Consider the following 57,671-nt stretch of genomic DNA (forward strand, 5'->3'; position numbering starts at 1 on the left):
TCAAAAAGAGGTTTTTAAGATTTTAGGCATTAGTGAACAAGAAGCCCAAGAGAAATTTGGCTTTTTATTAGAGGCACTCCAGTATGGCGCGCCTCCCCATGGAGGCTTTGCTATGGGCTTTGATCGACTCATCATGCTTTTAGCCAAAGTGCCTAGTATCCGCGATGTGATTGCTTTTCCTAAGACTCAAAAGGCCACTTGTCTATTAAGCAAGGCCCCTAGTAGCGCTTCAGAGGAGCAGTTACGAGAATTACATATCCGTTTAAGAAACCCTAAACCCTCAAAAATCTAAAGGATAACTATGAAAGCATTGTTTTTAATCATTGGCGCACCGGGCAGTGGCAAGACTACAGATGCACAACTCATCGCAGAACGCAATAGCGCTAGTATGGTACATTACTCTACCGGAGATTTATTACGCGCAGAAATTGCTAGCCAAAGTCAAAGGGGCATGCAGATTGCACAATTTACAAGCAAGGGCGAGTTAGTACCCTTAGAAATTGTGATTGATACTATTATCCATGCGATCAAAAATGCTTCTAAAGAGATCATTATCATTGATGGTTATCCCCGCAGTGTAGAACAAATGCACGCCTTAGATCGCGTGCTTAAAGCGCAGGAGGAGGTAAAACTTAAAGGTGTGGTTGAGGTTAAAGTTAGCGAGGCTGTGGCTAGAGAGAGAGTACTTGGACGCTCTAGAGGAGATGATAGTTTGGAGGTTTTTAATAACCGCATGCAGGTGTATTTAAAACCCATTGAGAGCATTGTAGAGTTTTACAAGGTTTTAGAAGTGCACCAAGAAATCAATGGCGAGCGCAGTGTTGAGGAAATTGTAAACGACATTGAAACTTATATAAAAAATCAACTTTAAGGATATTTATGAACATCTCAAAAATTCCAGTTAGTAACGCTGATGTATTGAATGCCGTTATTGAAATCCCGTATGGATCACGAATCAAATACGAAGTAGATGAAGAAAGCGGGGCGGTTGTGGTGGATCGGGTTATGTTTACATCTATGGTATATCCAGCTAATTATGGCTTTATACCCCATACGCTTAGTGATGATGGCGATCCGGCAGATATTTTAGTACTCAATGAAGACCCTTTACAAGCCGGTAGTGTGATTAAATGCCGTTTAATTGGTGTGCTAATTATGGAAGATGGAGGGCTTGGAGATGAAAAACTTTTAGCTGTACCGCTAAGTAAAATTGACCCCCGTTATGCGCATGTTAAAAGTTTGGAGGATTTAGCCCCCATTGTGCTACAAAAGATCAGACACTTTTTTGAAACCTATAAAGACCTAGAACCTCAAAAATGGGTAAAAGTTAAGGATTTTGGCAATAAAGCACAGGCTGAGGAAATTTTAAGAAAAGCACTTGCAAATTACCAACAAGCCCAAGGTTGAGAGTGGGTGTTTTGATTAGTTTAGAAGAGCATATCCCTTATGTTAAACACCCCCTAGCGCTTTATGCCTCTTTAAAACGCCCCGATACACTTTTATTAGAGAGTGCACAGACAGATAACAAGCGCCACACGAAGTCTTTAATCCTCTCTCATGCTTGCTTAAAACTGACCTGTTTAGATTTATGCGTGCTAGTAGAGGCGCTGAGTGCTAATGGAGCGGTGTTTTTAAAACAACTATCTAATCTTTTTAAAACCCACTTACAAGAGGGGCAACTGCGTTTGCACTATCCCAAGAATACGGCCCTTTATGATGAGTTTTTAAAGCTTAAGATGCCAAGCCCTTTAGATGTTTTGCGCCAAATTTTTCAAGGTGTATCTAATAAACCCAGCCACCCTTTTGGGTTATTTTGTGCGGGGCTTTTTGGTTTTGAACTCATTGGGGCTTTTGAGGATTTGCCTACCTTAGAAGTACAGGATAATAGCGCCCCGGATTTTCTCTTTTATGTGGCTGAGACTTTAATCATCATTGATCATGAAAAGCAAAGTACACAAATTCTAGGGAGTTGTTTTGATCTAGCATACCAAGCTCTCATTCAAGACAAAATCAAAGAACTTAAACAGAAAGCTTTAATTCTTAAAGAATTTAGCCCCAAAACCTACCCCCAAAACTCCACTTTAAGCACTAATTGTAATGATGAAGCTTTTGCGCGCATGGTTAGCACACTTCAAGAGCAAATCAAGGCCGGCGAAATCTTCCAAGCCGTGCCCTCTAGGAGTTTTTATTTAGAATGTCAAGACCCACTTAGCGCCTATTATCATCTTAAAGTTACAAATCCTAGCCCCTACATGTTTTACATGCAAACACAGGATTTTAGCCTTTTTGGGGCTAGTCCTGAGAGCGCGCTAAAATACGATGCCTCTACAAATTTAGTCCAAATTTATCCCATTGCCGGTACGCGTAGCCGGGCTAAAAACCCCGATGGGAGCATTGATTTTGATCTAGATAACCGCCTAGAGCTTGATTTACTTAGCGATGCTAAAGAGCGCGCGGAGCATATTATGCTTTTAGATTTGGCTAGAAATGATATTGCTAGAGTAGCTAAGCCTCATACTAGACTAGTGAACAAACTTTTAAAGGTAGAAAAATACGCCCATGTCATGCATTTATGCTCATGTGTGCAAGGTGAACTTAAGGAAGGATTAGATGCTCTGCATGCCTATAGAAGTTTTATGAATGCTGGCACTTTAAGCGGCGCGCCTAAAATTGCAGCGCTTAAACTCATTGCAGCACTTGAGGGCAAACGGCGGGGTTCTTATGGTGGATCGGTGGGGTATTTATGCGCTGATGGTTCAATGGATACATGCATTGTGATTCGTGCAGCTTTTGTACAAGATCAGCGCGCTACTATCCAAGCAGGTGCGGGTATTGTACTAGGTAGTCTAATAGAGGCTGAAATTGCAGAGACAAAAGCTAAAGCTAGAGCTGTAATAAATGCTATTTTAAAGACGCATGCATGAAAATCTACTTTTTAGATAATTTTGATTCTGTTTGGTTTAATCTTGTCTATGATTTAGAAGGGTTAGGGCATTCTGTACTAGTGTTTCGCAACACCACACCCGCAGACACCCTTTTTAAAATGATGCAGAGTGAAAAAGAAACGCCTTTACTTTTTATCTCACCCGGTCCGGGTGATCCACAACACTCCGGAGAACTTTTGCCTATTTTAAAACGGATGCGCGGGAATTTCCCGATTTTAGGCATTTGTTTAGGTTTGCAAGCCTTAGCAGAAAGTTATGGGGCAAGAATTATACGCAGTATAGAGATCGCACATGGCATGAGTTCAACAGTCACTCTTGAGCCCTTTGAACCCTTTAAAGGATTGGGTTATTCTTTACAGGTTGGGCGTTATCATTCTTTAATGGTGAGTAATTTACCAAGTTGTTTGCAAATAATCGCACATTATCAAGATATTGTAATGGGGATTTATCACCCCCAAGATAGAGCCCTAGCCTACCAGTTCCACCCAGAAAGCATCATGACATTGAAAGGCGCGCAACTATTGCAACAAAGTCTAGATTTTTTAATGCGCAATGGCAGAAACCATGAATCTCTTTGATAGTTGGGGTGTAGTCTTTAAAAATGCGACACACCAACCAAGCCAAAAGTCTTTGGCATTTGAGCGCTTGATCTAAACCTTGAGCGATTAAAAGATAGGTTAAACTTTTTTGCTAGCGTTTTAAGATTAAAAAATGATTTTTAACTCAAAAACCTTTTAATGCCCACCGCGATCTTGAGTAAAATCATGATTAGACTTAGCATCTTTTTCTAACACCGCCTCATTAAAGACTTTTTGAACACCTGACATGATTTGTTTAATCGTTTCAGGGTCTAGTGTTTTAATCTCGCTTAAACCCCTCCCCAAACGCATAGCACTGTAGCTATTAACCCGCACTAGCATAAACACTTCTTGGTTATTAGGGTTGATGTATTCGCCTAATTGTTCCTCTTTATCTAAACTGTTGGCAATAGCTTGTGTGATCTCTTCAAAGATGGCATCATCATAGGGTTTTTGGTTGGCATTTTGTGTTCTTTTAAAAACATCTTTAATTTTACCAGCGATATGGATTGCTACGCGAAATCTAGCCCGTTCTCTAGCAATGGCCTCTGATTTTTTCACCTCTCCATTAATGACATGGGAACTATCCACCCCCCTAGTTACATACATGCTTTGATCTTGTACCATCCAATCTGGCATGCCAGCTAAAAAAGCTTGCTTTTTATGAGTAGGAACACACGCCACCAAAAGTACACCCAGCAAAATCAGAACAACACGCATCATTTTTCCTTAATTGTATTAATATCCAGATATAAATCTGCTGTGTTATATTACCTTCTCTGCTATAAGATAACAATTAATCTCATTTAAGCAGGTGTGATCCACTTTGTTAATCTCTTATTTTAACAATCATATCCGTACCACATAAAATATCGTGTAAAAACCGCTTTTGCGAACTAATAAAGGGAAAGATCAAACCTACAAGCAAAGCCACCCCTAAAAGCCAGAGAAAAAAGCGCAATAAAGCCTGTAAAAACCCCACACGGGAGCGATCTTTTTTGACAAGCTCTAAGCCTACATAGCGCAGCCCCGGGGTTTGAGCGCTCAAACTTAAAAAAAGCGCAGAAATGAGACCATAGACGCACACACAGGCAAAAATGGCTATTTGGTTTTCTCTAAAGGCCTGCGCTGAGCCTAGAATAAAATAGGTGGTGATGTATAAAAGAGGGGTGTAGATCATAAAAATATCGGTGATAAAGGCCTTAAGCCGTAAGCTAGCGTGTAAAACTTGTAGCGTTTGTTTAAAGCCCACGGCTACCCGGTTTGACTGGTGAAGAATGAACACACAGAGGGCAAAGATCGGGGGGATACATGGGAAAATCAAAATTTTCTAAAGTGAAGAAGGGCAAAGAGGGGAGTTTACAAGCAGGATTATTATGCAGGTCAGAATCAGGGGTACAAATGCCTCTACTAGCTAAACTAGCAAAGCCTACTATCTGTGCCCCTAAATTTTGCAGACAAAGGCTAGATTCTAAAGCCGATCCACCCGTAGTAATAATATCCTCACAGATTAAAAATCTTTCACCCTCTTTTACAGAAAAACCTCGCCTCAAGCTCATCTCTCCATTGACGCGCTCGGTAAAAATAAAGCGCACACCAAGAGCTCTAGCTAATTCATAACCCGCTAAAACTCCCCCAAGTGCTGGCGAACAAATGCTTTCTATTTTTAAATGGGCGTGTATGATTTTTTGGGCTAGGGCTTTGGCGAGTTTTTCAGCTAGTCTTGGGTATTCTAGGACTTTTGCTGATTGGAGATAAAAATTAGAGTGGTTGCCACTACTAAGCAGAAAATGCCCTTCTAAAAGCGCCCCGCAGTCTTTATAAATTTGCCGGATATCCATTAAAGTTTAAGTACCTCTTCCTCTTTAGCCTTAACCGCCTGTTCGATCTTATTAATAAAGGCATCGGTGTGTTTTTGCACCTCCGCTAAGGCCTTTTTATTCTCATCTGCACTAATGCTTTTCTCTTTTTCTAGCTTTTTAATCTGGTTATTAGCATCTTGGCGGATATTGCGCACCGCTACCTTAGCCTTTTCGCCCATAGCCTTAGCTTCTTTAGCAATTTCCTTGCGTTGCTCGCTTGTCATGGGCGGGAAAAAAAGCTTAATAGTTTCGCCATCATTATTAGGATTAACACCCAAATTAGCCTCTTGCAAAGCCCGTTCAATTTCTTTAAGTAAACCCTTTTCCCAAGGTGTGATCGTGAGGGTAGAGGCATCTGTTGAAAGAATGGAGGCCACTTGGTTAAGCGGGGTTGGGGAGTTATAATAATCAACGCGTACATGTTCAAGCAAATTAATAGAAACCTTGCCACTACGCAGGGTAGTAAAATCTTTTAAAAGAGATTGTAAACTCTTTTGCATCAGGCTTTTTTAAGCGGGGCGTATGATTGGCGCATGGAGAGCATGGCTAAGGTTTGGGCGCGGGGTTATGTGGGTAAGGGCATTAAAGAGGGCAATTCTGATTTTTTAGGCACAAGAGGACCAGCAGGAGGCGGGGTTAGTAAGGGGTTATTCAAACACCTAGAGTTGGGGTTTTGGGGTATTGCGCGAGCTGCGCTTAAAGAGTTTTTAGGCGCTCTATCTAAGGGCTAATAATAATATTCCTTGTTATAAATATAGCCTAGTGCAATAGTATTAGAGAGAAAGAGAAAACCTAAAAACATGGTTAGTTTAGCCAAAAAGCTAGCCGGACCCTTAGCCCCAAAAAGCGATTCATTACTCCCGCTATAAGCCCCCAAACCGATACTAGAGCTTTTTTGTAATAACACGACAATTACAATCAGTACAGCCAAAACAATCTGCAAAACCAAAAACAGACCACTCAAATATCCACTCCAAAATCTACTAGGGTTAAAAGGCGATCTTAGCAAAAATTTATTAAAATTAGCGCTTGATACTTTTAAGGGGTGTGAGTTGGGTGAAGCAGTGTGCCACTCTTTTAACCGGGCAGCAAAAAGTTATGCGCGCTATTGTCGCGTGCAAGATCAAATCATCAGCCAATTATTAAGCCATTTGGCCGGGCATTCTTATGCACGCGTACTTGATCTAGGCTGTGGGAGTGGCAATGTGATCAAACAATTTCCCCGCTTTAATCTTTCTGCCAATGAATTTATCGGCGTGGATTTTTCTTTAGAAATGCTCACAGAACACCCGCAAAATATAGAGGGCGTACAAAAAATCTCTTTAATCTATGCAGATTTTGAAGATATGTTTTTAAATCCTTGTGATTTGGTTATTGCAAGTTCCTCTTTGCAGTGGGCTAAACAGCTTGAATTTTTATGCACGCGCCTTTGTTTGCAGAGTACAAACATCGCCCTAGCTGTGCACACAAACAGAAGTTTACACGCCTTGCACGCCTTTTTAGGTAGCAATTCACCTTTGCGATCACAAGAGCAAACAGAGGCGATTTTGAATCGTAGTTTAGATAAATTTAAGCGCAAAATGTGGACTCAAAATTTCACCCAGCACTTTAAAAACAGGCAAGAGTTACTCCAACAGCTTAAATTTGGGGGGTTATTAGGAGGGGGAACGCTCTCTTATGCGCAAAAAAAGGCGTTAAAACAAATCCCCCTTCAAACTTTAGATTACGAGGTGGTGTTTTGCATAGGACAGAGATAAGAAAGCGGGTTTTTTCAGGTATCCAACCCACAGGGGGCATGCACTTGGGCAATTATTTAGGCGCGATTAAGCATTGGGTAGAAATGCAGGATCGTTACGAATCTATTTTTTGTATCGTCAATTCCCACGCAATCACTTTACCCCAAGACCCACAAATTTTGCGCAAACAAACTTTAGAAATGGCTAGCATGCTTTTAGCCTGCGGGATTAATCCGGATAAATCTAGCCTTTTTATCCAAAGCCAAATAGAAGAGCATGGGGCGCTCACTTGGCTTTTAGATTGTATTGCTAGCATGGGCGAACTAAGCCGCATGACTCAGTTTAAAGATAAAAGTGCAAAGGAGGAAAATATCGGGGTGGGGTTGTTTAATTATCCGGTGCTTATGGCTGCTGATATTTTGCTTTACCAAACCGATGCTGTGCCTGTGGGCGCGGATCAAAAACAGCATTTAGAATTAGCTAGAAATTTAGCCATTAAATTTAACCGCGATTTTGGGCCATGTTTTAAAGTGCCTGAGCCCTTGATTGCTGCTCAAGGTGCGCGTGTCATGGGGTTAGATGATCCAAGCGTAAAAATGAGTAAATCACACAAGAGGGCTTTCCATGCTTTGTTTTTGCTAGATAGTGAGGAAAGTGTTATTAAAAAGATCAAAAAGGCAACTACAGATTCAGTAGGTACTCTTATCTTTGATGTAAATCGCCCCGGGATTTATAACCTTCTTAATATCTATAGCCTTTTAAGTGCAAAATCCCCCTCAGAAATAGAAGCCACATTTGAAGGCAAAGATTATGGTGATTTTAAAAAAGCTTTGATTGAGGTTGTGATTGAAACCCTGCGGCCTATCCAGCAAAATTATAAGAGATTACAAGAGGATCCGGGCTATGTTTTAAATCTCCTAGAAAGAGGCAAAGAAAGCATTGCTCCACTGGCTAAGCAAACTTATAAGAAAGCTAAGGAATTAATGGGTTTATTATGAAATACCTGATTTTTCTATTTTTGCTTTTGCCTTTAAGTGCTGCGCCCTTTATTTCTCTAGGTGAACCCCCTAAATACAGCAAAAATTTTACGCACTTTGACTATGCCAATGCTAACGCCCCCAAAGGCGGGATTTTAAGAAATTACGCGCTGGGTACTTTTGATAGCCTTAATCCTTTTGTGCTCAAAGGTAGTAAGGCTAGCGGGCTGGATTTAGTTTATGATACTTTGCTAGCCCAAAGCCTAGATGAACCCTATACTGAGTATGCCCTCATTGCTAAAGATATACAAGTCGCCCCCGATCACAGCTTTGTGATCTTTACCATTGATGATCGCGCGCGCTTTAGCGATGGAGTGCCTATTTTGGCTACAGATGTAAAATACAGCTTTGATATTTTGATACAAAAGGGAAGTCCAGTTTTTAGGCAATATTATGATGATGTTAAAGAAGCGCTGGTACTTGATGATCACCATGTTAAATTCACCTTTAAAGATAGTCACAATAGAGAATTACCCCTAATTTTGGGGCAGTTACAAGTTTTGCCCAAACATTTCTTTGAGAAATATGGCTTTGATAAAAATCCGCTTTTAATCCCTGTTTCTAGTGGGCCTTATACAATTCAGTCTTTTAGCATTGGTAAGCAAATCACCTACACACGCAACAAACACTACTGGGCTCAAAATCTACCCACCCAAAAGGGGTTATATAACTTTGATTCAATTCGCTTTGATTACTACAAAGATGATTCGGTGGCGCTGCAGGCTTTTTTAAGCGGGGCGTATGATTGGCGCATGGAGAGCATGGCTAAGGTTTGGGCGCGGGGTTATGTGGGTAAGGGCATTAAAGAGGGCAAGATCATTAAAAAGCGCTTAGAACATGCCTTACCTGCTGGCATGCAAGGGTTTTTTATGAACACCCGCAAAGAGCTTTTTAAGGATTTGCGCGTTCGAGAAGCCCTCTTTTATGCCTTTGATTTTGAATGGGCTAATAATAATCTCTTTTTTTCACAATACACCCGCACCAAGAGCTATTTTAGTAATTCTGTCTTTGCCTCTAGGGGTTTGCCTCAAGGAGAGGAGCTACAAATTTTAGAGCGCTATAAAAAGGAGTTAGATCGCTATAACCCGCGTATTTTTACAAGTCCCTATATAGTTCCGCGCACGAATGGGGCGCAAAAACTAGGGGAGAATCGCCGCGAAAATCTCAAATACGCCCAAGCACTTTTAAAACAGGCAGGTTATGTAGTGCGCAACAATCAACTCATCAATACAAAAACTAAAAAACCCTTTGTTTTCACGCTTTTACTCAATAACCAAGCCTTTGAGCGCCTAGCCCTAGCCTATGCTAAAAATCTTAAGGTACTAGGTATCCATTTGCTGATTCAAAAAGTAGATTTAAGCCAGTATATGGGGCGTTTAAAGAAATTTGATTTTGATATGGTGGTGGGGGCTATTGGCCAGTCGCTTTTTCCGGGCAATGAGCAGCGCTATTTTTGGGGAAGTGCTAGCGCTAAGCAACAGGGGAGTTACAATTATGCCGGCATTGCTAACCCGGTGATTGATTCTTTAATTGCCTCTATTATTAGCGCTAAAGATCGCGCTAGCCAAATTGCTACTGTGCGCGCCCTTGATCGGGTTTTACTCTGGGGGTTTTATGTGATCCCTCATTACCACGCTCCTTTTTGGCGCATTGCCTACTGGGATAAAATTGGCATGCTTAAAAACCCCCCTTATGGTTTTTCGCCCTATTTGTGGTGGGATAAAAATTTAGAAAAGAAACCTTAAATGCTCTCTTATATTCTCAAACGGCTTTTATTGATCATTCCTACTTTATGGGGAATCATTACAATTAATTTTTTTATTATCCAAAGTGCTCCGGGTGGACCTGTGGAGCAGATGATGGCTAAGTTAAGCAATGCGTCTAATCAAGAGAGTACTAATAACTCTCTAAAAGATCAGCAATTTAAAGAAAGCGTCTATAGAGGAGGGTTAGGTATGGATAATGCGCTTTATTTAGAGATCACAAAAATGTATGGCTTTGATAAACCCTTGTTAGAGCGTTATTTTATTATGCTGAAAAAATATGTGTGTTTTGATTTTGGGCAAAGTTTTTATCGCCAAATTGGGGTACTTGATTTGATCAAAGAAAAGTTACCCGTCTCTATCTCGCTAGGTTTTTTTAGCACCCTGCTTATTTATCTGCTTTCTATTCCGCTTGGTATTTACAAAGCAAGGCATAATAATTCTCCTTTAGATGCGGCTAGTAGTGTGGCTATCGTGGTAGCCAACGCTATTCCTGCCTTTTTATTTGCCTTAATTTTAATCGTACTCTTTGCTTCAGGGACTTACTTTAAAATCTTCCCTCTTAGAGGGCTTATTAGCGATAATTTTGAAAGTTTAAGCACTTTGGGAAAAATCAAGGATTATTTATGGCATATCACTCTACCCGTGCTTTGCATGAGCATTGGCGGGTTTGCTAGCCTCACGCTTTTAGTGAAAAATTCCTTTTTAGATGAAATGGGCAAACTGTATCTCATCAGCGCACGGGCTAAAGGTGCAAGTGAAGGCCGTATTTTTTATGGGCATGTTTTTAGAAACGCGATGCTTTTAGTGATCTCTAGTTTCCCGGGGGCGTTTTTGGGCATGTTTTTTAGCGGGAGTTTGCTTATTGAAATTATTTTTAGCTTAGATGGACTAGGGCTTTTAAGCTTTGATAGTTTGATGAGTCGTGATTATCCTGTGGTCTTTGGCTCGCTTTATATTTTTACACTCTTAGGGCTTTTGATCAATCTCATTAGCGATCTGACCTATACTTTAGTCGATCCACGCATTGATTTTGAAAGGCGCTAAATGCTTTATCAGCAAAGCGGGGTGGATTTAAGAGGTGCGCAGGAATTTGTAGAGGCTCTTAGACCGTTGGCCGAACAAACTTATAGCCCACAAGTTTTACAGGGTGTGGGGGGTTTTTTTGGGGCGTATGCCTTGCCTGCTGGCTTAAAAGAGCCCGTACTCATTGCCTGCAGTGATGGGGTGGGCTCTAAATTACTTTTAGCCTCTCAAGTACAAAAACTAGGCCAAATTGGGCTAGATTTAGTGGCGATGAATGTTAACGATCTGCTTTGTAGTTTTGCTAAACCTCTTTTTTTTCTAGATTACTACGCTACCCCTAAACTCAACCAAAAACAGGCTTTAGAAATTTTAGAAGGCATTGTACAGGGTTGCAAGTTAGCCGGGTGTGCGCTTTTAGGTGGAGAGAGTGCACAGATGAAGGGTTTTTACACAAAGGAGGCTTTTGATCTGGCGGGTTTTTGTGTGGGGGTGGTAGAAAAGTGCGATTTACCTCAAATAGAACAAATAAAAGCGGGGGATATTTTGGTAGGTTTTAAAAGTAGTGGCTTGCATAGCAATGGTTTTTCTTTAGTACGCCATTTACTAAAGACACAAAACCCCCCCTCACATCTGGGCAATCAAAGCCTGCTAGAGACTCTTTTAACCCCCACACGGCTTTATGGGCATTTGTTACACTTGCGATCTAAAATCCGTGCTCTTGCTCATATCACCGGCGGAGGGCTAGTGTATAACCTGCCCCGTATTTTGCCTCCCTCTTTGGGGGCTGTGATAGAGCTTAAACATCTCCCGCGCATGCCTGTTTTTGAGTGGTTAAAATCTTTAGTGCCTTTAGAGGAGTGTTTACAGGTGTTTAATATGGGAGTAGGAATGATTGCAGTGGTTGCGCCCTCTGATTTTAACGCTTTGCGTGCGGCTGGGGGATTTTACTTAGGGGAAGTGGTTTTAAGTTCTGAGAAAATCCAATTTATCGGAGGTGATCATGGCATTTAAAATTTATTGGAAATTATACGGGTATGCTTGTGGGGTGTTGTTGTTATTATTGGGTCTTTATGTGGGGGTTTTTATGGGTCTGTACCGTTTAGGGCAAAGTAAAACAGCGCCTATTGCGCCTCCTATTGGGGTTACTCAAAAAACACTAGAAATCACCCAAAAAACACCGGAAAACACCTCTCCTACACAAATTTTAGAGCCACCCAAAACCCAAGAAACCCCCCAAAATACACCACAAGATCAAAAACCCCCCCAAAACACGCCACAAAATACAGAAGTTTTAAAACCTAAGCCAACCACAAGCCAACCACAAGCCTCTCCACAGAATCAAGATCAAGATCAAGTTGCCGCGCCTCCAACCCCAGCTCCAGAAAATACTAAACCCTCCTATAAGACTTATTATGTGCTTTATAGTGTGGTCAATGTACGCTTGCAACCTAGCACGAATTCTAAAGTGGTGGCTAAAATCTTGCATGGTCAGGAAGTACAAGTATTAGAAACTAAACATGGCTGGGGACGGATTAAAAGTGGCTGGGTATTTTTACACCTACTCAAAGAAAAATAATGCGCCTCTTTGGAGTTTTTGGTAACCCTATCGCGCATTCTAAATCTCCTTTGTTGCATAATGCGGTGTTTTTGCGCTTTGAGCAAGAACTTAAGTTTAAAGGCAGCTACCACCCCCTTTTACTAGATAGAGAGGCTAATCTCAAAGAAAAATTTTTAGAACTCCACTTAAGCGGGGCTAATATCACCACTCCTTTTAAAGAAAAGGCCTTTGCTTGTAGCGATGTTGTAAAAGGTGTAGCGCAAGAGACAGGGGCGGTGAATGCGTGGGTGTTTGAGGGTGGGCAGATTGTGGGCTATAACACCGATGTAGAGGGTTTTTTATATCCCCTTCAAGATCATACTTTTTCAAGCGCGCTTATTTTAGGGGCTGGAGGGAGCGCAAGAGCTATAGCCCACGCTCTTAAATCACGATTCATTCAAATAGAAATCCTTAACCGCAGTACTCCCAAATTAGACTATTTCAAATCTCTAGGGCTAAAATGTTTCACCCCTCAAGATTTTAAAATCAAGCCCTATGATCTCATCATAAACACCACCACCGCAGGCCTTAAAGAGCCTAGTTTGCCATGTAATCTAGAAATGTTAAAAGCTCTTTTGAAGCGCGCCACTCTTGCTTATGATTTGATCTATCAGCACACGCCCTTTTTAAATCTAGCTAAGCAAGAGGGGCTCATCACTCTAGATGGCAAGGCCATGCTCATTGCTCAAGCAGCGCTGAGTTTTCTGTATTTTTGTGATCACAAACTCCCCTTTGAAGTGATTTTACAGACTATGCAAGAGGTGTTGTTATAAAACCTTCACATCTGCATTACTCCGAGCAAATCAATTTAGGCAGTTTTTACACGCCTCCCTTTTTAGTGCAAAAAGCTTTTGAAATGCTCCTAAAACACATCAACCCTCAAGATTATATTTTGCTAGATAGTGCGTGTGGTTATGGAAGTTTTTTAGCTCTACCGGGCTTTAGTGCCTATGTGGGCGTGGATAAGGATAGCTTGGCCTTAAAAAAGGCTAGAAAAACCTGTAAACACGCTACTCTCTTGCACAAAAACGCCCTACGCGCTGTTATGCGGGAAAATTTTAATATCCCTAGCACTAGTAAGCTAGTGATTATGGGCAATCCGCCCTACAATGATAGAACCTCTAGGGTACGCTCTTCTTTTAAAGATAAAGAAGCGCTTAAGATGGATACCCCCCTTAAAGCTAGAGATATAGGCATTAGCTTTTTACGCTCCTTTGATTTACTTAAAGCAGATTATGTTTGTGTACTCCACCCCCTCTCTTATCTCATCAAGAGGGCTAATTTAAAATCTCTTAAAAATTTTGCTAAAAACTACCGCCTTGTTGATAGCTTAGTAGTGAGTTCGCAAATTTTCTGCCCAAAATCGCTAAGTTACTTTCCTATTGTTATAGCCTTATACAAAAGAGATATTAAAGGTCTAGATGAGGGTTTTCTTGCAAGTTTTAATTTCCAAACTCTAGAGGGTAAAAGCTTTAGATTGCAAGATTGGGATTTTATTAGTGCCTATGTAGACAAATACCCTAATCAAAAGAAAGTCTCTAAAGATTTAAGAGTTTCCATGTTTTATACACTTAGAGATATTAATGCCCTTTTGCGCTCCAAGACTTTTTTAGTTAAAGAGAGTCCGCATGCTATCTATATCACTAAAGAGAAGTACAGCTTGTATTGCTACATTGATGTCTTTAAAACCCAGATCCCCCATATCCCCTATTATTTGCGCAACTGCGATGTGTTTTTAGACTATGCTAAGTTTAAGAATTTAGAAGATCATTTTGTTATAGCTAGCCAAACTAAGAAAATAAGCCCTGAAATTGAGCGCTACTTTAAGGATTTGTTAGGGGAACACTATGAAAATTGAGATAGATGAAACAAACAAAGTTATTAAAGTACCAATCCCTCTTACAAGCCAAAGCGGCAAGATAAGAGTTAAAGTCCGTAATGATTTTACTGAATATGGGTTACCCACACCCACAAGACAAATCCCCTTCTCTTTAAAACACTATGTAGAATGGCAGATTGGTTATGATGTAGATAAAAGCAATTTAGAAAAATTAGCCCTCAGTACACTCCCTTATACAGAATTTAAAGGGGCAAATAACAAACCCAAAGCTTTTTACGAGCTGAGCGAATATCTTTACTATTTTGTTCAGTGGGGACTCATTACAAAAGTGGAAATTGGGGATCTATTAACAACCCTAGAAAATATCAGACAAAAGGACTTTTTAGATTCAAATTTTAACATTACTCGCGATCGCACCCAGCCTAAAGAAATTTTAGAGATGGTGTTTTACCACCTTGAAGTGAAGTACCCTCTTTTAGTCTACTCCTTTGATTCTTTGGATATTTCAGTAGAGATTGCGGTGCGAGAAAAACAGCGGGCTGTGGATATACAACCCATGCTCTATGTCTGTTTCCCCCTTGAAAAATTACAACCCGCGCCCGGTATGCCTTTTCTTTTAAAAAGAACAGCCCAGCCTAAAGAGCATGCTTATTTACTCTTAGCAGATCAGGACAAATATTTTTTACTAGAAACCATGAAGATTTTTGGTATCTTGAGCGCTAAGCATAAGCACGATGTGTTAGAAATTTTAAAAGTAATCTTATGTATCAAAAAGAACTAGAAACTTATCTACAACACAAAATCCCGCGGGCTGTTTTGCTCTATGGAGAATGGGAGTTTTATATAGAATATTATGCCAATAAAATTGCTAAGCTCACCCCACAGGTTCAGATTTACCGGGTTTATTTCAAAGATTATTGTTTTGAAGAAGTTTTAGAGTATATCAGCCAAGATTCTTTATTTGGCGGAGGTAGTTTGGTGTGGCTTAAGCTAGATAAAAAACTAGCGGCTAAAGAAGTGCGCATGCTTTTAGATAGACTAAGCAAACACCTACAAAATGCCTTGATCATAGAATTTTATAAAGCTAAGAGCCAGAGTGAATACGCCCAAGATTTCAAACAATTTGCTGCCCAGTTTAAGCACCCTAAATTAGAAGTTATAGAGGTACGCTTTTTTATGCCAGATCTGCATGCGCGATTAGCCTTATTACAAGAGAAAACACGGGCTTTAAACTTATCAGTTAGCATGGAGGCGCTCACTCTGCTATTAGAAGTGCAAAATAATGATATACGAATAATCTATCAGGATTTAGAAAAATTAGCCTTGTTAGATAAACCCATTGGGCTTAGCGATGTGCACACGCATGTTTATGGAGTGGGTGGGATACAATTAGAAGAGCTTTTAGCGGTTTTATTTAAACGATCCTCTAAAGTGTTAGAAACTTTTATGCGCTTGCTAGCAGAAGGGTTTGAAGAGATCGAACTCATACGCGGTTTGCAACGCTATTTTTACCAACTCTTTGGTTTTTATGCCTATATGCAAAAAGGATCAGGCAATGCTAAGGAAATTCTAGGCTATAACCCTCCTCAGGCGATCACACAAACTTTAAAAGAGCGGTGTAAGCAAGTGATGAATTACCAACAGGTTTTTGTGTATTTAAATGCGTGGTATGTGGCTAGTATGCAAGGGAATGAAAGCTGGCATTTTTTAATCAAAATACAAGATAATATTTGCTAAAATGGAAGATTAAAACCTTGCTCTTAATGAAAAAAAGAGTTTATGTAAAAGGAGATTTTTTGAAACATTATGAGACAATGTTTATTCTCAAACCCACTTTAGTAGAAGAGGACATCAAAGATAAATTAGCGTTTTACCAAGAGGTGATCACAAAAAGCGGGGGGGAGGTGGTTAATACTTTGGATATGGGGCACAGAAACTTAGCTTATGAAATCCAAAAACACAAGCGCGGGTACTATTTTGTCATTTATTTTACAGCCCATGCAGATGTAGTATTAGAACTAGAAAGGCTGTATCGTATCAATGAGGATATTTTGCGTTTCATGATTTTAAAATATGAGAGCAAGAAAGAACAAAAAGCGTGGCAAACTTTGGTGCATCGTGCTTCTAAAAACCTACTACACGCTGGTTTTGAAAAACCCCATAAAGAAACCCCGCCCCAACAGGTTCCCCCTGTGGAGTCTTAGATGTATAATAAAATCGTCCTTATTGGGCATTTTACCCGCGATGTAGAGATACGCCATTTGCCAAATGGGGGAGTGGTGGGCAAGGTGGGCATTGCTACTAACCATGTTTATAAACGCCAAGACGGGAGCAAGGCAGAGGAAACTTGTTTTATAGATGTGGATTTATTTGGGCGTACAGCTGAGGTGGCAAACCAATATCTACACAAGGGATCAAAGGTCTTAATTGAAGGGCGTTTAAAGCTTGAAAACTGGAGTGATCAATATGGCAACAAGCGCAGTAAACATAGCGTTTCTGCTGAAAGTCTTGTAATGTTAGATTCTAAAAGTGCGGCACAACCCAATACAGAATACCGCCAACAAAGAGATGAGGCGTATTCTAAACCTGTGCCAAGTTCTAAACCAAGACAGGAGGAGAAAATCCCTGAAATCAATGTTGATGATGACCTGCCTTTTTAACACTATAAGGAGAATGAATGGAAAGAAAAAAGTATTCTAAACGCTACTGCAAATACACAGAAGCCAAGATTGAATTTATTGACTACAAGGATTTAGAATTGCTCAAGCATTCACTTTCTGAGCGCTATAAAATCATGCCAAGACGGCTAACGGGGAATAGTAAAAAGTGGCAAGAAAGAGTAGAGGTGGCGATTAAGCGCGCAAGGCACATGGCACTTATCCCCTATATCGTGGATCGTAAAAAGGTTGTAGACAATCCTTTTAGGCTGTCTTAGTGTGTATTTTGGTTTTTGTTGTATAATAATTTGATTTTGTTTTGAAGGAGCATTGATGGGCTTAAAGAAGTGGGTGTTACTAGGAAGTTTAGTAGGTGTGTTGGCAATTGTAGGGTGCGGTCAACCTAAATCAGGGGTGAGTAGAAAAAATAAAGCGTATCGCGCTGAAACTAAAGACGCTCCTAAATGGGTTACTGGGGACTTAAACCATATCAAAATGGAGAGCAAAGAGGATAGCGCCGTATTTAAAGGGCGTGGTGAAGAGGATATTGTGGGTAATAATGTAGATTATGCTACTGACATGGCTGCTGCTAAAGCTAGGGCTGATCTAGCCACAAATCTTAAAGCAGAACTCATGAAAGATGTTCAAGAACAGGTTTCTAGGGGTAATAATGCCTTAAGTGAGACCAGTAGCCGTACCGTTAGTGAAAAAGTAGATCGCGTACTCACGGCTAGTAAGATGTTAGCTAGATGGGTTGGTAAAGATCGCGTGTGGGTTTTGGTGGGCTTAGATAAGGGAGTTATCTCCAAAGTACGATCAGAATTAGGGTTAAACTCTACTAAATAGGCATGAGATGGGTAGTGTTTGGCCTGCTATTAGCAAGTAGTTTTCTAGCGGGTGCGCCCAAGTGGGTTAAGCAATGCTCTGGTGTAGCAAAGCTTAGTAAGGGAAATGTTATAGCTTGCGGGTCTGCGGATATTTTGGATGGAGATGTGGATTATGCCGCGAGTATGGCTAGCGCTGTAGCTAGAGATAAGTTAGCAGACTTTGTACTAAAAGATCAAAAAGTTGATTCTAAGAAAGAAGTTTCTGTGCAACTACCAAGTTTGTTAAAAGCCAAGTGGGTAGACTCTAGTAGGGTTTATGTCTTGCTTGGTATGGATTCTAAGAGCAGTAAACAGGTTAAGGTTATCGTGCAAAAAAAACCCTCCGGTGTTATAACTCCGCCTAACAATCAAAAACAGACCCCAGTAGAACAAAAAATAAGCCCACCTACCAAAAGTGCCGCACAACCTCCTTTACAAAAGGAGATCACGCCTAAAAACTAAAGCAAATAAGGCCTTTAAAGAAAAAACCTACTAAAATCTAAATAAGCAAGATGAAAGGATAATACCATGAGAGAGTGGATTTTAAAAGGGATACACAGCCCTAAAATATGGGTTTCTTGTGTACTTGGATCGCTACTACTTACCGGTTGTGGCCAACAAGTGAGTTATGTTTCCAAACACGATCAAGAGTCTAAAAAATATGTTACAGCGGGACTAGATTATCAAGATATTGAATACGCGGCTAAAACGGCTGTACAATCCATGCTAGCTAGCAAAGAAATGCAAGGGTTACAAGGTAAAAAAGTGATTGCAGTTTCTGATGTGATCAATGATACCGAACAACATTTTGATCCACAACAACTTACCCAAATGGTGATTCAAACCTTGCAAGAGCAAGTTAAGGATAAATATTATGTAACTAGATTTGTTGCTGGTAGTGGGGGTGCGACAGATCAGATGATTGCTAAAGCCCGTAAGCTCCGAGACAATGAGGAGGTTAACCAAGAAACCACACAAGAAAAAGGTACAATACGCGCCCCCGATCTTTCCTTGAGTGGTAAAATTATCCAAAGAAATGCTAGGGTGAGTTCTACAAAACAACGCATTGATTATGTATTTATCCTTAGTATCACTAGCGTCCACAATGGGCTAGAAGTTTGGAGTCATGAATTTCCTATCACTAAACTAGGTAGCAATAAATCAGTGGCATGGTAAAAACCAATCCATCAACACCCCTTGTTCTTTTAAAAAATCCTCCGCTTGATTAAAAATACGACTCCCTAGAAAGTTAGAGTTTCTCAGCTGGGCTAAAGGGCTTGGGTGGGGGGCTGTGATGATTAGATGTTTAGGGTTAGGCTTTAAAAGCTTGATCTTTTCTTGCGCAACCTTGCCTAAGAAAATAAAGACTAAAGGGCGCTCTAGTTGGGAAATTTGGTTTAAAACTCCATCAGTAAAGTATTCCCAACCCAAACCCGCATGGGATTTAGCCCTATTTTTTTCTACACTTAAAATGGCATTGAGTAACAATACGCCTTGTTTTGCCCATGGGGCTAGATCGCCACAACTAGGTTTGATCTGCAAATTAGCGCTCAATTCTTTATAGATATTTTGTAAACTCTGAGGAATAGGGGCATTTTTAGGCACACTAAAACTTAGCCCGCAAGCTAAGGGGTATTCTTGGTTTTGGTGCATAAAAGTGCCATGATAGGGGTCTTGGCCTAAAAGAATGGTGTGTAATTTTTCTAAAGGGGTGTCTTCAAAAGCCCTAAAAATTTGGGTAAACAGGGGAAAAACCCGCGTGTTCTTTTTATGCGCCTCTTTTAAGCTTTGCATGTAATTTTGATTAAGAGTAGAGAAAGAAGGGCTTTGGCTAAGAGGTTCTAATAAGGCAAACCAAGCACTTTTTCGTAGGCGCTCTAAAATATGAAAAAGCATTTACACCTCAAACTTAGAAAATTCTTGATTAAGGTGGCTATTGTGTTCTAGCATTTTTTGGATATTCTTTTCTAAATTCAGCCGTTGTTGTTTGATCTGAGAAAACATGTCAACTAAGTTTTGGGTGGCTGTGGCCATTTCTTTAATCTGGCGTCCGATTTGCTCATTGCTGCTAATGGCCTCCCCAGCGGTTTTATTAGAAATAGACAAATCATCTTGAACGGCTTTAATATGGGTGTTTAACTCAGAAGTTTGTTTAGAAAGATCTTCAGATTCTAAAGCCATGTTTTGGATTTTAAGCCCAATATCTCCAATGCTTTGGGTGATCACATTAACCATACTTGTAATTTCTGCAAGAGATTTTTGCGTTTTGCTAGCTAAATTGCGCACTTCATCAGCCACCACCGCAAACCCTCTGCCATGTTCACCCGCCCGCGCGGCTTCAATAGCGGCATTAAGGGCTAATAAATTAGTTTGATTAGCAATTTCTTCAATAATAGAAAGTACATTTTTAATTTCAGCCGCGCTATGTGTGAGTTCTTTGGCTTCTTTAGCAATGCTATCTTGATTTTTTGCCGCGTCTAAAGCTAGTTGGACATGCTGGCTAATGCTTTGGCTAAAGGTGAGCATAGAGGCATCGGCTTTTTTAATCTTATCTGTGGCTAGTTGGAGTAGTTGTAAAGTTGTTGTGGCATTTAAATCTACATCATGGCTTAAGCTACGCATGGTTTTAATGATCTGATCTTCATTAGATTCTGTGGATTTAAGGGTTTTTGTGGCCTCTTCAATCGCGCCACTAGTGGCCATATTAGAGCTTAGAATTGTTTTAGAGATTTTGATAATATCTTGGAGTTTTTGGATAAAGAGATTAAAAAAATGGGCTGTACTGCCCACTTCATCTAATCGTTTGCTTTCTAATCTTTGGGTTAGATCTGCCTTTTTAGACTGGGTGAGGGTGCTTGCCATTCTTTTTAAACGCGCTAGGGGTCCAAATAGATTTTTTTCAAAGATAAATAGCAAAACAAAGCCAATGAATGCAAGGATTGCTAAAATAAAACCTAAAGTTCTAAGGGTGTGGGTTAGTATTTGATCGCGGATATTGCTTAGATCAAATTTAACATTTAAAACTCTCCGGCAGAAATCCCACTCGTCTTTAGCGGGTGGGATGAATGCCACTAATTTGTGGTATAATGTCCCCATACATTCGTATCTACGGCAGGAAGTGTCGGAAGTTACGCCTTTGGAGATATGATGTGTGAGACCTGTAGGGAATGCGTTGGAGCTCAAACTCTGTAAAATCCCTACTATAGGGACACAGAGTGAGAACCAAACTCTCCCTACGGGCAACATCAGCCTAGGAAGCCCAAATGTCTTTAGCATTTGGGCACTTCACTAAAAGCTATGCTCTGTCTGGTGGTAAGTCTTTCATAACTCGCATGCAAGGAAAAGTAAACAACACCCACTACAAGTAAAGATGCAAGAGAAATATAAACAGCCAAGTTAGCCTTAATATTTTTAAACATCATCAACCCACTTTCAAATGGCGATATTATACATAACAACTAAGCAAAAGTTAAAATTTAAAATGTTTTGGCCTGTTTTTGGCCAAATTAACCCTTTGTTGTTTCTGATCATTAATTTTTTTGCTATAATATCGCCTTGTAAATTATTTTAGGGAGTTTTCATGCGTTTTCGTTTTCTAGCAATTCCAATGGCTTTTTCAACATTTGCGAGTCTAACCCCTCTTTGTGCTGAAAAAAGCGGGGCTTATATGGAAGGTGGTTTCCAATACTCTACTATGATGCGTGGGCAAAGTTCTACCGTGGGTTATCAGCCCGAGGGTGGTTTTGGCGCTCCTGGTGGTTATTCTATTAATGGTCTCTCCTCTAGCTCGTATGGAGAAATGTATGGTTTAGACACCCAAATTGGTTATAAACAATTCTTTGGCAAATCTAAACGATTCGGGATACGCTACTATGTAACCTTTGCATACCAACATGGGACTTTTTATAGTGGGCGCACAGACCTAGATAACTTTAATTACGGCGGCGGTGCGGATCTTCTTTATAACTTCTTTGAAGGTAAAAATGGGGTTAAAACCGCCGGTCTGTTTGCTGGGATAGCTTTAGAAGGGTCTTCTTGGCTAGCTGCTGGACAAAGCGGGTTTATTTCTTTGATGAATGATACCAATAAACTACCAGGCGAGCATGCTAGCATGAACACTAGCTATTTTCAACTCCCTATCAATCTTGGTTTTAGAACTAACTTTACAAAACATCAGGGTCTTGAACTTGGCTTGCGTATCCCTCTTGTTACAAATTACTACTACAAAGCGGTTGTGGATAGAGGCAACGAAGCGGGTACTCACTCAGTTATCTTCAAACGCAATTTCTCAGTTTACATGAACTATGTAATCAACTTCTAATAAATACCCGGTGTTTTTAGCCCGCAAAAAAGAATAATAAGCGCTTTTAGAGGCCGGGATTAAAATAAGAGAAAAGATCAAAAGCACGAGACTGACAAAAATACAAAGGGGCAAAAAGGCTTTGACAATCTGTTTAGGCGCAATGCCTAGTGAGAAAAAGACGAGTAATTCATGATCGTAAGAAAGTCTAGCTAGGCCAATAGCACAAGCCCCAAAAAAGGTAATAGGAATGATAAAAAAAATGGTGCCCGGGAGAGAATAGATATAAAGTTGGGCTAAATCTAAAAAGCTAAGCTTAACTACAAGCGTAACGCTAGCAATGCTAATAAGCATCACCATAGAGGCGATGAAAAAGAGTAAAAAAGAATAAGCCCTGCTAGATCGGCTAATCCGGCGATATTAAGAGGCCCCATAAATACACTGCTATTAAATAGAATTTTCATATGGGTATGGGTTTTTAAGAGATTTAAGACAGAGGAAAGGCCGTGATAGTATTCATGGTTACCTACGGCATAAAATGTCCCGTAAGTGGATTTTAGATCATCAAGTTTAGAAATATAGCCTTCTAGGTTTTTAGGGTTAGTGTCTACCAAATCCCCGACAATCACAACCATATCTACTTTTTGGGCATTAACCTTTTTAATAATTCCATTGAGAAATTTTTCATGCAAATTAGGGTCTAAATGCATATCTGTTAGCATGGCAATTTTTAGGTCTTGTTTTAGCCCGGGTATTTCAACTTGGACTTTTTTAATGGCGGGGATTTCAAGGGCGTTATGGGCAATGATAGCACTAAAATAGATCACTAAAACCAAAAAAGCTAAATCAAAGAGGGGATAAAATTGGTTTTTAATTTCTTGCTTATTCATTAAAGCAAGGCTAACAAGCGTGGCAAATGCTAAGTCCCCTCCCATAGGCAAAGCATTTAAACTATAGGCTAAATGTTTAGGGGAGACAAATTCCTCGCGATCAATAGCACACATGGAAAAGATAAGAATACACTCGATGCCATAGGTGTAAAGAAAAAAGAGATAGGGGGAGTGGCTTTTGTGGGGTTTGCCTATTAAAGCTAGGGCGATGTTTAAACACTCAAATTGTAGAGTTATCCCAAATAAAACATAAGTAGGCGCGTAGGAAAGAGAAAGAATAAATTGATCAACCCATTTAATGGGGTTTTGGCTGTTATAGAGTTTAGGTAATCCTACAACAGCTAGCCGGGTATCCGCTAAAACCATTGTGTAGGTTCTAAGGATTTGTGGCTGGAGTAAAACCATTTTTTGGAGCAATTTTTTATACACATACAAGTTAGTTAGGCCCAAAAAAACGATGAACATCTCATTAACCTCAGCAATGAGTTCCGGGCTAAACAGATCGCTTCTTTCTTTGCGTAAAGTGTTGATCATGTTTTGGAAGAGGTGTAAATGGGTGAGTTCATCGCGTTGGATAAAGCGAATCATAATCTAGCCTTTCAATCTAAGCAAAAAGCGCCTGTTACCACTTGCGTTATAAAGCCCATAAGCTTTAGTTAAGCAAATTAAGGCACTAGCTAAGGGTGCAAAAATGCTTATATTCTCACCTTAAGAGATAAAGTTTTACACATGGATTAATAAAACACAGAGCTTAAATAAAGTCCTGAAGGCGATACCGCCCGCATTAAAAAGCGCCTTTGGAGCGTGATTTGTTTGTACAAATCCTCTAAAGAGATTTGCTTTAAAGAGCAAGCTAAGGCTGCGCCTAACATGAGCCGTACTTGGGATCGCAAAAAAGAATTAGCCTCAAAGACTAGTACCAAACAAGGCAGGTTATAAAGCATGTAAGGATAGCAAAAGGCTTTGTAGATACTGCGGATTGTGCTTTTAGGATCACTCCCACTTTTGCTAAAAAATTTAAAGTCATGTTCTCCTTTAAAAAGCTCTAAAGCCTGTTTTAAAATACCCATATCCCCGCAAGGGTGATAGCCTACAAAGCGGCTTAAAAAAGGGCTGGGCTTAGCTAAGCTTAAAAAATAGCGATAACGCCTCCTTGTAGCTTCAAATCTGGGGTGAAAAGAAAGCGGAACTTCTTCTAAACTTTTACAGGCAATAAAATACCCTAGTTTGGGGGCTAGGTGTTTAAGGAGTTTAGAGGAACTCCAAATATCACAAGTATTAAAGGCAATCACTTGGTGGGTGGCGTGTACACCCCTATCGGTACGCCCAGCGGCTAAAATTTTGCTTGGTATTTGCAAACTCTCTAAAGCTTTTATAAGCCTACCCTCTACGGTGTACAAACCTGCTTGTTTAGCAAAGCCAGAAAAGGCGCTACCATCATAGGCTAACACAAGTTTAAAACGGCGCATTAATAAAAACGAACAATGATGCGTCTATAAAGCCCATAAGCGCCAAGCATCCACACAATGGGCAAAAGAATCGTACCGCTAATGGGGGCATCTTGGCTAGCTACATGCATGCCTAAAAAATATAACCCCACTGCCAAAAGCACATAAACATAAGAGAGGTTTTTAGAAAAGCGAGGATTGGCAATTCCAAAAAGGGGAATGAGAAAGAGGCTAGCGAGTGGAAAAAGAGAGACTAAGATAGCCTGCGTAAAACGGCGTTGTTGGTTTTTATCCGGATGAGGCCCAAAGGCCTTTTTCCAGTAAGAGACATAGTCATGGGAGTGTAAATAAGCGGCGTCTTTTTTAGCAGAGAAGGCAAGTTTGTTGCGTAAATTAAGCGTCTCAAAGTGGACTTTACGCAACTGGTTTTTATCCGCAAAATAGGCATCTCCTTTTCTAAGTTCTATCCCAAATACGCCTTCTTGATTTTTAATTTGCCCGGACTGTGCAATCATAAAACTTTCAAAGGCAAGACCTTTGTGTGAGAAAAGCACGAGATTACTAAAAATATCTTTCTTTTTATGCCCCACATACACCAGCCAATCACCTAGTTTTTGCCCAAATTCGCCCGCTTGGATATTCACATCTACGCGATCTTTTTTAGCCCGCAAAAAAGAATAATAAGCGCTTTTAGAGGCCGGGATTAAAATAAGAGAAAAGATCAAAAGCACGAGACTGACAAAAATACAAAGGGGCAAAAAGGCTTTGACAATCTGTTTAGGCGCAATGCCTAGTGAGAAAAAGACGAGTAATTCATGATCGTAAGAAAGTCTAGCTAGGCCAATAGCACAAGCCCCAAAAAAGGTAATAGGAATGATAAAAAAAATGGTGCCCGGGAGAGAATAGATATAAAGTTGGGCTAAATCTAAAAAGCTAAGCTTAACTACAAGCGTAACGCTAGCAATGCTAATAAGCATCACCATAGAGGCGATGAAAAAGAGTACTAAAAAGAAGGAAAAGAAAATCTGAGAAATGGCATTAAACATGCAGGTTTTGGCTAAATCCATGCAACCTCCCTAAGTGCCTCGCTCTATTCCATCTAAGATAGGTACAAATTGGCAGGGCTCTAGGCTTTCTGAGAGTAAACGGTGATTGTGCTTTTTAAAACGCGTGATAATTTGCCCCTTTTCTGTCTGCATGGGCGCAACTAAAATCCCCCCCTCTAGGAGTTGATCAAATAAAGTTTGTGGGATATGTGTTGCACAGGCTGAAAAGAGAATGCGATCATAGGGGGCAAATTCTTTCCAGCCTTCTTGCCCATCGCCAAGTTTAGTGTGGATATTAGTAACTTGTAATTTTCTAAAACGCTCTTTGGCCTGTAAAAGCAGTTTTTCTATGCGCTCTATGCTAAAAACACGGCGAAAAAGCTTAGAGAGCACCATTGCCTGATAACCACTCCCACACCCAATTTCTAACACGCTATCAGCCCCACTTGGTTCTAAATATTGCGTCATTTTAGCCACAGTAAGCGGGGAGCTGACAAATTGATCCCCTCCCATAGGCAAAGCATTTAAACTATAGGCTAAATGTTTAGGGGAGACAAATTCCTCGCGATCAATAGCACACATGGCTTTTTTAATGGATTCTTCTAAGGGAAAATGTTTAGCAATAGCCTCGCACATATGGGCGTTTTTAATGCGATGCACCTAAAACCCCTCAAAATTTAAGCTACCCTTAGAGTAGTTGCTCACTTTGGCCTCAAAGAAGTTAGAGCGGTGGCTATTAAAATTAGCAAATTGATCAACCCATTTAATGGGGTTTTGGCTGTTATAGAGTTTAGGTAATCCTACAACAGCTAGCCGGGTATCGGCTAAATATTCTGTGTAGGTTCTAAGGATTTGTGGGCTTAAATCTAGCATTTCACCTTGTGTAATGTATGCCCCCCAAGCGCTTTCTAAATCCACCGCCTGTTTAAACATCTCATTAACCTCAGCAATGAGTTCCGGGCTAAACAGATCGCTTCTTTCTTTGCGTAAAGTGTTGATCATGTTTTGGAAGAGGTGTAAATGGGTGAGTTCATCGCGTTGGATAAAGCGAATCATCTGGGCACTGCCAAGCATTCTACCACTGCGCGCTAGGGCATAAAAAAAGCTAAAGCCGCTATAAAAATAAATCCCCTCTAAGATTTGGTTAGCAAAAAGAGCTTTAAGTAAATTGTACTCAGTAGGGTTGTTAGATAGCTCCATATAAATTTGGGCGATGCAATCATTTTTATTTTTTAAAGCCACATCAGTACGCCACATCTCATAAATGCTATCGCTATTAGCCGAAATGCTCTCCACCATCACCGCATAACTATGGCTATGTAAAGCCTCCTCATAAGCTTGGCGCACTAAACATAAATTAATCTCTGGGCTAGTGATAAAGGGATTGATATTATCAATTAAATTATTGGTTTGCAAACTATCCATAAAAATAAGCTGGGCTAGGGCGCGATCGTAGCCTATTTTTTCTTGTGGGCTAAGGTGTAAATAGTGGTTTTTATCTCCGTGCATGCTCACCTCCTCAGGAAACCAAGTATTAGTGAGCATGGTTTTCCACAGTTTAGACGCCCAAGGGTATTTGATTTTGTTTAGATCAAACATACTTGTCGGGTTACCCCCAAAAATTTGGCGATCGCTCACCTGCTCTTGGCTCTGGGGGTTATAAATTTTCTTGCGGCTCAGATGATCCATCATTTCCTCCTAAAAAGGATCTAGTATAGTCAAATTTTTACTAGAAACTTCTAAGCCCGTATATTTTCTTTTTTTCTATTAGCGCTTTTATAAGGGTGGGGGTGTTTTTAAAGCGCCTTAATTCCCTCCCTAGAAAAAGGAAAGTTTTTATCTGAACGCGCGTAAAACTCCGTCCTTTAGGGCGGAGATGTAAGCGCACAGACGCATAACTAAACAGGTGTTTCTTGCTCTTGGATATAGCGTTTAATCAGCTCCAAAGGAGCACCGCCACAACTGCCAGCAAAATAGCTAGGCGACCACAAGTGATCACCCCATAATGTGTTACAAACACTTTTAAACTGCTGGGCACGCACCCTTCTAGAGCTCACACCTTTCAAAGAATTAACCAGCTTAGAAATACTCACTTTGGGTGGGTAGTTGATGAGCAAATGCACATGATCAGATTCTCCATCAAACTCTACTAACTCGCTTTCAAAGTCCTCACACACTTTTTTAAAGACTTCGCCTAGAAAGTCTATCACTTCTTTGCTGAAAGCCTTACGCCTATATTTTGTTACAAAGATCAAATGCACATGCAAGAGAAATACACAATGTCTGCCGTGTCTAATATCACTAGACTTTACCATAGACCAATATTAACATAATTATGCTAAACTCCAAAAATGCAGATCAATAAGGGTTTTAAATACCGCTTGTTCCCTACAAAAGAGCAAAAGGCTTTACTCAAGCACCATTTTTTCATTTACAACCAAGCCTATAATATCTGCCTAAACTTGCAACAAGAGCAATACAACACGAATAAGACCCTAGAGAAAAGCCAAAGACAATGGTCAAGCTCTAGTGCCTTAGACACAAAGATTAAGTATCATCTTAAACAAAGAGATTAAAGCTTTTCTAGTGTTGTGGCGCAACAAAGCCGTATCAACGCGCAAAAAGCTCTCAAAAGTGCTTTAACCCTCAAAGATAGAGGCTTTCCCAGATTTAAAAACTCCAAGATTGCTAAACAGAGCTTTAATTGGAATAATCAAGGTTACTCCATTAAAGATTGCAACAAACGCTTTAAGATTTTAAGACTGATGCGCCAAGATTTTAAAGTGCGCTGGTCTAGGGATTTGCCTAAAGATTGCACCATTAAACAAATCACTTTTTCTTGCCTGAATGAACGCTATTTTGTGAGCTTTAGCGTGGAATACCATAGGGACATCACGCCCTTAAAAACCCTAAGCCACCAAGACAAAGCCATAGGTTTAGATTTAAATATCCATGACATCGCTTTAAGTGACGGGACTCTCATTCCTACGCATTCTAAGACATTTAACTTAGCTAAATATAATTTAGCCTTTAAAAGACTGCAAAGAAAACAGAGTCGCAGGGTTTTAAAGTCTAAACAGACCAAAACAAAACTAGGGAGGAATTTTTACAAATGCCAAAATTCTTTGAATGCCATTTTTACTAAATCTAAACACAAGAAGGAAGATAGGTATCACAAAATCACAAGCGGACTTTCTAACAAGTTTGAATTGGTAGCAGTTGAGAACTTACAAGTCAAGAATATGACCAAGAGAGCTAAACTTAGGAATGTGAAACAAAAGAGTGGCTTGAATAGGTCTATTCTTAATACCTCATTCTACCAAATCATCAAATTCTTAGAATACAAACAACAGCATAATGGCAAACTTTTTGTGAAAGTCCCTCCACAATACACGAGCAAAACCTGTCATCATTGCGGGAATATCAACCGCCAACTTAAGTTAAATCATAGAGAGTATTGCTGTCCTGTATGTGAATACACAGAGCATAGGGACATCAATGCCGCTAAGAATATCTTAAGAGCGGGGTTAAAGTCTCTTGGGTTAGGAATTAGCCTTGCAGACTCTAAACAGCAAAGCCTTTCGAGTTCAGAAACCCTAGTTTCTGTTAGTTAGGAAACTCCTCCCTTTAGGGAGGGGTGATTCACAACAAGTTTTAAGGTTTTTCAGTTAGTTTTTAGTATCAAAAACTTTAAAAACACTTTTAAGCGTATTTTAAAGGGGTAGAAATTACAATGATCGCTTTTTAAGCGGAAGTGGCGAAATTGGTAGACGCACCAGACTTAGGATCTGACGCCGCAAGGCGTGGAGGTTCGATTCCTCTCTTCCGTACCACTCACCTTAAAATAAACCAACGCATAAAACGATCATAAATTTTATCCGGTAAAAATTTTTTACCATAGACTAATAGGTGCGCGTATTTTCCCACCAAATAACGCGTTTTAGGATTAGGTGATTCTAAAGCCTTTATAAGAGTGCTAGCAACCTTGCTTGCAGGGCTCGCGTTAGCATAAACTTGTTTAAAAAAGGCGTGGGTTTTTTCTAGTTCCTTCGCATAAACCCCTTTAAAAGACGGTTCTATTAAACCCTCTTGCCACTTAGTTTTAATCGCCCCGGGTTCAATGAGTATTACAGAAACTCCCAAAGGCAAAAGCTCAGCGCGTAAACAATCGCTATAGCCCTCTAAGGCGTATTTACTCGCATGATACCAGCCTAAAAAAAGTGTGGTTGATCTCCCTGCACTAGAGGCTACATTGATGATTTTAGGCTTAAGGGTGGCATTAGCGCGCAGTTTTGGCAGCAGTAGCGCAGTAAGTCTAGCTAGCCCAAAAAGATTAGTTTGAAAAAGAGCTTTAGCCTGCTGTATTTCTTGTTCCTCTAATGCACCAAAAAGGCCATAGCCGGCATTATTAATCAGAGCAAAAAGTACATCGCTTTGCTTGAGGATAAAATGCGCGGCTTGTTCTATCTGCTTTTGATCTTGTAAATCACAATCAACACGGATACAGTTTGGGTGATCTAATTCTTTAATTGTGCTACTTTTTCTGGAGAGAGCATACACTTTATAGCCTTTGTTAAGTAGTAGACGCGTACTCTCTAATCCTATACCACTGCTTGCCCCTGTAAGTACCACCTCTAACATTTACTTAAATACTTTTCCCATTCGTAGGCGCTTTGTACAATCAAATCTAAACTGCAAAAGCGGGGTTTGAAGGCGGTTTGTGCGAGGATTTTATGCGGATTAGCAATTAAAGAGCTAGGATCGCCTGCGCGTCTGCCTTGTTTGCGCACTAAAAAATTGACCCCTGAAATTTCTTTAACTTTATTGATAACCTCAGCCACACTATAACCCCTGCCATAGCCCACATTATAAACCTCGCTAGTTTGTTTCTCAAGCAAAGTTTTAAAGGCCTCTAAATGGGCAAGGGCTAAATCATCAATATGGATATAATCACGAATACATGTTCCATCGGGGGTGGGATAATCTGAGCCAAAAATAGCCATAGAAAGATGCTTACCCACCGCACACTCGCAAGCAATTTTAATTAAATGCGTGGCATTTTGTGTGCGCTGGCCTAGTGCAAGCGCGTTTTTATAATCATTAAAGTGTATCGCGCCTGCTACATTAAAATAGCGCAAAATAACACACTTAAGCGCTGAGGCTAGGCTAATATCTAAAAGCATGCGCTCACTCATCATTTTAGAAGCCCCGTAAGGATTAAGCGGATCAAGAGGGGCATTTTCACTCACAGGCTCTGTACTGGCCTTGTAAGTGGCTGCGCTGGAGGAGAAAAGAAAATATTTTATATTATGCTGGAGGCAAAGTTGCGCTAATTTAAGGGTGTTAAGGGTGTTGTTTTCATAGTACTCTAAAGGCTTATGGGTGGATTCTTCAACCAAAATTTTAGCCGCAAAGTGTAATACCCCTATAATTTGATACCCCTGCGCTTCTTTTTCTTGCAAGGCAAACTCAAGCTTAGCGCTTTCTTTTAAATCTATCTGATCAAAATACACACGATCCGGGTAAAGCTTTTTTAAAATCTCTGCATGGATAGCAAAACCTGTACTCAAATTATCCACAATCCAGATTTTATAAGCCGTGTATTCTAAAAAATAGCGCGCCACACTCGAACCAATATACCCACAAGCACCGGTAAAAAGTAACATGAACAACCTTAGAAAAATTTGACTGACATTATCCAAAATTTACTAAAATAACCCTATTTTTTTCTAAGGAGCTGTTATGAGCAATACAACAGATCTAGTGGCTGATACAATGTCTAGTATCGGGGATGCAAGACAATTAGTCATGTCCTTTCTAGTAACCCCTACAATGGTTAATTTTAATAGTGTCATGCATGGTGGAGAGTTGTTAAACCTCTTGGATAAAGTGGCCTATGTGTGCTCTACGCGTTATTGTGGTTGCCCTACTGTTACTTTGAGTGTAGATCGCGTGCTGTTTAAACACCCCATTCCAATCGGGACTTTAGTAACCTGTTATGCCTGTGTCAATTATGTGGGGACTAAAAGTTGTGAGGTGGGGATTAAAGTGGTTTGTGAGGATTTTAAAAATAAAACCGCCACACACACCAATAGCTGTTATTTTACAATGGTAGCGGTTAAAGACGGCAAGACCGTTCCCATGCCCCCCTTTACTCCCCGTACAGAGAAAGAAAAAGAACGCTACGAGCGGGCTATTAGACGCAAAGAAGCCCTCAAACACACCCAGAAAAATGCGCTTTAATACTTAGCGCACTATACGCTCTTTAAGTTTATCGGCTAATAAAAAGGCTAATTCTAAGGCTTGGGTAGCATTCAATCTAGGATCACACTGCGTGTAATAGTGATCCCCTAAACTTTCCTCACTCACACCTTGCGATCCGCCCACACATTCGGTTACATTTTGCCCGGTCATTTCTAAATGAATTCCGCCTACACAGCTACTAAAAGCGCGGTGGATTTCAAAGAAATGTTGTACTTCCTCTAAAATATGCGTAAAAGACCTTGTTTTAATCCCGCTAGGGGTTTTAGTGGTGTTGCCATGCATAGGATCACACACCCATACCACTTCTTTTTTATGCGCTAAAACCCCTTTTAATAATTCAGGAAAAACACGGGGCAATTCTTTAACCCCCATGCGCACAATAAAACTTAATTTTCCCGGCTCATTAGTTGGATTAAGTGCTTCACATAAACCTAATAAATCCTCTAATTTTGTCTTAGCCCCTATCTTAACCCCAATAGGATTACCCACCCCTCTTAAAAATTCAACATGGGCTTGATCTAACCCTCTTGTGCGCTCCCCAATCCAAAGCATGTGCGCTGAGCAAGCAAAATAGCGCCCACTTAAACTATCTTGGCGTACTAGAGGTTCTTCATAATTAAGTAATAACGCCTCATGGCTAGTGTAAAAATCTGTTTCTTGTAAAGCAGGCATATTAGCCACCCCGCAAGCTTGCATAAATTCAAGGGCTTTTGTGATCTGTAAGGCTAAAGCCTCATATTTTTGCCCAAAACTATTATTTTTCACAAAATCTAAATTCCAGCGCTGTACCTCGGCTAAATCGGCTAATCCTCCCTTAGCAAAGGCGCGTAATAAATTTAAAGTTGCTGCGCTTTGGTGGTAGGCTTGTAAAAGTCTAGTCGGATCAGGCTCTCTCTCTGTAATCTCTAACCCATTAATCATATCCCCCCGGTAAATAGGCACTTCAACCCCATTAATGATCTCACTCTCTAAACTTCTTGGTTTAGCAAATTGCCCGGCCACACGCCCTACTTTAATCACAGGACAACCCCCGCTAAAGGCTAAAACCACGCTCATTTGTAAAATCACTTTAAAAAGATCACGGATACTATCCGCGCTAAAACTAGCAAAACTCTCTGCACAATCCCCCCCTTGTAATAAAAAGGCCCGCCCGTGTGCGGCTTCTTTAAGGGCGGTTTTAAGGCTATTGATTTCTTTGGCAAAAACAAGTGGCGGGTAGGTTTTAAGGGTTTTTTCGGCTCTCTTTAAGGCTAAAGGATCGCTATAGTGTGGTTGTTGGAGAATGGGAAAGGTACGCCAGCTAGTAGCCTGCCATGTTTTTTGCATTTTATCTCTCATTTAAGTTGTTGGAGGGCTAGTTTAATTAAAGTAGGTGTATCTAGCCCTTTGGGTAAGTTTGAACAAATTTTAAACGCCTCTGTTGTTTTAAACCCTAGACTTTGTAAACCTAGCACCGCTTGTTCTATGGCTGTATCTTTTATTTCTGTTTCCTCTTGCAACACCAAACCAGCTAAATCTAGCATGATTTTTCCGGCTAACTTAGCCCCCACGCCCGGTACTCTTTGTAAGGCCTTAAGGTCTTTACTTTGAATACAAACGCTAAAATCAGCACAACTATAGGTAGATAAAATAGCCAAAGCCACGCGGGGCCCCACCCCATTAACTTTTAAAAGCCGTTCAAAAAGTTCTTTTTCTGTGCGCTGCAAAAAGCCATAAAGGCTATGCCCGTCCTCTTTAATAATCTGGGCGGTGTGTAAAAACACTTCTTGTTTTGACTCAAAATTCTCCCCCGCTCTGACATGTACCCCATAAACCACCCCGTTAATTTCTAATTCAATAAAAGTAGGCAAAACCTGTAAAATAATGCCTCTTAAGCCAACAATCATGGATTAAGTGGCGTGTTGGTAGCGCGCAACTTTACTCACCTCTCCATTTTCTAAAACATAATCTGCTGTCTCTCCTTTTTCTGTCAAGACATTTTGAGAACCTTTTGAATAGATTTTGACATAGGTGATGGTGTTAAACGCCGTCCAAGGACCATTTGTATGGATTTTAGCCTGTTTCATTTCTGATTCAATTTGGGTTAACCGTTCTACAAAAGAGCGGTTGAGGTCTTGGATTCTAGAAAGATACATGTGTAAAATTTTAATCCTTTTTAAACAATCCATAAAATCATAATAGATGTGTTTGACCGAATCTTGCTCAATGAGGGCCTTTCTTGTGTTGATGTCGGCGTTACGGATTTTATCAATGACGGGTTGGTTTTTTTGCATATAAACATTTAACTTTTGATACTCAACCATAACCCTTTGTGCTTTGTCTTTATAAGTATCCATCGCTACTCTAATGTATTCTAAAACTTCTTTATTTTCAGGTGTGGCAAAGGCAGAAAAGCAAAAAGCATTTTCATTTCCATCTACTCTATCTAAAGTACAACTAGAGGAAAAATAAAAGGCGTTGTTAGACTTAACCTGTTTGAGTGTGATCTCTTTTGCATGGATTAAAGTTCCGGCACAGGCTTCAACCTTGCAAGTTTCAGCAAAGATAGTTCCCCGATCGGCATACTTGCAATGCACGATTTTACCCTCGCACAGACCTTTATTATTAGTAACGGCAATTTCATCAGCTATAGCGCTACTCTCAGTGTGTAGCTGCCCATCAATAGAAATTTTCTTAGCCACTAATTTTACATTCTTACCCACATTCCCCTGAATATAAATTTCTTTAGCCTCTACCCGTAAATTATCACCAATGGCATCTTCAATTCCATCTTTAGCACTAATTTTAAGCACAATGCCCCCCTCAATCCCCCCTAAAAACATGGGCATATTAGTGCTTTTCATTTCCATATATTGGCTTTTAGTAAAACCCTTAAGCGTATTGCCCATAAAGGCCACATACTGGATTGTTTTAGAAACATAACTAATTTCATGGATTGAATCACTAGATTCAAAAGCCTCCGCGCTATATTCTAACTCAACGGGTATATTTTTTAGCGTTTCAACCACACACATTTCCCCTTTTAAGTTGCGCCCATCCACTCCCTGCATAGGTTTAATATACTTTAAAACCGTACTCCCCTTACAAGCTCCATAAACGGCATTAACGGGGGCTTCCTCGTTATTCTTATGCTCCCAAGCTTTTTTTAAAGAAAACTCAAAGTATCCATGTCTACTGGGTTTATAGTTTGTAGATTTGATACAGAAACGATCGGGGTAGGTGTCTTGTGTAGCGTAGCGAGCGAGTTCTTGTTTGAATAATGCATGCTGGGATTGCATTTGGCGCAAGATGATTCTTTTAAAGGCCATGCAAGCTTCTATATGATCGCATAACTCATCAAATAGCCATTTATCATTAATGATCATAAAGGGGTGTTCAAGCACCACATACAGCTTATCCTCATCAGCGGATAATTCTATATCTAAGAAATATTTAAACAGCCTCTTTTTAACACAGATGTCATAGCGCTGAATCACCTCTAAATTTTTGTTTTCATAAAAAGCATCCTCATCAATGCGCTTTGCATTCTCAGGACTTAAAATTTTAAACTCGCCCTTAGGGTCTGTGCGTATCAGGGTGTGTACTTTGAGTAAATCAAACCACAATTCGCCCACATCAAGATTATAAGCCTGCGCTACTTTTTCTAACTCAAGCCCTATATCCGCGCAGTTCTCCACAACTTTAGAATAAAAATCACCCAAAATACACTCTCCATTCCTCAATGCGTAAATAAAATTTCCCGCCACAACTTTTTGCATACAAATAATTAAACAAGGCTGTTCTTAATCCGCCGATGTGTAAATGCCCAGTAGGGGAGGGGGCAAAGCGCGTTACAACCATGCAAGTCCTTAAGCTCAAAAATTTTAAAATAGCCATTCTAATACAAGCTAACTTAAAAGGGCGGTGATGCGTTTATGTGTACTAGATATTGAAACCGTGCCTAATCTAGCACTGATTGAACAATATTATCCAGGTTTGTGTAAAAACACACACTCCTGTTGCTTCGGACAGGCTGATCAGGTTCTGATATTGATAAGTTAATCAAAACAAAGTCCAAAACCAAAAATCAAGGAGTCTTGTTGTGCAAATGCTTAAAATGCTAAAATGCGGGGCTTTTGGCGCGCTCTGTTCTGCTGGCCTTGGCACGGGGCTAGATGCGGTTAGTTTTGTCTGGGACCTCAAGTATATGAGCTTTACTTATAACCTCGCGGGCAAAAATAACCCTATGTGGAATAGCTTGGATAACTTCAAAAATAGGATTATCCCCACTATAGGTTTGCAATTTACCAAACGCCAATCTTTCGTATTTGGGGGTTGGTTTATCCAAAACCTACACACCCACTATAGCTACTTCCCCTACTCTTGGGGTCTAGTTGCTCACTATAGCTATGTAGGTAAGAATTTTAGGACTTATATCGGGATTATCCCAAGAACTTATTCTATCGCTTCCTATCCTCTTGCAGCTTTTAAAAAGCTCTTCTGGTTTAAAGATCCAACCGCACGAGGAGCGATGTTTCAGTTTAAACCGGCTTATAACCCTAACCGTTGGTGGAATGGTTGGGCGGAATTTATTCTTGACTGGTATGGAGGCCGTAACTGGAATAATGTTGGCAAACCCGGCACCAAAGAATACGCCGCTAACCACTATAACCTAAACCAAATGCTTTATTTTGGAGCAAGTGAGTGGTCTTTCTTAAAAGGCTATCTTAGCTTTGGCGGGCGCGTTGTGGCTTTTCATAACACTAGCCACTATAGCATGGGCAGTGTCTATCCTTGGGGAGGTAATGACGATCCAGCCACTATTGGTGATACCCCACTTTGGCCCGGTGGTTATCCTTATGCACAGGGTAAACCAGATGGGGGGGTACCCGGTGTGTACTCTAACCCAACTGTCTTAGATCGGATCTACTATTATGGCTATATCAAAACCAGCCTCAAACGGCTCATGCCTTATATGGATCAAATTTCCTTCTCCTTTGGTACGATGAGTGAACAAGAGCACTACTGCGTGCGACGGGGTGTAAATTGCGGCCCTAGCCAGTGGTATAACAGCTTTGGTGGCCAATTTGACTTTGTAGCGCAGTATAAAGGCTTTGGTTTTTATGAAAAATACTACTTCTCTGATAAACCTCAAATGGCGTTTTATGCTACTTATGGCCGTGCGCTCTATACTGGCTTGCCATGGTATCATGCACCCAACTTTGAGCGACTCGCGCTCTTTTATGTTTATAAAAACAAATGGTTAAGCGCTCGGGTTGACTGCTTCTTTAACTTCTTTGGTGGGGGTAATGGACATAGCCTTAATGGACATGGCGGTCCGTGGTATACCACCTTCCAACAATTCGTTACAATCGGTATTGATACCCGCCAACTCGTAGATTTTGTTAGAAGCCACAACCACTAAAGGTTGTTTAAAAAAGCCGCTATGCGGCTTTGGCATTCTTTTAATCCTAAAATAAATAACGCCTCTTTAACCCCGATGCCTCCGGGCTCTCCTAAAAGCGCAATCCGCACAGGCAACATCAAAGCCCCGGGTTTAAGATCATTTTCTTGCATGAAGCGGTGTAAAAAACTATCAAGTGTTTCTAAGCTAGCAAATGTAGCGGGGGTAAATTCAGAATTGAGCTTTGTGAGTACAGCGCGGGCTTGATCTAAATTTTTAAGTTTATTGAGTGCGTAGTTAGTAGGAGGGATAAGTACCTCAGCTATTTTAATTGCCATTTCTTTAAGGGTGTGGCATCTTAATTTTAATTCGTTTAACAAAATATCTTTCGCGTTTAAATCCTTAAAATTTGGAGGCAAATTAAAATCCTCTAGCAAAGTTTGGAGTTGAGCGCTAGGTGTTTCTTTAAGATAGTGGGCATTAAGCCAGTCTAATTTATGCAAACTAAAACAACTCGGAGCGCTATTTAAATCCTCTGGCTTGAAATACTCTAACATCTCTTGCATGCTAAAAATTTCTTGATCCTCATAACTCCAGCCAAGCCGCACTAAAAAATTTAAGAGTGCCTCTTTAAGATAACCCAAATTTTTATAATCCATCACCCCCATAGCCCCGTCGCGCTTACTCATCTTATGCCCCTGCTGATTAAAAATCATGGGAACATGGTAAAAATCTGGGAGTGTAAAACCTAACGCCTGATAGATTAAGATTTGTTTAGGGGTGTTACTTAAGTGATCATCTCCACGAATCACGGCGCTTATTCCCATTAGCGCATCATCAATGCTAACCACAAAATTATAAGTCGGCACTCCATTAGATCGCGCGATTACAAAATCATCTAATTCTTTTGCTTGGATACGCACCTCCCCTTTAATCCCATCGTAAAAAACAATCTCCCCCTCTAAAGGCGCTTTAAGACGCACAACAGGTGCTTTACCCTCCGGTGGTGTACCCTTAAAATCGCGGTAACGCCGGTCATATCTAGGAGTCTCCCCCCTAGCTTTTTGCTCTTCTCTTAAAGCCTCTAGCTCCTCTTTTTGCATGTAGCAATAATAAGCCTTGCCCTCTTCTAGTAATTGCTTAATGTAGCGCTGATAAATTTCAAGGCGTTTAGATTGATAAAGAATTTCCCCGTCGGCTTTAAGCCCCACCCATTCAAAGGCTTTTAAAATCGCCTCTGTAGCCTCTTTTACATTGCGATCTAAATCCGTATCCTCAATGCGTAAATAAAATTTCCCGCCACAACTTTTTGCATACAAATAATTAAACAAGGCTGTTCTTAATCCGCCGATGTGTAAATGCCCAGTAGGGGAGGGGGCAAAGCGCGTTACAACCATGCAAGTCCTTAAGCTCAAAAATTTTAAAATAGCCATTCTAATACAAGCTAACTTAAAAGGGCGGTGATGCGTTTATGTGTACTAGATATTGAAACCGTGCCTAATCTAGCACTGATTGAACAATATTATCCAGGTTTGTGTAAAAACACACAAAACCCTATAGAAATCTGTCAAAATGTTTTTGCATGGCATGAAGAGCATTATAAAAGCACCTTTCTACCCCTGCATTTACATAAAATCGTCTCCATTGCTAGCGTAATTGCTGATGAACATGGCTATTTTAAAAAGGTGGGTAATTTTGGTAAGGGGTGTGATGATGAAAAAACTCTAGTGGCCGATTTTTTTAGCTTTTTTAACAAACACAAACCTAAAATAGTAACTTTTAATGGCCGCCAATTTGACATGCCTCTTTTATTACTCAAGGCTCTAGCCTTTAACCTCAGCGTGCCCTCTTTTTATGAACAAGAAAAGAAAGATAAGTATAAAAATTACCGCTACCGCTACTGCGAAACATTCCATGTAGATTTATTAGATAGTTTAGGGCATTTTAGTGGCATTAGGTTTAAGCTTGATGGAATCTGTGCGATGTGTGGTTTACCGGGTAAGTATGATCTAAGCGGGGATCAGGTTTATGAATTTTATTACCAAGAACCTTGTGATTTAAAGCGCATTGATAGCTATTGCCAAAGCGATGACCGAGTACTCGCTCTTAGACGGGGCCAATAAAATTAAAGTTTTGGCAAAAAAGATTAAAGAGCTTGGCATGGAAAGTGTGAGTATGAGCGATCATGGCAACATGTTTGGGGCGATACTCCCGTGTTTGAAACAGCACTTGAGGCTGAATTACAAAAAGAAATCCAAGAAAAGGAAGATTATGTTTAAAACTCTCTTTCTAAGTGTTCTTTTATGTGCCAGTTTAGGGGCTGCTGATTTGCAATTTAAAATCACTTATAAACCCCGGGGTGGAAAGGTGATTGGCACTGTGCTAGATCGCACGATTTTAACCATTATTTCACTCAATAGCGAAGATGTGGTGATTAAAAAGGTGATCCCTAATAGGGGCAATTCTTGCAACATTGTCCGCAAAGTGGGCGATGATTTTAAAGAAAAATTCAAAAAAGAACCCCTCTTTAACCACCGCCTTAAATATTCCCAAAAAATTGTCTACCGCCTCAAATGTGAGCCTACAGAACTTATAGAGCTTAAGATTGTTACAGATAAGGGCAATTATGAGCGCAAGTTCACTAAGTGAATCCGATCTAAGCACCATTACACGAGCTCTAAAGCGCGCGCCTAGTGAATTAGAAAAAGCCCTTTTTGCCACGCTATGGAGCGAACATTGTTCTTATCGCTCAAGTAAAGCTTTATTAAAAAAATTGGGGACTTTTGCAGAAAATGCAGGGGTGGTAGAAATTAGCGCAGAGTATGCAGCCGTGTTTAAAGTTGAATCGCATAACCACCCTAGCTTTTTAAATCCAAAAGAGGGCGCGGCCACAGGTTTAGGCGGAATTGAGCGCGATGTACTTAGCATGGGAGCTAGGCCTGTGGCGGGTTTGTCTTTCTTGCGTTTTAATGATCACTCTAATTTAAAAGAAGCCCTAGAGGGCATTGAAAATTATGCCAAAGAAACCCACATTCAAGATTTAGGCGCTAATACCGGTCTTTCTCAAGATTTTGAACACAATGTTTTAGTGAATGCCTGCGCTTTGGGGGTGGTTGAAAAAAGATGCTTAGTACATGCAAAAGCCAAAGAAGGGGCTTTGTTAGTGCTCATCGGCAAACCTAGTGGATCTGAGGGGCTAGATGGGGCGCGCATGAGTAGCCAAGCCTTAGAGGCAAATACAAACTCAAATGTACCCAAAGGTGATGGCAAATTGCAGGCTAAACTGATAGAGGCGTGTTTGCAAATTTATCACACTTTATCCGTTGTGGGGGCGCAGGATTTAGGAGCAGGAGGGCTAGCCACTGCTAGCGCAGAATTGGCTTTCAAGGGGGGTTGTGGGGTGAGTTTAGAGCTGGAGAATGTGCCCACTTACGAACCTTTAGAGCTTTTAGCGCTTTTATTAAACGAGACTCAAGAACGCATGCTTTTATCTCTCATGCCAATAGAGGCTATTAAAGCTTTAGAAATTAGCGCTAAATATGGACTTAAAGGTGCTATTGTAGGGCAAATTACCCCACAACAAGATTTTATAGCCACTTATCAAAATAAGCCCTGTGTCTCTTTACCTCTCTCTTTGTTGTTAAATCCCCCTTTAAAACCTCTGCTAGCTAAACCTACCTCTTTTTTACAAACCACCTACCCACAAAATCTCTTAAATTCCCAACAAAGCTTAGAGACCAAACGAATATGGATTCCTGAGATTAACAACCACCTTATGATAACTTTAGCAAGCTCCACTCCCCTAAGCATTCAAAACCCTAGAGAGGATAGCAAACGCGTTTTTGTGCGTGCCTGCCGCGATTTAGTGTTAGGCGGGGCTAAAATTTTGGGTGTAAGTGATGGGATTAATTTAGCCAGTGTAGAAGAGGACGCATGGGTTTTAGAGGAAATGCTAGGCGGGCTAATAGAAAGCCAAGAGGCTTTAAAAGTACCTGTAGTGAGTGGTAATGTGTCGCTAAATAATGAAACCCACAGAGATAACAAGGTTTTTAAAATCCCGCCTACTTTGGTGTTAGTTGCTGTGGGTTTGTGCCAATATAAAACTATACCCAAGCTATGGCAACAAGATGGCTTGCTTTATCTTTTAAAGACACAGAGGCAACATTTAGAGGAGAGTTTGTTAAAACAACTAGAACCCATTGATTTAATCCAAGAAAAACATCTATGGGGTGTTTTATACCAACTTTTAGAGCATTCTTTAATTGCAAGTACGCAAGAAATTATAGAAAATGATCTTTTACTCACCCTAAGCCAAACCGCACAGCTTTCTCAAAAAGATTTTGTGCTAGACGCGCCAATAAAATCCATGCAAAACTTTAGCTGGACACAGACTATACTGGTAGAAGTGCCCTTAGATAAGGAGGCAAATTTTTTAGAAGTAGTGGGGGATAATTGCACCAAGCTAGGGCGTGTTAAACCGTAGGGAGAAAGCTGGTATAAAACTGAAAAAATTGGCTAGAGCGGTTGAAGAGGGGAGGGATACCATAGAAATAGAGGAGGATTTAGCAACCAAAACGATTAAGATTAAGGCAACAGGCAAAGTTGCTTGGGCTGTAGCAATAGGGGCGATTGGTGTGGCTCTTGCAGCACTACTTGCAAGTGGAGGCGTGGCTGCTCCTACTAGTGGTGTGGTTGCAGCTGGGGCTGTAGGAGTGCTAGGGCTTCTAAGCCACTACTTCAGCACTAGCAATTGCTTTTACAGCTGGTGGAGTGGGGGTACTCAATAAATTAAGAGGGTATAATCTCAAGAGAATTTCTGACACCCGAGTTGTGCTAACAAAAAGTTAGAATGAATTTTTACAAGATGCCCAAAAAAGAGAAAAGAAAGTTTTAAGAGGGGTCTTTTTTGTGGTGTGGGGGTATAAAGAATAAATTAGTCCACACTAAAGGGTTTGATTTTTAAGTCCTTCCGTAATAAGATGAAAAAAAGGATTTGCATGCAAAATTTTACCCACCTCCACTTACATACCGAGTACTCGCTCTTAGACGGGGCCAATAAAATTAAAGTTTTGGCAAAAAAGATTAAAGAGCTTGGCATGGAAAGTGTGAGTATGAGCGATCATGGCAACATGTTTGGGGCGATTGATTTTTATACTTGCATGAAAAAAGAGGGGATCAAGCCCATTATTGGCATGGAGGCTTATATCCACAATTCTACAAACTTAGGCGATAAACAAAGTAAACAGCGCTTCCACCTTTGCCTTTATGCCAAAGATTTAGAGGGCTATCATAACTTGATGTATCTAAGTTCACAGGCTTTTTTGGAGGGCTTTTACTACTTCCCCCGCATCAATAAAAAACTTCTTAAAGAGCGATGCAAGGGGCTAATCTGCTCAAGTGCGTGTTTACAAGGCGAGATTAATTGGCATTTAAACACCCTTAGCGAAAAGAACAAAAAATACGGGGCTAAGGGCTATGATGAAGCTAAACGGGTGGCAGAGGAATACCAAAGTATTTTTGGTGAGGACTTTTACATGGAAATCATGCGCCATGGCATTGCCAACCAACTCTTCATTGAGGATCAAATCCTCAAACTTTCTTTAGAAACAGGGATCAAACTCATCGCTACCAATGACACCCACTACACTAACCAAGAGGATGCTAGCGCACAAGAAATTGCTATGTGTGTGGCAATGGGCAAGACATTAAACGATCCTACTCGCTTAAGACACTCCGTACACGAGTTTTATATTAAATCTCCTGCACAAATGGCTAAACTTTTTGCAGACATTCCTGAAGCTTTGGAGAACACCCAAGAGATCGCGCAAAAATGCCAGCTTGAGATTGATTTAAAAGATGAGAGTAATCCCCCAACCCCGCCCCGCTTTAAATTCACACAAGAGTACGCTTTAAGTGAAGGGCTAGATATAAAAGAGGATGCGCCCTACTTTGCCCACAAGGCTAGGGAGGGTTTAAAAAAACGCCTAGAAATGGTGGATATTAAAGAACATGCGCGCTATGAGGAGCGGCTAGAGTATGAAATTAAAGTCATTACAGATATGCGCTTTGCAGGCTACATGCTCATTGTGTGGGATTTTGTCCGCTATGCGCGTGAAAATAACATTCCAGTAGGCCCGGGGCGGGGCAGTGCAGCAGGCAGTTTAGTCGCCTTTTGTTTGCAAATTACAGATATTGACCCACTCAAATACGATTTACTCTTTGAGCGCTTTTTAAACCCTGAGCGCGTTTCTATGCCAGATATTGATACGGATTTTTGCCAAAGACGGCGAGGCGAGATGTTAGATTATATGATTGCCAAATATGGAAAATACAATGTCGCCCAAGTTATTACCTTTAATAAAATGCTGGCTAAGGGGGTGATTCGCGATGTGGCACGGGTGCTAGACATGCCCTATAAAGAGGCCGATGAAATGGCTAAGCTTATCCCCAATCGTCTAGGCATCACTTTGCAAGAAGCCTATGATTTAGAGCCTAAAATCCAAACACTTTTGCAAACAAGCACATTAGCCAAAGAGGTTTGGGATTTTTCCTTGCGCCTAGAAAATCTTAACCGCTCAGCAGGCAAACATGCCGCAGCTTTAGTGGTGGATAGTGAACGCGAACTGTGGTATAAAACCCCGCTATATACTAGCGAGCGCACGGGGGGCATTGTTACGCAGTATTCTATGAAATATTTAGAGGCCATAGATTTAATTAAGTTTGACTTCTTAGGGCTTAAAACCCTCACAGTTATCCATGACGCACTAAATATCATTAAAAAATACAGCCATGAAAAAATTGACTTTTTGCGTGTGGATATGGACGATCCTAAGGTTTATGCCACGATTCAAGAGGGCAACACGGTAGGGATATTTCAGATTGAATCAGGCATGTTTCAAACCCTTAATAAACGCCTGCGCCCTTCACGCTTTGAGGATATTATTGCCATTATTGCGCTAGGACGCCCGGGGCCTATGGAGTCGGGTATGGTAGATGATTTTGTGAATAGAAAACATGGATCTGCACCCATTACCTATATGTTTGATGCGCTTGAGCCTATTTTGCGCCCCACTTATGGGACTATTATCTATCAAGAACAGGTGATGCAAATTGTACAGACCATCGCCGGCTTTTCCTTGGGGGAGGCGGATTTGATCCGCCGTGCAATGGGTAAAAAAGACGCACAAATCATGGCTGATAACAGGGCTAAATTTGTAGAGGGCGCGGAGAAAAAGGGCTTTGATTGCAATAAAGCAGGCGAACTCTTTGATCTCATCGTTAAATTTGCCGGCTATGGTTTTAATAAATCCCACTCGGCTGCCTATGCGATGCTCACTTTTCAAACGGCCTATTTAAAAACCCACTACAAACACGCCTTTATGGCTGCCATGTTAAGTAGCGAGTGCCGCCATATTGATTCGGTGGCCTACTATGTGGAGGAGGCTAACTCTATGGGCATTGAGATTAAGCGCCCGCATGTCAATGTTTCTGATGTGCAGTTTAGAGTACAAGATGAGAATGGGGAAAAGGTGATTATCTTTGGCTTAGAGGCAATTAAGGGAGCAGGCGAGGGACCTTTGGGCATGCTAGTTGAACTCAGGGAAAAATACGGGAAGTTTAAGGATTTAGAAGATCTTATCAGCAAGATAGATTTTTCTAAGTTTAGCAAGCGCATTTTAGAACCCTTGATTAAATCCGGGAGTTTGGATAATTTGGGCTATAACCGCAAAACCATGCTAGAAAACTTGGATTTGATTTGTGAGGAAGGGCGGCGCAAGGATAAATCTAATGCCCAGATGAGTGGTGGGTTATTTGCTAATCTATCTACTGAGGATCAAGAGAAAGCGCATTTAACACTAAAAATTTATGATGAATACGATGATAGTACGCTTTTAGATTTTGAGTATGAATGCATGGGGCTTTATTTTTCAGGACACCCACTAGATGCATTTAAAGATCAAATTAAAGCCCTAAAAAATGTAGCCAAAAGTCGGGATATTTTGCGTCTTGAGATTGGATCGCAAGCGACCTTTATTGGCAAAATCCTAGAACTCAAGCGCAAGATAGGTAAAAAGAGCGGAAAACCTTATGGAGAGGCTAGTATTGTGGATCTATCCGGGCGCTTTGATCTCTTGCTTTTTGAAAAACAGCTGAGCGCTTTAGATCAGCTTGATATTTCTCTACCCCTTGCCTTTAAATGCAAGGTAGAGGAGCAAGAGGAAGTAGCCCGTTTAAGATTACTAGAAATCCAAACTTTAGAGGCAATTAAACAGACTAAGATTATTAAGGCGCGTTATAAAAGCACAGAAGAACAAGAGCAAGATACAGAACCTATAGATATTCTTAGAGATTTTAACGCCACTACCTGTCTATTTGATCAAAAGCATACCCCTCTCTCTTTAGTACTAGACACTAGTGTATCCCCTGATCTCTTTGTGCGCATTAAAGAGGAAGCTAAGCGCCATAAGGGTAATCGTGCCCTTTGCGTGATTTTTAATGAAAAGGGCAAACGACTGAAATTTACAACCGCTTTAAAGGTTAACACCGCGATTAAAGAGAATTTTAAAAGCTTTGAGTGGTTAGATGCCTAATGCGTCTTAATCAATTTATAGCCCACAATCTCCCCTGTTCGCGTAGACAAGCCGATAAACTCATCAAAGAGGGCAAGGTTAAAATTAACCGCCAGTTAGCTAGCTTTGCTACTCCCTTTAGCCCCTATGATAAAATCTTTGTAGAGGGGCGTATGCTTAACTCTTATGAAAAAAGAAGTTATACCGTACTGGTTTATCATAAACCTAAAGGCGAACTAGTCAGTAGAATTGATCATCGCGGGCGTAAAACGATCTTTGAGAGTTTGGAGAGCAAATTTAGGCATTTTACCCCTATTGGGCGTTTAGATTTTGCCTCTATGGGGTTATTGCTTTTAAGCGATAGTAAGCAAGTAGTAAATGCGCTGATGCACAGTTCTTTAGAGCGCGTTTATTTAGTCAAAATTCAAGGGAATATCACGCAAACTATGCTAGAGGCCATGCAAACAGGATTAGAGCTTCAAGGTTTAGAGGGCGCGCACCCTAAGAGCAAATACACGCGTATGCACATTGCGCCTATGGCCTGCCAAATCCTTAAAAACCACCGCAATTATTCCAAGATTAAAATCACTTTACAAGAGGGGCATAACCGCGAAATCCGGCGCTTTTTTGCCCACTTTAAGAAAGAAGTACTGGATTTAAGACGGGTTAGCTTTGGATTTGTCTCACTCAACGCTTTACCTGTGGGCAAAACGCGTTATTTAAACCCTAAAGAATATAAGCAACTACACCAGTTTTTAAACAACTCCAATTTAGCCTAACAAATTAGAAGTTTTAAGACCCCCTATTGACTTCTCTCTCTCTTATAATGCCACTTCTATTAAGAAAAATTTAGAGTGGAGTTTTTTATGTGTAAGATTGTGTATAGAAAAAGAGTACAGAGTCTATTAGCGCATGTACAAAAAGGTTTATTAGAACGCGAGGAGTGCGCCTCTCTTATGCTTTTAACGATGTTTTCGGGTAAAACGATCTTTCTTTATGGACCTCCGGGTACGGCTAAATCTTTGTTAGTACGCAGGGTAAGCACCGCCTTTGGAGCTACTCATTTCTTTGCAGCTTTAATGCATCGCTTTAGCACGCCTGAGGATATTTTTGGGCCTATAGATATAGGCGAGCTAAAGAAAAATAATTTAGTGAGGAATACAGAAGGCTACTTGCCCAAAGCCCACTTTGCTTTTTTAGATGAAATCTGGAAAAGTTCGCCGGCTATTCTTAACACCCTTTTAACGATCTTAAATGAAAGGCTTTTTAGAAATGGGGGCAAAGATGAAAAAGTCCCACTTAAAGGCGTGGTGTGTGCGAGCAATGAATTTCCTCCCAAAAATCAAGGTTTAGAAGCCCTTTATGATAGGTGTTTGGTGCGCTATTTTGTAAAACCCTTGCAATCTGCGCAAAATTTTATCCGCTTGATTGAACAAGAAGAAGATTTTAGCCCTCCAGAGGATCAATTTTTAAAAGAGGATTTAGAAAAGATCCAAAAAGAGGCTAAAACAATTTGTTTTTCTCCAAAAGCCCTAAACACCCTTTTAGAAATTAGAGGCACTTTAGAAAAACTTAAAGATAACCCCCAGCTCATCGCCTCTTATCTAGGAATTACAGAGAATGCAGAAACAGAGCAAAAAGATCAAAATCAAGATCAAGATTTAATCCCCTATGTTTCTGATAGGCGTTTTAAGCAATGTGGCGAGCTTTTAAGAGTCAGCGCTTTACTTAGCGATCAAAAAGAGGTAGAGGTAGAGGATTTAGTGCTTTTAAGGCATTGTTTATGGGATCACGAACAACAAATCCCATTAATTGATGCGATTTTGCGCCAATGTTTAAAGCAGAGTACGCATGTAAGTTTAGGAGTACTAGAAAAAATAGAGGAGGAGTTTAACTACTTAGAGTTTTTGCATAAGGAAAAGAGCCGCGAAGAATTTGAAGAAGGCTGGCTAAGGTTAGATTCTAAGGTACAAGAACAAATTAAAGCTTTAAAAAAGGCAATCCAAGAGAGAGGAGAAAAAGCCAATGTGTTTTTATCAATTAACGATCATAAAATCGCCTTCTTATGGGTGCAAGAAGTACTAGAGCAGGCAAGGGTTTTACAATTAAAACTTGAAGAAATACTGCATGATCCAAAGGCGGTGTTTACTAAAAAAGCGCCAAAAAAGATAGATATCACTTTAGTTGATAAATTCAAGCAGAAGTTGGAGACAATACCCCAAATTCAAAATGTGGAACAGGTGCAGAGAAAGGCATTTGTAGATAAAGTAAGCGTAAGTTTAGCTGAGCTTGCACAGGGTAGTAAAAGCAAAGAGATGGTAGAGAAGAATTTACAAGAGGCTTGTTTGGATCTGCTTAGCTCTGAAAAATTACTTGCACCTTTTGTAAAAAACTTGCAAGAGAGACATGGTAAACAATACTCCGATGCTAAGGAGATTAGCCGGGATTTTGCCAAATTGCTAACAGAGTCATTTAAGTTAACCAGCAATAACAAGATGGATACGAACCAGTATTGCCAACTCTATTTGCAAAAAGCGATAGAGATTGGTATTTTGCCTCGTAATTATAACTATTATGGTAATGGTAATGATCCTATTGTCGTTAGGGGCATTATTGATACTGCGTACAATCTTTGGCAGGCTGTAGTTAGCGTGGCAGAAGTCTAAAGAGAGCAAAAAATGAATTTAGAAGAAACCTACCGCGATCTATTAAAAGACAAAGAGATCGCTAACGCGTTTGAGCAAGCAAAGCTAGAAAAAGAGGAGCAAATCAAGCAAGCGCTTAAAAATCACCCCTTTAGAGTAGAGAGGGGGGCTTATATAGAGCGCAGTTATGCTAAGCAAGAGGCTGAGCTAGTAGAAAAAACTACAGAGGCTTTTAGCAAATTTAACCCTAAGGAGGATTTAAGCTTTATTAAGGAGCAACAAAGGCAGTTAAATAGCTCCTCTTTTAAGATTAAAAATAAGGGCTTTAGGATTAAAAATAAGGGCATGTCCTCTAAACAAGAGCAGAGCCAAGCGTTGCACCAATTTATCTTACAGAAGTGGGAAGGGATTTTAGAGAGTAAGATTGCGCGCTATAAAAAACAGATAATAGAGAGCATAGAGGCGGATTTTTTAGAAAGAATATGTGCTAGGTACTCCCTTAAAAATTACCAAAAATTCCACACCAATAGAAAAAGAATTCTATGGTTTTTACCGCACACAAAGGGGCGAATACACACCAAAGGGCGCACCCACAAAACAACCATGCCAACTCTTACAGGGATTGTTAAATTCTTAAACTTTTATCCCTTTGAAAATTTGGATTGGATCTCCCCCGTCCGCTATCTTTTATCACAGGCGATCAAGCCCATTCTAAAGAATTTAGCGAGTCTGCTTATAAGAAGGCTGCAGAGCCCAAAGAGCTTTATTATGTCAAAGGAGCCGGGCATGTAGATTTATACGATAGGGTAGATAAGATTCCCTTTGATAAATAGTTTCGTTTTTCAAACATAATTTAGTGAGAGGAAAACCATGAAAGATATTTTTGAAAGAGAGTTAGCCGGTGAGCCGACAGATATGGCTGATCCTGAATTTCCCAAAATTCTTAAGGTGCTCAAGAACACCCAAAGACTTATCCATAGGCTTAACACGGAATCCTTAAACGATAAGCAAATAGAGGAGTTGATGAGCGAGATAACAGGTAAACCCTTTAATGCGAGTAATTGGATTATGCTCCCCTTTTATACAGATTTTGGGCACAATATTAGCTTTGGGAAAAGTTGTTTCATCGGTCCGTGTTGTATTTTTATGGATAGGGGAGGGATCAGTATAGCAGACGGGGTTTGGATTGCCCCTAGGGTGTGTTTAACCACCACTAACCATGATTTTAATCCCTATAAACGGCAAGTTACTATTTCTAAGGGGATTGTAATTAAAGAGCGCGTCTGGATTGGTATTAATGTAACCGTGTGCCCGGGTGTTACGATTGGGGAAAATTCCATTGTAGCAGCGGGTTCTGTTGTAACTAAAGATGTACCGCCTAATGTGATTGTAGGCGGTGTTCCAGCTAAAATTATTAGACCCTTAGTTCATCAAAACTACATTCTAAAAGCTTAGCAGCTACAGCGCTACTTGCTACCCTGACTAATAAAACATGATCTAAACCAACCTTATTAAAACAATTATCAAGGGCTAAAATACCTTGTATTTCATGCGCCTTTATCATGGCTTTTAAGACACAAGAAACTTTTAAAGGCTCTTTGTTACTCGCTAGATTTTTACGGCTTAAATAATCAGCTAAAGCAAAGATAGCGCCTAGATTATCGCTAGGATGCCCCCACTCAGCTGCTAACCAAGTATCATTAAAATCAAGCCATCTTATCATAGTACCTATATTGAAAGCAGCCATGCCCAAATTGTGGATTAATTAATGGAGAGCCAAGCGGTTATTCTTCCTTAATTACAAATTTGACCAACGCTAGGCCCTAAAAGCTTAGTACAAGCAGGATATAACTACAAAACTTACAAAATCTTATCAGTGCAACTAAAACAAAATCCCAAAATATCAGTGATTTAACTCCCTTAAATCCTTCTAGTATTAGTGATCTAGGCGCGCCAGAACAAGAAATCAGTAATGATATTGCGCGTCTTGCGAGTAATCTAAATCTCTATCCTAAAAGCAAACAAAACCAAAAAGTTCTTTCTACTTATAACCAGCTACTAAGCCAAATTAAGAATTTAGGCAAACAGCTTATCTCAGAGGTAAATAGCTACAACAACCAGCTTAGTAACTCTAAAGCCACCTATAATCAGGACAAAGCAGACTACCAGAATATACTTAGCAACTACAATACAAATATTAAAAACTACACCAACGACAGAAATTCTCTAGTCCCAAACATTAATAGCGCTTCTAGTGCAAGTAGTGTTGCAACAAGTGTACAAAGTATTATCAGTGATTTAAAGACTATGACTAGTCTTGATCAGAGTCTGACTAACCAATATAACCAATATAGCAATGAGGGTATTAATAACGCGCTTGCTGTGGCCGGTACGTTAAAACAAGGATTGCAAACAGGAGGACAAACTTATCTTGGCGATTTGCTAGAGGCCATTGATTCTACTTTATACAATACAAATTTTGATCAACTCATCGCGGTGACAAACTGGTTTAAACAAATGGCTAAAGAGATTCAAGAGCAGTGCCCCCAATACATGTCTGATTTATTGGCGGTCTACCGAACCACTTTTAGTGTTATTAATATGACGAGCGCGGGGCATATCCCTACCGCAAAAGAAGTATTTGGCAACCCACCTGCTAAGCCCTCACCTCCCAATTTGAAGTTTAACTACCAAAATTTTAGCCCACAAATTACTAGTATGCAAACCGTGCACCTTAGTTTAGAGTCGATGATTCAAAGCATTTACTCTGCCCAAAGATTTTTTCAGAATATGAGTTATAACGCCGGTATTTTATTGGGTTGGCAGTATTTTTTTAGTAACCACTTTGGTTACTCCACCTATTCAGATTTAGGTTATGGCTATGTGAATAGCCCACTCTTTAAAAATAACTTGAGTGTTTTTAAATCGTTGCAAAATGTCTCCATAGGTTTAGGCGCTAATCTAATTTTTGATTTTAACACACCCAAAAACAACTCTAACCCCGTATTTTATGGCATTTTTGCAGGTGTGCAAGGGGGCAGTACTAACTGGGTTTTAACCGGGCCAGTAGAGAGTTGGCGCGCCTCTTACAATGTAGATGTAGATTTGGGTTTGCGTTTGCAGTTTAATACTAATATCATCAAATGGGGGGTTGATATTCCCGTAGTGCCACATGAGATTAATTGGCAGTCTGACTACCTTGATCTTGGGCTTGATATAAATGCCAAAGACATCGGGTTTTTCATGACCTATGAAAAATTATTCATGCATCGCGCTTTAGGTTACTAGTATATTATACGCCCTAAACTCCACAAACCCCATAGATATCATAAACTCCCGCGTATCAAGGTTAAACGAATTTACATATACAAGAGCAGTCCATCTACATGCCGCCCCGTCCAATAATAGGATAAAACCAACAGAGATTTTTAGGCTAACAAAAAATATTATTTGTGTTAGCCTTTACCCAAGCCAAAATAAGTCGCTAAATTCATTAAAATACATCTCTTCTAAGGCTTCTTTATCTTCGAAGAGATTTAAGATAATCTTACATCTCTTTGGATCTAAGCGGGTGGCTAGATTGGCTTTAAACTTTGAAACTAATAAGGGTATGCCCTCATCTCTTCTTCTTTTATGGCCTATTGGATATTCCACCTCTATCTTTTTGCTATGCGTGCCGTCTTTAAAAAAGACCTGCAAGGCATTGGCGATACTTCTTTTATCCCTATCTAAATAGTCTTTGTTATATCTTTCCTCTACTTCTATAATCATCTTAGCTCTAAGTGCATCAATGCGCGCATCTTTAGCCACCATATCCTCATAATCATCAGCCACTAAACGCCCAAAGATCAAAGCTATAGCAACCATGTATTGTATGCAGTGATCTCTATCTGCTGGATTGGATAGAGGACCTGTTTTATTAATGATGCGGTGGGCTGATTCTTGAGTTGTGATGATAATTTTTTCAATTTCATCTAAGCGGTGTTTGATCTCATCATGCAAGATTAAAGCAGCCTCAACCGCTGTTTGGGCATGAAATTCAGCTGGAAAAGAGATTTTAAAAAGCACATTTTCCATAACATAACTTTTAAAATCTTGCTCTAAGGTGAGTTTTTTACCCCTCATTTTCACAGCCTCATAACCCCAAAACTTAGCGCTAAGCACGGAAGGACAACCCATTTCACCGCTTTTAGCCTTTAGGGCTAAATCCACACCACGGCTAGAAGCATCGCCAGCTGCCCAGCTTTTTCTGCTACCTGTATTTGGCGCATGGCGATAAGTTCTTAAAGCGCCTCCATCTATGAAGGCATGCGAAATAGCGCTTAAAATTTCATCAAAACTACATTCTAAAAGCTTAGCAGCTACAGCGCTACTTGCTACCCTGACTAATAAAACATGATCTAAACCAACCTTATTAAAACAATTATCAAGGGCTAAAATACCTTGTATTTCATGCGCCTTTATCATGGCTTTTAAGACACAAGAAACTTTTAAAGGCTCTTTGTTACTCGCTAGATTTTTACGGCTTAAATAATCAGCTAAAGCAAAGATAGCGCCTAGATTATCGCTAGGATGCCCCCACTCAGCTGCTAACCAAGTATCATTAAAATCAAGCCATCTTATCATAGTACCTATATTGAAAGCAGCCCTTATTGGCTCTAGTTGGTAAGAAGTACCCGGAATTTTAGCCCCCAGTGGTCTAAACTCAGCCCCCTCAACGCTAGGCCCTAAAAGCTTAGTACAAGCAGGATATTTTAAGGCCAAAAGCCCACAACCCAAAGTATCCATCAAACAATATCTAGCTGTTTGCATGGCAAGCTTACTTGTTATCTCATATGTATCTACATATTTTGCTATCTTAATAATTAGATCATCAAACTCCGGACGCTTCGCATCTAAAATACCCATATCACTCACTTGTTTTTCCTATCTTGTATTTTAATAAAGGCTCTTGGCTCTACGCCTATATATTTGCTACTTGGCCGTATAAGTTTGTTATTGGCTCTTTGTTCTTTAATGTGCGCACACCAGCCACTAACCCTACTCATAATAAAAATAGGCGTAAAATAAGGTGTGGGTATGCCCATAAAATGATAAGCAGAAGCGCTGTAAAAATCTGCATTAGGCGGGAGGGTTGGGCGCTTTTGCTTCATTAAATTTTCTATAGCCTCACTGATTTTAAAAAGCAAGCTATCGCCCCCTAAATACTTGCTATGTTCTTTAATTAAAGCACTGCGCGGATCTCCACCAAGCCCATAAATACGATGCCCAAAGCCCATTAAAAGCTCTTTGTTGGCTAATTTTTCTAAAACGCCTTCAATAGCCTCATCTACACTTTTAAAACTAGAAATCAAATACATAGTTGCCTCATTTGCTCCGCCGTGTAAAGGCCCTCTTAAAGACCCTATAGCAGCACAAACGGCACTAAAAATATCACTCTTAGTAGAGGCACAAACCCTAGCTGTAAAAGTGGAGGCGTTAAATTCATGCTCTGCATACAGTATCAAAGAGCACTGCATGGTTTTAATAAAATCTTGCTTGGGTTCTTTAAGCTTTAATTTTTCTAAAAAATACCCAGCGATGCTATCTTGCTTTGAATTAAAATCTATCTCTTTTTTAGAGTGTGTGTAGTGGTGATAATAACAAAGTATGCTTGGCAAAATGGCTAAAAGTCTAATAATCTTTTCATCTTGATCTGTAAAATCCTCTCTTTCACTTTCTAAAGCACCTAGGGCTGCAACTGCGGTTTGCATGACATTCATGGGATGTGCGTTTTTAGGCATAGCCCTTAAAATGGCCTTTAGTGGCTCACTTAGAGCTCTTTGAGCGATGATTTTTTGCTTAAATGCATGCAACTGCTCCTCTGTTGGCAAAACACCAAATTGTAACAAATAAGCCACCTCTTCAAATGTAGCATACCTAGCTAGATCTTCAATAGCATAGCCGTAATAATTAAGGCCATTGCCAAGCCCGCATGTACAAATCGCACTCTCTCCAGCTATCACACCGGCTAAACCGCCTTGTTTTTTCTCACTCATTTTTTGCCCTTTTTAAATAAAGCATCTAATTTTTGCTCATAAGCATAATAATCTAGCATTTCATAAAGCTCCTCTCTTGTTTCCATAAGTTTTAACACTTCTCTTTGATGGCCATGTTTTAATATGCTTGTATACACCTCAAAAGCTGCCTTGTTCATAGCGCGGTTAGCACTAAGTGGATAAAGCACCATAGCAATACCTGCCTTTTTGAGTTCCTCTTGGCTAAAATAAGGTGTTTTTCCAAATTCAGTGATGTTAGCCAAAACAGGCACTTTAACACTCTTGCTAAAAGCCTCATAATCTTCTAACTTACTAACAGCCTCAGCAAATAACATTTCAGCCCCAGCTTCAACATAGGCCAAAGACCTTTCAATAGCGCGATCAAGCCCTTCTATGCTATAAGCATCTGTTCTTGCCATGATCACAAAATCAGGATCTAACTTAGCATCTAGGGCTGCTTTAATGCGATCACACATCTCTTGTATGCTAACAAGCTCTTTATTAGGGCGGTGTCCACATCTTTTTTGAGATACCTGATCTTCTATATGCATAGCCGCAACTCCGGCTCTACTTAACTCTTTAACAGTTCTAGCGATATTAAAAGCCCCCCCAAAACCCGTATCTGCATCTACTAACAAAGGTGTATCCACCCTTGAGCTAATGCGCCTAACATCTATGCAAACCTCCTCAAGGCCTATAATGCCAAGATCAGCCAAACCATAACTAGCGCTTGCCACGCCGCTACCGGATAAATAAAGAGCCTTATGGCCTATTCTGCTAGCTTGCAGGGCGCTGTAAGCATTAATAACGCCCACTATTGCTAGGGGTTTATTTTCTTTTACTAAGTTTTTAAATTTCTTTCCTGCACTCATTATTTTGCCTTTTTCCCTTTTGGATAACCTAGAGCATTAATGGCTTTTTCACAAAGCCTTAAAACACTTGCATCTTCTATTGTTACTGGGATATTAAGAGGAAGGCCGTCTGCTAATTCTCTTAGGTTTTTGCGCAGTATCTTACCACTTCTTGTTTTGGGTAAAGCACTCACTATAGTTGCTATCTCAAAAGAAGCCACAGCCCCTATTTCTTGGCGCACAAGGGCACAAACCCCCCCCCAACCACCCCAGCATGATCTCTTTCTATGCCCTCTTTTAGCACAATAAAACCCATTGGCAACTCACCCTTTAATGTATCATTTACACCTATAACAGCACATTCTGCAACATCTGGATGTTTTGCAATGATTTCTTCCATCTCCCCTGTTGATAATCTATGCCCGGCTACATTAATGATCCCATCCATTCTACCTAGCACATACACATACCCATCTTCATCTATATAGCCGGTATCTCCTGTTAGATAATATCCCGGAAACCTATCTAAATAGCCTCTATGATAAGCCTCATCATTTTCCCAAATCCCCATTAAGCAAGCAGGAGGCAAAGGTAGCTTAAGGCATAAAATGCCTTTTTGACCGGCTTGTAACTCTTGGCCATTTTCATCAAGTACTTTTAGATTAAAACCGGGCATTGGCTTTGTAGGGCTTCCGGGCTTGATTTTAATCAACTCAAGCCCAAGAGGATTTGCAGCTATAGCCCAACCTGTTTCTGTTTGCCACCAGTGATCAATAACCGGTTTATTAGTTAGCCTTGCTATCCACCCAAGCGTAGAGCTATCACATCTCTCACCTGCTACAAAAATAGCTCTTAAGCTATCTAGTTTAAACTTCTTGATCCATTTACCTTCTGGATCTTCTCTTTTGATAGCTCTAAAGGCTGTTGGGGCTGAGAAAAGCACATTTACTTTATATTCCTCTATGATACGCCAAAAAGATGAAGGGTTGGGAGTTCTTACAGGCTTTCCTTCATAAATAATAGTTGTGCAAGCACTCATGAGCGGCGCATAAACGATATAAGAATGCCCAACAACCCAGCCCACATCAGAGGCTGTAAAAAACACATCTCCAGCCTTTACATTGTAAATATTATCCATAGACCATTTCATCGCTACTGAATGCCCGCCATTTGACCGGATAACACCCTTTGGCTGGCCTGTAGTACCCGAAGTATAAAGGATATAAAGCGGATCGGTGGCTAAAACAGGTACAGGTTCTACGCCCCTTGCTTTTTCCTCTTCAACCTCCCAATCTATATCACGCCAAGGGAGCATGTTAGCTCTTGATTGTGGGCGCTGGTAAATTAAACAAGTGGTTGGCTTAGCAGAGCATTTTTTAATAGCCTCATCTAAAACAGGTTTGTATTCTATGATACTACTAACCCCTATACCACAGCTAGCACTTATAACTACTCTAGGCTTAGCATCATCTATTCTAACAGCTAATTCATGTGCTGCAAAACCACCAAAGACTACGCTATGAACAGCCCCAAGCCTCGCACAAGCTAGCATTGCTATGAGTGCCTCAGGTATCATTGGCATGTAAATAAGTACCCTATCTCCTTTTACTACGCCTTTATTTGCCAAGATACCAGCTACCTTAGCAACACGATCTCTTAGTTGGAGGTAGGTGTATTTTTTCTTAGTATCAGTTACTGGAGAATCATAAATCAAGGCTAGTTGATTGCCTCTACCATTATGCACATGCAAATCAAGGGCATTATAACAAGTGTTCATGCACCCACCAACAAACCACTTGTAATGCCCATCGCTATCATCAAGCACCCTATCCCATTCGTTGTACCAATGTACATTTTTTGCAGCCTCAGCCCAAAAGGCCTCTGGGTTTTTGATAGACTCTTGATAGATTTGATCATAAACTCCGCTCATTATGCGTCCTTTTTGTGAGATTAGCTATATTTAGAATACACTATCTAGATACTTTTAAATACTATTATAGGCGCTAATCCGGTTAAAATTATCAAACCCTTAAAATTTTAGCGGTGTGTTGACAAATATCTCAAATTAATTTTACAATGGCGGGCTTTTTATTTTTTATAAGGAGTTTACATGCAACAAAAACAACTAGATTCTTTAAAAGTAAGCGCTTTAGCTTTAGGGATTATGGGTATGAGTCCTTTTAGCTATGGTGAAGTTCATGATAAACAAGAAATGATTAAACTTATCCATCAAGCTTTTGAACATGGCCTTAATTTTTTTTGATACGGCAGAGGCTTATGGGGCTGATAATGAGGAACTTTTAGGTGAGGCGATCAAACCCTTTAGAGA

At 40.3% G+C, this 57,671-nt stretch carries 55 protein-coding genes, 1 tRNA gene and 10 pseudogenes (2 of these 66 running past the window's edge); 38 read left to right on the plus strand and 28 right to left on the minus strand.

Annotation, left to right across the window (positions count from 1 at the left end; genetic code table 11):
• The 5 genes in view from aspS to OO773_RS03815 are tightly spaced (at most 11 nt apart) and all read left to right on the plus strand, a layout consistent with a single transcriptional unit that may run on beyond the window.
• Positions 1-292: the final stretch of an aspartate--tRNA ligase gene (aspS, locus tag OO773_RS03795; protein WP_034375135.1), read on the plus strand. Its footprint begins 1,460 nt before the window's first position; only the last 292 of its 1,752 coding nucleotides appear in the window; its start codon lies beyond the left edge, outside the window; its stop codon occupies positions 290-292.
• A 9-nt stretch (positions 293-301) separates the two neighbouring features.
• Positions 302-871, plus strand: a complete 570-nt coding sequence (locus tag OO773_RS03800) for an adenylate kinase (protein ID WP_006564616.1) — start codon at positions 302-304, stop codon at positions 869-871.
• 8 nt (positions 872-879) lie between these two features.
• A complete protein-coding gene (gene ppa, locus OO773_RS03805; protein WP_034375137.1) occupies positions 880-1,407 on the plus strand; it encodes an inorganic diphosphatase in 528 nt (175 codons plus the stop codon).
• An 11-nt stretch (positions 1,408-1,418) separates the two neighbouring features.
• The gene (trpE, locus tag OO773_RS03810) at positions 1,419-2,924 is read left to right on the plus strand and encodes an anthranilate synthase component I (protein ID WP_034375157.1); all 1,506 of its coding nucleotides are present in this window, start codon (positions 1,419-1,421) and stop codon (positions 2,922-2,924) included.
• Positions 2,921-3,523 (plus strand): glutamine amidotransferase-related protein, encoded by a 603-nt coding sequence (locus OO773_RS03815; protein WP_264828699.1) that lies wholly within the window; start codon positions 2,921-2,923, stop codon positions 3,521-3,523. Before trpE ends, OO773_RS03815 begins: the two co-directional genes overlap by 4 nt.
• A gap of 156 nt (positions 3,524-3,679) precedes the next feature.
• On the opposite strand, the gene OO773_RS03820 is transcribed toward OO773_RS03815, so the two are convergent.
• The 5 genes and pseudogenes from OO773_RS03820 to secG form a co-directional block, all read right to left on the minus strand.
• Positions 3,680-4,243, minus strand: a complete 564-nt coding sequence (locus tag OO773_RS03820) for a tumor necrosis factor alpha-inducing protein (RefSeq protein ID WP_034375139.1) — start codon at positions 4,241-4,243, stop codon at positions 3,680-3,682.
• A 109-nt stretch (positions 4,244-4,352) separates the two neighbouring features.
• Positions 4,353-4,775 (minus strand): RDD family protein, encoded by a 423-nt coding sequence (locus tag OO773_RS03825; protein ID WP_006564612.1) that lies wholly within the window; start codon positions 4,773-4,775, stop codon positions 4,353-4,355.
• Positions 4,765-5,364, minus strand: coding sequence for an orotate phosphoribosyltransferase (gene pyrE / locus OO773_RS03830; RefSeq protein ID WP_006564611.1), 600 nt, complete (start codon positions 5,362-5,364; stop codon positions 4,765-4,767). The genes OO773_RS03825 and pyrE overlap by 11 nt, the downstream gene beginning before the upstream one ends.
• The gene (gene frr, locus OO773_RS03835) at positions 5,364-5,885 is read right to left on the minus strand and encodes a ribosome recycling factor (protein ID WP_264828700.1); all 522 of its coding nucleotides are present in this window, start codon (positions 5,883-5,885) and stop codon (positions 5,364-5,366) included. Before frr ends, pyrE begins: the two co-directional genes overlap by 1 nt.
• Before the next feature lie 89 nt (positions 5,886-5,974).
• Positions 5,975-6,349 (minus strand): annotated as a pseudogene (secG, locus tag OO773_RS09960) (preprotein translocase subunit SecG); the annotation flags it as partial.
• 88 nt (positions 6,350-6,437) lie between these two features.
• On the opposite strand from secG, the gene OO773_RS03850 reads away from it, so the two are divergent.
• The 16 genes from OO773_RS03850 to lpoB all read left to right on the plus strand — a co-directional run bounded on the left by OO773_RS03850 (position 6,438) and on the right by lpoB (position 19,083).
• Positions 6,438-7,142, plus strand: coding sequence for a methyltransferase domain-containing protein (locus OO773_RS03850; protein ID WP_231102780.1), 705 nt, complete (start codon positions 6,438-6,440; stop codon positions 7,140-7,142).
• Between the two features lie 38 nt (positions 7,143-7,180).
• The gene (gene trpS, locus OO773_RS03855) at positions 7,181-8,119 is read left to right on the plus strand and encodes a tryptophan--tRNA ligase (RefSeq protein WP_050780215.1); all 939 of its coding nucleotides are present in this window, start codon (positions 7,181-7,183) and stop codon (positions 8,117-8,119) included.
• The gene (locus OO773_RS03860; RefSeq protein ID WP_176485850.1) at positions 8,116-9,903 is read left to right on the plus strand and encodes an extracellular solute-binding protein; all 1,788 of its coding nucleotides are present in this window, start codon (positions 8,116-8,118) and stop codon (positions 9,901-9,903) included. The genes trpS and OO773_RS03860 overlap by 4 nt, the downstream gene beginning before the upstream one ends.
• Entirely contained in the window at positions 9,904-10,968 is a 1,065-nt protein-coding gene (locus tag OO773_RS03865) for a microcin C ABC transporter permease YejB (RefSeq protein WP_040499225.1), read from the plus strand.
• Entirely contained in the window at positions 10,969-11,958 is a 990-nt protein-coding gene (purM, locus tag OO773_RS03870) for a phosphoribosylformylglycinamidine cyclo-ligase (protein ID WP_040499224.1), read from the plus strand.
• Positions 11,948-12,523 carry an SH3 domain-containing protein gene (locus OO773_RS03875; RefSeq protein ID WP_040499223.1) on the plus strand — a complete coding sequence of 192 codons (576 nt, stop codon included), beginning with the start codon at positions 11,948-11,950 and terminating at the stop codon, positions 12,521-12,523. The genes purM and OO773_RS03875 overlap by 11 nt, the downstream gene beginning before the upstream one ends.
• A complete protein-coding gene (locus OO773_RS03880; protein ID WP_006564605.1) occupies positions 12,523-13,317 on the plus strand; it encodes a shikimate dehydrogenase in 795 nt (264 codons plus the stop codon). Before OO773_RS03875 ends, OO773_RS03880 begins: the two co-directional genes overlap by 1 nt.
• An 83-nt stretch (positions 13,318-13,400) precedes the next feature.
• Entirely contained in the window at positions 13,401-14,402 is a 1,002-nt protein-coding gene (locus OO773_RS03885; protein WP_231102781.1) for a class I SAM-dependent methyltransferase, read from the plus strand.
• Entirely contained in the window at positions 14,392-15,165 is a 774-nt protein-coding gene (locus OO773_RS03890; protein ID WP_034375148.1) for a R.Pab1 family restriction endonuclease, read from the plus strand. Before OO773_RS03885 ends, OO773_RS03890 begins: the two co-directional genes overlap by 11 nt.
• Positions 15,147-16,121 carry a DNA polymerase III subunit delta gene (gene holA, locus OO773_RS03895; protein ID WP_006564603.1) on the plus strand — a complete coding sequence of 325 codons (975 nt, stop codon included), beginning with the start codon at positions 15,147-15,149 and terminating at the stop codon, positions 16,119-16,121. Before OO773_RS03890 ends, holA begins: the two co-directional genes overlap by 19 nt.
• Before the next feature lie 59 nt (positions 16,122-16,180).
• Positions 16,181-16,588, plus strand: coding sequence for a 30S ribosomal protein S6 (gene rpsF / locus OO773_RS03900; RefSeq protein WP_040499226.1), 408 nt, complete (start codon positions 16,181-16,183; stop codon positions 16,586-16,588).
• A complete protein-coding gene (ssb, locus tag OO773_RS03905; RefSeq protein WP_006564601.1) occupies positions 16,589-17,044 on the plus strand; it encodes a single-stranded DNA-binding protein in 456 nt (151 codons plus the stop codon). It abuts the gene before it with no gap.
• A 17-nt stretch (positions 17,045-17,061) separates the two neighbouring features.
• On the plus strand, positions 17,062-17,319 hold the full coding sequence (gene rpsR, locus OO773_RS03910) for a 30S ribosomal protein S18 (protein ID WP_006564600.1): 258 nt from the start codon (positions 17,062-17,064) through the stop codon (positions 17,317-17,319).
• Between the two features lie 55 nt (positions 17,320-17,374).
• Positions 17,375-17,887, plus strand: coding sequence for an LPP20 family lipoprotein (locus tag OO773_RS03915; RefSeq protein WP_034375151.1), 513 nt, complete (start codon positions 17,375-17,377; stop codon positions 17,885-17,887).
• Between the two features lie 2 nt (positions 17,888-17,889).
• Complete coding sequence (locus OO773_RS03920; protein WP_231102782.1) at positions 17,890-18,369, plus strand: hypothetical protein; 480 nt, start codon at positions 17,890-17,892, stop codon at positions 18,367-18,369.
• A gap of 66 nt (positions 18,370-18,435) precedes the next feature.
• Complete coding sequence (gene lpoB / locus OO773_RS03925; protein ID WP_006564597.1) at positions 18,436-19,083, plus strand: penicillin-binding protein activator LpoB; 648 nt, start codon at positions 18,436-18,438, stop codon at positions 19,081-19,083.
• On the opposite strand, the gene ung is transcribed toward lpoB, so the two are convergent.
• The 3 genes from ung to OO773_RS03940 form a co-directional block, all read right to left on the minus strand.
• A complete protein-coding gene (gene ung, locus OO773_RS03930) occupies positions 19,069-19,803 on the minus strand; it encodes a uracil-DNA glycosylase (protein ID WP_006564596.1) in 735 nt (244 codons plus the stop codon). The two genes, lpoB and ung, sit on opposite strands and share 15 nt — an antisense overlap.
• Positions 19,804-21,003, minus strand: a complete 1,200-nt coding sequence (locus OO773_RS03935) for a methyl-accepting chemotaxis protein (protein ID WP_081370961.1) — start codon at positions 21,001-21,003, stop codon at positions 19,804-19,806. It abuts the gene before it with no gap.
• Between the two features lie 173 nt (positions 21,004-21,176).
• A complete protein-coding gene (locus tag OO773_RS03940; RefSeq protein ID WP_163499948.1) occupies positions 21,177-21,329 on the minus strand; it encodes a hypothetical protein in 153 nt (50 codons plus the stop codon).
• A gap of 158 nt (positions 21,330-21,487) precedes the next feature.
• On the opposite strand from OO773_RS03940, the gene OO773_RS03945 reads away from it, so the two are divergent.
• The gene (locus tag OO773_RS03945) at positions 21,488-22,228 is read left to right on the plus strand and encodes an outer membrane protein (protein ID WP_006563805.1); all 741 of its coding nucleotides are present in this window, start codon (positions 21,488-21,490) and stop codon (positions 22,226-22,228) included.
• A gap of 15 nt (positions 22,229-22,243) precedes the next feature.
• On the opposite strand, the pseudogene OO773_RS03950 reads toward OO773_RS03945, so the two are convergent.
• The 8 genes and pseudogenes from OO773_RS03950 to tnpA all read right to left on the minus strand — a co-directional run.
• Positions 22,244-22,567 (minus strand): annotated as a pseudogene (locus OO773_RS03950) (LptF/LptG family permease); the annotation flags it as partial.
• Positions 22,568-22,596: 29 nt separating this feature from the next.
• Positions 22,597-23,061 (minus strand): annotated as a pseudogene (locus OO773_RS09965) (metallophosphoesterase); the annotation flags it as partial.
• Between the two features lie 396 nt (positions 23,062-23,457).
• Positions 23,458-23,685: pseudogene (locus OO773_RS09970) on the minus strand (ribonucleotide-diphosphate reductase subunit beta); the annotation flags it as partial.
• Between the two features lie 146 nt (positions 23,686-23,831).
• Positions 23,832-24,548, minus strand: a complete 717-nt coding sequence (truA, locus tag OO773_RS03960) for a tRNA pseudouridine(38-40) synthase TruA (protein ID WP_232088435.1) — start codon at positions 24,546-24,548, stop codon at positions 23,832-23,834.
• 17 nt (positions 24,549-24,565) lie between these two features.
• Entirely contained in the window at positions 24,566-25,612 is a 1,047-nt protein-coding gene (locus OO773_RS03965; protein ID WP_006563808.1) for an LptF/LptG family permease, read from the minus strand.
• A gap of 9 nt (positions 25,613-25,621) precedes the next feature.
• Complete coding sequence (locus OO773_RS03970) at positions 25,622-26,251, minus strand: protein-L-isoaspartate(D-aspartate) O-methyltransferase (protein ID WP_006563809.1); 630 nt, start codon at positions 26,249-26,251, stop codon at positions 25,622-25,624.
• Positions 26,252-27,280 (minus strand): ribonucleotide-diphosphate reductase subunit beta, encoded by a 1,029-nt coding sequence (locus OO773_RS03975; RefSeq protein ID WP_006563810.1) that lies wholly within the window; start codon positions 27,278-27,280, stop codon positions 26,252-26,254.
• A gap of 209 nt (positions 27,281-27,489) precedes the next feature.
• The gene (gene tnpA / locus OO773_RS03980; RefSeq protein ID WP_040499039.1) at positions 27,490-27,906 is read right to left on the minus strand and encodes an IS200/IS605 family transposase; all 417 of its coding nucleotides are present in this window, start codon (positions 27,904-27,906) and stop codon (positions 27,490-27,492) included.
• A 36-nt stretch (positions 27,907-27,942) separates the two neighbouring features.
• Here tnpA and OO773_RS03985 point away from each other — a divergent pair.
• Both OO773_RS03985 and OO773_RS03990 read left to right on the plus strand, forming a co-directional pair.
• Positions 27,943-29,205, plus strand: a pseudogene (locus OO773_RS03985) (RNA-guided endonuclease InsQ/TnpB family protein).
• A 134-nt stretch (positions 29,206-29,339) separates the two neighbouring features.
• Positions 29,340-29,424: transfer RNA gene (locus tag OO773_RS03990), tRNA-Leu, on the plus strand.
• A 1-nt stretch (position 29,425) separates the two neighbouring features.
• Here the strand turns inward: OO773_RS03990 and OO773_RS03995 are convergent.
• Together OO773_RS03995 and galE are read right to left on the minus strand one after the other, a co-directional pair.
• Positions 29,426-30,232, minus strand: coding sequence for an SDR family NAD(P)-dependent oxidoreductase (locus OO773_RS03995; protein ID WP_040499100.1), 807 nt, complete (start codon positions 30,230-30,232; stop codon positions 29,426-29,428).
• Positions 30,226-31,257, minus strand: a complete 1,032-nt coding sequence (gene galE / locus OO773_RS04000) for a UDP-glucose 4-epimerase GalE (protein ID WP_178137351.1) — start codon at positions 31,255-31,257, stop codon at positions 30,226-30,228. The genes OO773_RS03995 and galE overlap by 7 nt, the downstream gene beginning before the upstream one ends.
• Positions 31,258-31,333: 76 nt before the next feature.
• Here galE and OO773_RS04005 point away from each other — a divergent pair, with 76 nt between their 5' ends.
• A complete protein-coding gene (locus OO773_RS04005) occupies positions 31,334-31,834 on the plus strand; it encodes an acyl-CoA thioesterase (protein ID WP_006564011.1) in 501 nt (166 codons plus the stop codon).
• Between the two features lie 3 nt (positions 31,835-31,837).
• On the opposite strand, the gene OO773_RS04010 is transcribed toward OO773_RS04005, so the two are convergent.
• The 4 genes and pseudogenes from OO773_RS04010 to OO773_RS04025 all read right to left on the minus strand — a co-directional run.
• A complete protein-coding gene (locus OO773_RS04010; protein WP_006564010.1) occupies positions 31,838-33,193 on the minus strand; it encodes a class II 3-deoxy-7-phosphoheptulonate synthase in 1,356 nt (451 codons plus the stop codon).
• Positions 33,190-33,741: a Holliday junction branch migration protein RuvA gene (gene ruvA, locus OO773_RS04015; RefSeq protein ID WP_006564009.1), complete on the minus strand. Its 552-nt coding sequence runs from the start codon at positions 33,739-33,741 to the stop codon at positions 33,190-33,192. Before ruvA ends, OO773_RS04010 begins: the two co-directional genes overlap by 4 nt.
• 3 nt (positions 33,742-33,744) lie before the next feature.
• Positions 33,745-35,556 carry a DUF342 domain-containing protein gene (locus OO773_RS04020; RefSeq protein ID WP_232088436.1) on the minus strand — a complete coding sequence of 604 codons (1,812 nt, stop codon included), beginning with the start codon at positions 35,554-35,556 and terminating at the stop codon, positions 33,745-33,747.
• Between the two features lie 13 nt (positions 35,557-35,569).
• Positions 35,570-35,695: pseudogene (locus OO773_RS04025) on the minus strand (glutamate--tRNA ligase family protein); the annotation flags it as partial.
• Between the two features lie 256 nt (positions 35,696-35,951).
• Between OO773_RS04025 and OO773_RS04030 the strand changes: the two are divergent.
• On the plus strand, positions 35,952-37,259 hold the full coding sequence (locus OO773_RS04030; protein WP_006564007.1) for a hypothetical protein: 1,308 nt from the start codon (positions 35,952-35,954) through the stop codon (positions 37,257-37,259).
• On the opposite strand, the gene gltX is transcribed toward OO773_RS04030, so the two are convergent.
• Entirely contained in the window at positions 37,256-38,635 is a 1,380-nt protein-coding gene (gene gltX, locus OO773_RS04035; RefSeq protein ID WP_040499098.1) for a glutamate--tRNA ligase, read from the minus strand. The two genes, OO773_RS04030 and gltX, sit on opposite strands and share 4 nt — an antisense overlap.
• A gap of 66 nt (positions 38,636-38,701) precedes the next feature.
• On the opposite strand from gltX, the gene OO773_RS04040 reads away from it, so the two are divergent.
• The 10 genes and pseudogenes from OO773_RS04040 to OO773_RS04085 all read left to right on the plus strand — a co-directional run bounded on the left by OO773_RS04040 (position 38,702) and on the right by OO773_RS04085 (position 49,908).
• Positions 38,702-39,361, plus strand: a complete 660-nt coding sequence (locus OO773_RS04040; RefSeq protein WP_264828705.1) for a 3'-5' exonuclease — start codon at positions 38,702-38,704, stop codon at positions 39,359-39,361.
• Positions 39,327-39,446: pseudogene (locus tag OO773_RS04045) on the plus strand (PHP domain-containing protein); the annotation flags it as partial. The gene OO773_RS04040 and the pseudogene OO773_RS04045, both read left to right, overlap by 35 nt.
• A 63-nt stretch (positions 39,447-39,509) precedes the next feature.
• The gene (locus tag OO773_RS04050) at positions 39,510-39,887 is read left to right on the plus strand and encodes a hypothetical protein (protein ID WP_006564004.1); all 378 of its coding nucleotides are present in this window, start codon (positions 39,510-39,512) and stop codon (positions 39,885-39,887) included.
• A complete protein-coding gene (locus OO773_RS04055; RefSeq protein ID WP_040499097.1) occupies positions 39,865-41,721 on the plus strand; it encodes an AIR synthase related protein in 1,857 nt (618 codons plus the stop codon). Before OO773_RS04050 ends, OO773_RS04055 begins: the two co-directional genes overlap by 23 nt.
• Before the next feature lie 28 nt (positions 41,722-41,749).
• On the plus strand, positions 41,750-42,025 hold the full coding sequence (locus OO773_RS04060) for a hypothetical protein (protein ID WP_141556965.1): 276 nt from the start codon (positions 41,750-41,752) through the stop codon (positions 42,023-42,025).
• Between the two features lie 210 nt (positions 42,026-42,235).
• Positions 42,236-45,829 carry a DNA polymerase III subunit alpha gene (dnaE, locus tag OO773_RS04065; RefSeq protein ID WP_178137347.1) on the plus strand — a complete coding sequence of 1,198 codons (3,594 nt, stop codon included), beginning with the start codon at positions 42,236-42,238 and terminating at the stop codon, positions 45,827-45,829.
• Positions 45,829-46,587 carry a pseudouridine synthase gene (locus OO773_RS04070; RefSeq protein WP_040499096.1) on the plus strand — a complete coding sequence of 253 codons (759 nt, stop codon included), beginning with the start codon at positions 45,829-45,831 and terminating at the stop codon, positions 46,585-46,587. Before dnaE ends, OO773_RS04070 begins: the two co-directional genes overlap by 1 nt.
• An 87-nt stretch (positions 46,588-46,674) precedes the next feature.
• Positions 46,675-48,474 (plus strand): AAA family ATPase, encoded by a 1,800-nt coding sequence (locus OO773_RS04075; protein ID WP_233424236.1) that lies wholly within the window; start codon positions 46,675-46,677, stop codon positions 48,472-48,474.
• A 12-nt stretch (positions 48,475-48,486) separates the two neighbouring features.
• Entirely contained in the window at positions 48,487-49,245 is a 759-nt protein-coding gene (locus tag OO773_RS04080; protein ID WP_040499095.1) for a hypothetical protein, read from the plus strand.
• A gap of 78 nt (positions 49,246-49,323) precedes the next feature.
• Complete coding sequence (locus tag OO773_RS04085; RefSeq protein WP_264828707.1) at positions 49,324-49,908, plus strand: DapH/DapD/GlmU-related protein; 585 nt, start codon at positions 49,324-49,326, stop codon at positions 49,906-49,908.
• Here the strand turns inward: OO773_RS04085 and OO773_RS04090 are convergent.
• Positions 49,874-50,200, minus strand: a pseudogene (locus tag OO773_RS04090) (MmgE/PrpD family protein); the annotation flags it as partial. The gene OO773_RS04085 and the pseudogene OO773_RS04090 sit on opposite strands and share 35 nt — an antisense overlap.
• Before the next feature lie 560 nt (positions 50,201-50,760).
• On the opposite strand from OO773_RS04090, the gene OO773_RS04095 reads away from it, so the two are divergent.
• The gene (locus OO773_RS04095; protein ID WP_264828708.1) at positions 50,761-51,741 is read left to right on the plus strand and encodes an outer membrane protein; all 981 of its coding nucleotides are present in this window, start codon (positions 50,761-50,763) and stop codon (positions 51,739-51,741) included.
• A gap of 174 nt (positions 51,742-51,915) precedes the next feature.
• Here the strand turns inward: OO773_RS04095 and prpD are convergent, their stop codons facing one another.
• From prpD to OO773_RS04115, 4 genes and pseudogenes are all read right to left on the minus strand, one after another.
• Positions 51,916-53,370, minus strand: a complete 1,455-nt coding sequence (gene prpD, locus OO773_RS04100; protein ID WP_199764036.1) for a 2-methylcitrate dehydratase — start codon at positions 53,368-53,370, stop codon at positions 51,916-51,918.
• The gene (locus OO773_RS04105) at positions 53,367-54,491 is read right to left on the minus strand and encodes a citrate/2-methylcitrate synthase (protein WP_034376522.1); all 1,125 of its coding nucleotides are present in this window, start codon (positions 54,489-54,491) and stop codon (positions 53,367-53,369) included. Before OO773_RS04105 ends, prpD begins: the two co-directional genes overlap by 4 nt.
• Positions 54,488-55,363, minus strand: coding sequence for a methylisocitrate lyase (gene prpB, locus OO773_RS04110; RefSeq protein ID WP_034376519.1), 876 nt, complete (start codon positions 55,361-55,363; stop codon positions 54,488-54,490). The genes OO773_RS04105 and prpB overlap by 4 nt, the downstream gene beginning before the upstream one ends.
• Positions 55,363-57,272: pseudogene (locus tag OO773_RS04115) on the minus strand (propionyl-CoA synthetase). The gene prpB and the pseudogene OO773_RS04115 overlap by 1 nt, the downstream one beginning before the upstream one ends.
• Positions 57,273-57,452: 180 nt before the next feature.
• On the opposite strand from OO773_RS04115, the pseudogene OO773_RS04120 reads away from it, so the two are divergent.
• Positions 57,453-57,671 (plus strand): annotated as a pseudogene (locus OO773_RS04120) (aldo/keto reductase) (it continues 739 nt past the right edge of the window).

Source organism: Helicobacter suis HS1 (genome assembly GCF_026000295.1).
In the GTDB taxonomy this organism is placed as follows: Bacteria; Campylobacterota; Campylobacteria; order Campylobacterales; family Helicobacteraceae; genus Helicobacter; species Helicobacter suis.

Coding starts and splice junctions, on each gene's coding strand:
- OO773_RS04080 (WP_040499095.1), top strand. CDS start 48,487: ATGAATTTAGAAGAAACCTACCGCGATCTATTAAAAGACAAAGAGATC.
- OO773_RS03940 (WP_163499948.1), bottom strand. CDS start 21,329: ATGATGTTTAAAAATATTAAGGCTAACTTGGCTGTTTATATTTCTCTT.
- pyrE (WP_006564611.1), bottom strand. CDS start 5,364: ATGGATATCCGGCAAATTTATAAAGACTGCGGGGCGCTTTTAGAAGGG.
- OO773_RS04040 (WP_264828705.1), top strand. CDS start 38,702: ATGCGTTTATGTGTACTAGATATTGAAACCGTGCCTAATCTAGCACTG.
- purM (WP_040499224.1), top strand. CDS start 10,969: ATGCTTTATCAGCAAAGCGGGGTGGATTTAAGAGGTGCGCAGGAATTT.
- OO773_RS04030 (WP_006564007.1), top strand. CDS start 35,952: ATGCTAAAATGCGGGGCTTTTGGCGCGCTCTGTTCTGCTGGCCTTGGC.
- OO773_RS03935 (WP_081370961.1), bottom strand. CDS start 21,003: ATGGGGACATTATACCACAAATTAGTGGCATTCATCCCACCCGCTAAA.
- OO773_RS04005 (WP_006564011.1), top strand. CDS start 31,334: ATGAGCAATACAACAGATCTAGTGGCTGATACAATGTCTAGTATCGGG.
- ung (WP_006564596.1), bottom strand. CDS start 19,803: ATGCTTTTTCATATTTTAGAGCGCCTACGAAAAAGTGCTTGGTTTGCC.
- OO773_RS03865 (WP_040499225.1), top strand. CDS start 9,904: ATGCTCTCTTATATTCTCAAACGGCTTTTATTGATCATTCCTACTTTA.
- OO773_RS03995 (WP_040499100.1), bottom strand. CDS start 30,232: ATGTTAGAGGTGGTACTTACAGGGGCAAGCAGTGGTATAGGATTAGAG.
- ppa (WP_034375137.1), top strand. CDS start 880: ATGAACATCTCAAAAATTCCAGTTAGTAACGCTGATGTATTGAATGCC.
- rpsR (WP_006564600.1), top strand. CDS start 17,062: ATGGAAAGAAAAAAGTATTCTAAACGCTACTGCAAATACACAGAAGCC.
- lpoB (WP_006564597.1), top strand. CDS start 18,436: ATGAGAGAGTGGATTTTAAAAGGGATACACAGCCCTAAAATATGGGTT.
- OO773_RS04055 (WP_040499097.1), top strand. CDS start 39,865: ATGAGCGCAAGTTCACTAAGTGAATCCGATCTAAGCACCATTACACGA.
- OO773_RS03945 (WP_006563805.1), top strand. CDS start 21,488: ATGCGTTTTCGTTTTCTAGCAATTCCAATGGCTTTTTCAACATTTGCG.
- OO773_RS03885 (WP_231102781.1), top strand. CDS start 13,401: ATGCTCCTAAAACACATCAACCCTCAAGATTATATTTTGCTAGATAGT.
- OO773_RS03880 (WP_006564605.1), top strand. CDS start 12,523: ATGCGCCTCTTTGGAGTTTTTGGTAACCCTATCGCGCATTCTAAATCT.
- OO773_RS03860 (WP_176485850.1), top strand. CDS start 8,116: ATGAAATACCTGATTTTTCTATTTTTGCTTTTGCCTTTAAGTGCTGCG.
- gltX (WP_040499098.1), bottom strand. CDS start 38,635: ATGGTTGTAACGCGCTTTGCCCCCTCCCCTACTGGGCATTTACACATC.
- trpS (WP_050780215.1), top strand. CDS start 7,181: ATGCACTTGGGCAATTATTTAGGCGCGATTAAGCATTGGGTAGAAATG.
- OO773_RS04085 (WP_264828707.1), top strand. CDS start 49,324: ATGAAAGATATTTTTGAAAGAGAGTTAGCCGGTGAGCCGACAGATATG.
- frr (WP_264828700.1), bottom strand. CDS start 5,885: ATGCAAAAGAGTTTACAATCTCTTTTAAAAGATTTTACTACCCTGCGT.
- OO773_RS03975 (WP_006563810.1), bottom strand. CDS start 27,280: ATGGATCATCTGAGCCGCAAGAAAATTTATAACCCCCAGAGCCAAGAG.
- OO773_RS03815 (WP_264828699.1), top strand. CDS start 2,921: ATGAAAATCTACTTTTTAGATAATTTTGATTCTGTTTGGTTTAATCTT.
- prpB (WP_034376519.1), bottom strand. CDS start 55,363: ATGAGTGCAGGAAAGAAATTTAAAAACTTAGTAAAAGAAAATAAACCC.
- OO773_RS04070 (WP_040499096.1), top strand. CDS start 45,829: ATGCGTCTTAATCAATTTATAGCCCACAATCTCCCCTGTTCGCGTAGA.
- OO773_RS03800 (WP_006564616.1), top strand. CDS start 302: ATGAAAGCATTGTTTTTAATCATTGGCGCACCGGGCAGTGGCAAGACT.
- OO773_RS04095 (WP_264828708.1), top strand. CDS start 50,761: ATGACTAGTCTTGATCAGAGTCTGACTAACCAATATAACCAATATAGC.
- OO773_RS04105 (WP_034376522.1), bottom strand. CDS start 54,491: ATGAGTGAGAAAAAACAAGGCGGTTTAGCCGGTGTGATAGCTGGAGAG.
- OO773_RS03820 (WP_034375139.1), bottom strand. CDS start 4,243: ATGCGTGTTGTTCTGATTTTGCTGGGTGTACTTTTGGTGGCGTGTGTT.
- OO773_RS04075 (WP_233424236.1), top strand. CDS start 46,675: ATGTGTAAGATTGTGTATAGAAAAAGAGTACAGAGTCTATTAGCGCAT.
- OO773_RS04010 (WP_006564010.1), bottom strand. CDS start 33,193: ATGAGAGATAAAATGCAAAAAACATGGCAGGCTACTAGCTGGCGTACC.
- holA (WP_006564603.1), top strand. CDS start 15,147: ATGTATCAAAAAGAACTAGAAACTTATCTACAACACAAAATCCCGCGG.
- OO773_RS04050 (WP_006564004.1), top strand. CDS start 39,510: ATGTTTAAAACTCTCTTTCTAAGTGTTCTTTTATGTGCCAGTTTAGGG.
- dnaE (WP_178137347.1), top strand. CDS start 42,236: ATGCAAAATTTTACCCACCTCCACTTACATACCGAGTACTCGCTCTTA.
- galE (WP_178137351.1), bottom strand. CDS start 31,257: ATGTTACTTTTTACCGGTGCTTGTGGGTATATTGGTTCGAGTGTGGCG.
- OO773_RS03915 (WP_034375151.1), top strand. CDS start 17,375: ATGGGCTTAAAGAAGTGGGTGTTACTAGGAAGTTTAGTAGGTGTGTTG.
- OO773_RS03920 (WP_231102782.1), top strand. CDS start 17,890: ATGAGATGGGTAGTGTTTGGCCTGCTATTAGCAAGTAGTTTTCTAGCG.
- OO773_RS03890 (WP_034375148.1), top strand. CDS start 14,392: ATGAAAATTGAGATAGATGAAACAAACAAAGTTATTAAAGTACCAATC.
- tnpA (WP_040499039.1), bottom strand. CDS start 27,906: ATGGTAAAGTCTAGTGATATTAGACACGGCAGACATTGTGTATTTCTC.
- OO773_RS03875 (WP_040499223.1), top strand. CDS start 11,948: ATGGCATTTAAAATTTATTGGAAATTATACGGGTATGCTTGTGGGGTG.
- ssb (WP_006564601.1), top strand. CDS start 16,589: ATGTATAATAAAATCGTCCTTATTGGGCATTTTACCCGCGATGTAGAG.
- ruvA (WP_006564009.1), bottom strand. CDS start 33,741: ATGATTGTTGGCTTAAGAGGCATTATTTTACAGGTTTTGCCTACTTTT.
- OO773_RS03965 (WP_006563808.1), bottom strand. CDS start 25,612: ATGGATTTAGCCAAAACCTGCATGTTTAATGCCATTTCTCAGATTTTC.